Source organism: Enterobacter sp. SENG-6 (assembly GCF_001605945.1).
Classification (GTDB): domain Bacteria; phylum Pseudomonadota; class Gammaproteobacteria; order Enterobacterales; family Enterobacteriaceae; genus Enterobacter; species Enterobacter cloacae.
The window spans coordinates 1-57,671 of sequence record NZ_LOMM01000005.1 but is presented as its reverse complement, the minus strand read 5'-3'; the positions used below and the strand labels follow the sequence as shown (position 1 = coordinate 57,671).

Sequence of the window (57,671 nt, the reverse complement as noted above, 5' to 3'; positions counted from 1 at the left end):
AGGCGCGGTTTATCTCCGTCGATCCACGGCAGTGGTCGGCAGACTTCCATCGCTTTAATGCCCAGACGTGCGGTTAACAACCCTGCCCCAATTCCCTGCGCGGCACGCGCTGAGAGACGGGCCGCCAGATCCTGCGACATCCAGTCCATGCCGACTTCGCGCACCAGCTCACTGGCACCTGCAAAGGCGATGTTCAGCAACACCAATTTAAAGAGCCGCAGCCGGCTGTAGTAGCCAAGCTCAATACCGTAAAGACTGGCGATACGGTTTATCAGGCGCAGGTTACGCCAGGCGATGAACGCCATATCCACCAGCGCCAGCGGGCTGACCGCGATCATCAGCGTTGATTCCGCCGCAGAGCGGCTAATCTCGCGCCGCGCCTGAGCATCCAGCACTGGCTGCACCATATGCGAATAGAGCGTCACCACCTCCCGGTCATTTTGCGTTTCGTGAATGGCGGCATACCAGCGCTGCAGTGCCGGGTGCGACTGGTCAATCCCCGCCTGCGCCGCCAGCTTTTCGCAGAATGCCCGGCCCTTTCCGGTACCGTGGCTGTGCAGCAGATCGCGTGCCTCATCCCGTTCATGCGCACGCTGCCTCAGGCGCCACAGTCGACGCCACTCGGTGACAACCGACCCTACGCCAGCCCCCACGATCAACGCCCCCGCGGCACAACCGCCCAGCGCCACCCAGTCCTGGGTTTGCCAGGCGTTGAACCCCCATTGCACGCCTTGTCCCACCACGCTTACGCCGAAGAGCGCCAGCCCGGCCGTGACCATCTTACGCCACAGGCTACGTTTCGGACGTAAAGCAGCCTCAACGACCGCTTCCGCCTGGCCCTCCTCAACGGACGGCTCGTCAGTCAGGGCCGGCGCAAAATGTTCTGCCTGCTCGCCGCTGAACGTCTGCGCCGTTTTAAAGGCCTCCTGCTGCGCCTGCTCAAGCGTCCCGGTAAAGTCAATGCGGGGTTTTAACGGTTCCGTCATCGCAATTTATCTCCAATCAAAAACTCCAGCGCCGCATCCAGACGAATGTGCGGTAATGGCTGATCGACGGTCATGACCTGTGGGCGGAAGGCTTCAAACTGGAAGCCCTGACTCTGCCAGAATGCCTGCCCCGGAAGGCGTGCAGGCACTTCGCCCGGATACACGGTCAGCGGTTCGCCGTCGCTGAGGCGATTCCCGCGCAGGGCCGGGATTTTCTCGCCGTTAAGATCAATCAGCCCACTTTGCGTCGCCTGTACGGAAGCCAGCCCAAGACAATCCATGCTGATCCCTTCGAACGCCGCATTTTGCCAGGCGTCCTGCACCAGTTGCTGTAACAGCGACACCATGTTGGCATGCTGATCAACCGTTACGTGATCGGCTTTGGTGGCCGCAAACAGCAGTTTGTCGATCACCGGGGAAAAGAGGCGGCGAAACAGCGTACGCTGTCCGTAGTGAAAACTTTGCATCAGTTGCGTCAGCGCCAGGCGCATATCGTTGAAAGCCTGCGGCCCGCTGTTGAGTGGTTGCAGGCAGTCCACCAGTACAATCTGGCGATCGAAACGTAAAAAGTGGTTTTTATAAAAACCTTTCACCACTTTTTCACAGTAGTAGTTGTAGCGCTCGCGCAGCATCCCGGCGTTGGTGTGCTTGTCTGCCTGCGCCAGCTTTGCCTCTCCCACGCCATCCACGTCGGGCCACGGGAAGAACTGCAGCGCAGGCGCACCCGCCAGGTCGCCCGGCAAAACAAACCGTCCTGGCTGGATGAAGTGCAGCCCTTCCTGTTTACACTGATGCAGATAATCCGTCCAGGCTTCGGCAATCGCCGCCAGGCGGTTCTCATCTGCGGGTGCCAGCGGATCTAATCCTGCGCATAACTGCCGCCATTTTGCCGACCACTCCGCGCGGTGACCCTGTAACAAACCGGTCATTTGTCGCGACCAGCTGAGATAATCCTGCGCCAGCATGGGTAAATCGAGCAGCCATTCGCCCGGGTAATCCACAATCTCCAGATAGAGCGTGGAGGTATCCTTGAAGTGGCGCATCAATGATTCATTGGAACGAAAACGCAGCGCGAGACGGATTTCACTCACCCCTCTGGTGGGTGTCGGCCACGCAGGGGGGTCACCGTAAAGCTGTGCCAGCCCTTCATCATAGGTAAAGCGAGGGATACCGAAATCGCGCTGGGGAACGCGCTTAACGCCCAGCAGACGCTCTTCCCGCACCGCACTGAGCAGCGGCAGGCGTGCCCCGGCGTGCAGGTTCAGCAGCTGGTTAACCATCGCCGTGATAAACGCCGTTTTGCCACTGCGGCTAAGCCCGGTGACCGCCAGACGCAAATGGCGATCGACGCCGCGGTTCACCAGAGAATTGAGTTCGTTTTTAAGTCGCTTCATCGCCGTCCTTCGTCGCTGGAAGCCTGGAATGACTTGCTTCAGAATACAGTAAATGGGGGCAGATCGTTGATTATCAATTCATAATTATTGCTATTGCCGTTTTTTCTCCAGTAAGATGAACGACATTGCCGTCCCGGAGTGAGTAAGGTGTATGTCACCCACCATCTATGATATTGCGCGCGTTGCTGGTGTTTCTAAATCAACCGTGTCCAGAGTGTTGAATAAACAAACCAATATTTCTCCTGAAGCGCGGGAGAAAGTGCTGAAGGCGATTGAAGAGCTAAATTATCAACCAAATAAACTTGCCCGCGCTCTGACCTCATCTGGCTTTGACGCCATTATGGTGATTTCCACCCGCTCAACAAAAACCACTGCCGGTAATCCTTTTTTCTCCGACGTATTGCACGCCATAACCGCCAAGGCGGAACAGGAAGGATTTGATGTTATTTTGCAAACGTCAAAGAGCAGTGAAGATGACCTGCTAAAATGCGAAAGCAAAATAAAGCAGAAAATGATTAAAGGGGTCATTATGCTGAGTTCCCCCGCCAATGAATCCTTTTTCTCTCGGCTCGATATGTACGGTGTGCCAGTAGTCGTAATCGGTAAAGTTGAAGGCGACTTTCAGAATATTTACTCCGTCGATACCGACAATTTTCGTGACAGCGAGATGCTGACCGACACGTTTATTAAAAACGGGCGGAAAAAAATTGCCTGTCTGCATGCGCCACTCGATTATCACGTGTCTATTGATCGTCTTGCGGGTTATAAAGCCAGCCTGGAAAAGGCGAATATTGCTGTTAACCCGGACTGGATCATTGATGGCGGTTATACCCATGAGAGCGCACTTTCAGCGGCCATTACGATGTTGTCTTCTTCCACCCCACCGGATGCGGTTTTCGCCACCGACAGCATGAAATTGCTGAGTCTTTATCGCGCTGCGGATGAGTTAAATTTGATGCTACCTGAGCAGGTTGCCGTGGCGGGTTACAGCGACCCGATGCTCTCCCTGATTCTGACGCCTGCACCAGCTGGATTTGATATTCCCACCCGCAAGCTGGGCGAAGAGAGCTGCGACCTGCTTTTCAGGCGTATCTCCGGTAAACCCGCCCCGCATAAGGTGCTGATTGAAACCCACTTTTCGTTCGCTGATTCTCTTCGCTAAAACCAGGGGCTGATAGCCCCTGGTGAATAGCCGATCAGAAGGCGTAATTCACGCCCACGCCCGCATAGTGGAATCGATCGCTTTCGCCTTCATCGTGGTTTTCCCATTCATAGGCATACTCCAGCGTCATTGAAAGACCGTTATTGAAATCGTAGGCATAAAGCAGGCCCAGACGGTTGAAATCATGCCCTTCACGCTCAGGATCGTCTTGCCAGTCCCAGTTTGACCAGCGGTCGAGCCCCAGGCGGGTATACGGCGTCAGCGTGGTATTGCCTAATGAAATGGGTAAATAGGCGCGGATCTCCTGCGTTGAAAACTCACCGTTATTACGTGAACTGTCCATATTGAAACCGCGCTCTAAATAGTAATTCACTTTTGCCGCGAAGGTTTCATTAATGGTCCAGGTAAAGCCCGTTTCTGTTTCAACGCGACTGTCGGCATAACCCGTTTTTTCCAGGTCGTTGGCAAACTGATACATGGCAAACCAGCCGCCGAAACGCCAGTCATCGCTTAACTTAATATCCCAGTCTGGTTGTATTTTGTAGCGCTGCATATTCGCGCTACCGTCTTTCGCGCCGTGTTCATCTTTGAAATGATAACCGTAATTACGGAAGCCGCCGGTCAGGCCGAGGGTAAAATCATCGGTTCCAATAAAACGATAGCGCAGCTCGAATTCGGGACGATCAAAATAGGTCCCGCGGGTCATACTGCTGTAATCAACGGGGCCTTCCTGATACATGGCAAGGGAAATCGTCCACGCATCCCATGTGGCGTTAAACCACACGGAGGGTTCATATAATCCGTCTTTATCATCCCCCTGACCTTCGACGTTTTCAATTTCATACATGGCACCTATATTAAAATTCCAGTGTGGTGTCGGTTCTGAGGCGTGTGCGTAGCTAACCCCTGCGCATAGAATAAGCGCAGCACTTCTTAGTAGAGTACTCATTAAAATATTCCTTTATAATGGACAAACAAAAAAACCGGAAATTAATATTTCCGGCGAACATTTTTATTATCTGATTGCCGCTTCTGTTTCCGCGTCAAAAAAATGACACTTATTCATATCGAACTGAATGCCGATATTATCCCCTGCAGCATAATCAGTGGCAGCCCCTGCCCGGACGACCAGTTCGTGGCCCCCGACGGTGGCATACAGCATAAATTCAGCACCGGTCAGTTCGGCAACGCTGATTTTGGCGGCAATCGCCTCACCGCTGGCTTGCGAGGTGAAAATATCCTCCGGTCTGATGCCAAAGACCACGGCTTTACGTTGATACCCCTGAGCGTTAAGTACCGAGAGCATATCTTCGGGGATCTCCAGGCGCAGCGTTTCCGTCACGAAGTAGCGTTCATTGATCGCCCCCCGAATAAAGTTCATTGCTGGCGAACCAATGAAACCTGCCACAAACATATTTGCCGGTTCGTTATAGACCTGCTTCGGCGCGCCCACCTGCTGAATGTATCCATCTTTCAGGATCACAATGCGGGTTGCCATCGTCATGGCTTCGGTCTGATCGTGCGTCACATAAATCATGGTGGTATTCAGCTTTTGATGCAGCTTGCTGATTTCGGCACGCATTTGAACACGCAGTTTAGCGTCAAGGTTTGAGAGCGGTTCATCCATCAGGAAGACGCCCGCTTCACGCACAATCGCCCTGCCTAATGCCACGCGCTGGCGTTGGCCACCCGACAACGCACCGGGCTTACGCTTGAGGTAATCGCGCAGCCCAAGAATCTGAGCGGCCCAGTTAACGCGCTCTTCAATGACGGCAGGCGCGATCTTCTGCATCTTCAGCCCAAATGCCATGTTGTCGTACACCGTCATATGGGGATACAGCGCATAGTTCTGAAAGACCATCGCAATATCCCGGGACTTGGCCGGGACATCATTCATACGAACGCCGTCAATCACCAGTTCACCGGCGCTGATCTCCTCCAGCCCGGCAATCATGCGCAGCGTCGTCGATTTACCGCAGCCCGATGGCCCGACGAAAACGATAAATTCTTTATCCTCAATGTCGAGGTTGAAATCTTTGACCACATGGACCTGGTTGTCATAGATTTTCTGGATATGTTTTAGCGATAGTTGCGCCATTCTTAATTCCTTATCAGTACCGTCCGGGAAGCCCAGAAATCTGTCAGGCATTTCCAGGTCAGCTCCCGCGTTGAATGAAGTTGAAGTCCCGCATGGTTGAGGCCTGCCCCTATTCCCACCGACACCATCCCTGCGGCGTTGATCGCCTCAACGCCGGAGGCGGCATCCTCAATCCCGATGGCCTCCTCCGGGAGGACGTTAAGACCCGCGCAGGCGGCAAGGAAGATTTCCGGGTCCGGTTTGGAGCGGGCAATACGGGACGCATCGGCACAGAAATCAAACGCCCTGTGGATCCCCAGCGCCTGCAAAATGCCGGGAGCGTTGAGTGAAACAGACGCCAGCCCAATTTTGACGTTTGCCGCGCGTATGTCGGCCAGCACCTCACGAATGCCCGGGAGCATTGACGCTTGCGTAAGCGAAGCCAGCGACTGGACATAGAGCGCATTTTTTTTACGCGCAAGCGCCAGGCGCTGCTGTTCATCGAACGCATCTTCTTTGCCACCGTGACGCAGGATCCGCTGCAGGGAGTCCATGCGACTAATCCCTTTCAGCGTTTCATTGAAGGCCTCATCAATGGTGATCCCGACCTCCTTCGCGACAGCGCGCCAGGCCAGGAAGTGCAGATGAGCGGTGTCGGTGATCACCCCATCCAGATCGAATACAACGGCATTAAGGTTCATCTCGCCTCTCCGTGGTAGCGGTCCCAGTAACAGACGTTAGAAAATCCTTGCAGGACAAGACCTGCCGTCCCGAAAGCTGGAGGGTTTTACCCCAGAGCGTTAGCGTGACGGGAGCAGAACTGGTCACCGTAAGTGCCTCTTTCGTCACGATGAAGTGCAGCTGCGCATTCTGCCAACGCAGCGGAAACGCCAGCCTTTGCCAGTGCGCAGGTATCCTGGGTGCCAGATGTAGCTCCCCGTCCACGATCTGCAGCCCGGCAAATCCCTGAATAACGCCTGACCAGATCGCACCCGTTGCGGCAGCATGAATACCGTCATCACTGCTGTGCGGATCGTCGCCCAAATCGATAGCAATGCCATCACGCCAGAAGGCGTAAGCCCCTTCTGTATCACCACAGCGCGCGTTCACAATCCCGTGGATGGCTTTGCTCAGAGACGAATCATGAATAGTGCGCGGCTCATAGAATGCCAGGTTGGCCGCGCACTGCTGCGGCGTAAAGCGTTCCGGCAACAGGTAATTAAGCATTACCACGTCGGCCTGTTTGAGGATCTGCATCTCGTTAACTTCAGCGCGCGAGTAATCCAGCAGAATGGTCTGCTTGCCCGCTTTGGCTTTATAGCGGCTCAGATCGATCGCTGGTTTGGACATGAAGGTGTCATCCTGCGGTATGACCCCGTCGGCGTTGGCCTCGGGCAGCCATAGGCGCGCCAGGAACCGTTGCGCATTTTCCGTAAAACGCGCATCCTCACGCTCAAACATTGACATAAACCGGCAGGCACTGGCGACGTTGTGCCACGCCAGATAGTTGGTGTAGGCGTTGTTATTCACGTGCTCCGTGTATTCATCCGGCCCAATCACGTCATGGATCTCCAGACGGTCGCCAACTTCCGTCGCGCGTCCCATCCAGAACAGCGCGGTTTCCATGAGCAGCGTCAGGCCTTCATTGCGCATAAAGGCGTCATCGTGCGTTGCCTGCCAGTAGGCGACAACGGCCCACGCGATATCCGCCACGATATGATGTTCAGCCAGCGCGGAGGCCACTTTCTGACGAACGCCCGTGCGGATGTTGATCGCTGCGAATTCCGGCGTCTCTTCCTGACCGCTCGCGGCACTCTCCCAGGGGAACAAGGCGCCAGGCCAGCCGTTCCGGCGTGCTTTTGCCCGGGCCCCCGACAGGTTAAGCCAGCGGTAGCGCAGCAGACGACGGGCAACATCTGGTCGGGTAAAGAGATGGAAAGGCAGCAGGAAAATTTCGGTGTCCCAGAACACGTGGCCTTTATAGCCCTCCCCGGTCAGGCCCTTGGCCGCAATACTGCTCCGTTCATCATGGGCAGGCGTCATGGCCGTGAGGTGCCAGACCGCGTAATCCAGCGCCAGCTGATCCTGATGTTCGGTCGACGTGACGTCCACCCGGCAGTCATGCCAGATCTTTTTCCATGCGCACGCCGCGCTTTCGAGTAACGCGGCATACCCTCTTGTCGCGCAGGTTTTGAGCTCAGCCAGAGCATTGCGGGCAAACGTGTCCTGTGAAAGCGCTTTATCGCTGCGATGCGTCACCCAGACCAGCTTCTCAAGCGTGACAGTGTCACCCTGAGCGACCTTTACGGCGTGATGAACCGTGATACGCCGGTTTTTCGCGGTAAAGCAGCTGTCGCTGGTGGTTGAGAGACGACAGCATGCCGAGATCACCACATCCGCAGCACGATCCTGCGTTTCATACACGCCCTGCATGTAGTGCTGGTCAAAGACTCTGACCGAGATTTCATCCAGATGCTGACGGCCGCTGTTGGTTTGCGTCGCATCAATCCCCGTGCTCAGCATAACGTCTGATGAGGCATCCAGCGGAGTGACGGAGAGCTGCATTGCCACCAACGGCAGTTGATCCAGTGACACAAAACGGCGGCTTTCCACACGGTAGCGCTTTCCGTCTGCCGAGCGCCACACTACGCGACGACGCAGTTCACCATTGGCAAAATCCAGCTCCCGCTGCCAGTCAATAATCTCCCCTGACAGCAAGGTGAAATTGATGCCGTCCAGTTCGATATCCATGCCGATGATGTCAGGCACGTTGATCAGTTCGTTGGTCTCATTACGACCAGCACGATGATAAAGCCCGGCAAGATACATTCCCCGGGTCTGCTGCGTGTAGTTTTCCTCATGCGCCGCACGTATGCCCATATAGCCGTTGCCGCAGGCCATGATTGACGCGTATTTATTGAGGCTATGAGGGCAAAAACCCGGATCGTTTAATACAGACAGGTTCAGCATAACGTTACGCTTTCCCCTTTTTCTGCCGCCTCGTACAGTGCGGCGACCAGTTGCTGGATCACCAGACCTTGTTCGGCATCGGCAATCATTACCGGCTCTCCCATGACATGACGGACAAACGCATCCATGCTGCGTAAATGCCGCTGATCGTCTGCCTCTTCGCGCAGGGTTAGGGTCTGCAAAACTCCGCCTTCATCGGTGTAAATATGGGCCGGGAACAGCGTTGCCCCCGCTTTTTCACCGCAAAAGGCGACATTCATGATGGACTGCTCGCGGATATTGAGGGCAAAGGAGGTATCCAGACGCAGAATGCCGCCATTGCAAAATTCAATCGTCCCGAACAGGGCATCTTCAACGGTAAACTGTGCAGGATCCCATTCACCAAACTGGCCACTGTTTTTGCGCTTTCCCAGTTTTTGAAAGCTGTGGGCCGTCACGCGTTTTACCGCCGGGAAACCCAGTACATACATCGCGGCATCGAGCATATGGATCCCAATATCAATCAGCGGCCCGCCCCCCTGCAGTGCTTTATTGGTGAAAACGCCCCAGCCGGGAACGCCGCAGCGGCGCAATGCCTGCGCCGTAGTGAAGTAGATTTCGCCCAATGTCCCGTTCATTACCGCCTCACGCAGCAGTTGCGTATCACGTGCAAAGCGGTGGTGAAAATCATAGGCCAGCACTTTTCCCGCCGTTCGGGCCGCCACACGCATCAGGTCGGCTTCATGTGGCGTCATGGCCGGGGGTTTTTCGCACATTACATGGCAACCGGCTTCCAGGGCTGCCATCGCATGTTCAAAATGAAAACGGTTGGGCGAACAGACGCTCACCACATCCGGTTTGACCGCCTGCAGCATTTCATTCACGTCCTGCCATGCCGACGGAATGGCATGGCGTTCAGCAAACGCCTGAGCCTGTTCAGGATGGCTGTCCATGACAGCCACCATCTGAACATCACTGCGCGTGGAGTAATACGAGGCATGCACTTTGTCCGCGACCTGCCCGGCACCAATAATGGCGACACGCAGAGGCGAAGGTGTTAAGGCACTCATCACGCTGGTCATCCTTAGCATTCACGCAGATAAGTGAGAGAATCCTGATAGGCCTTCGCAGGATCGTCAGCGCGAACGCGGCACTCGTAAACAACGTAACCCTGATAACAATCGGCACGCAGCTGGTCGAACAGAGCGGCAAAATCAAGAGAGCCGCTTCCCGGCTGATAGCGATGGTTATCGGCAATATGCACATGGCCCAGCAGGTCGCGGTTCTGGTGCAGCGCTTCCGTCAGCGAGTCTTCTTCAATATTCATATGATAGAAATCGCCGATAATCTGCACATGTTTCAGCCCATTCTCTTCGATGTAGCGACGAGCATCCGCGAGGGTGTTGATCATGTGATCCTGATAGCGGTTCAGCGGCTCCAGGTAAACGGTGGTGCCGGTACGGGCCGCCACCTCATCCAGCTGGCGCAGCGAGGCGCTCACCGCCTTGCGGTCTCCTTCAAGGCTACGCGGCGACGTCATCGGCGGCAGACGGAAGGTAAACATCCCCCAGGCGGCAGGAACCACGATTCCTTTACCGCCCACCTCTGCTAACGCTTCAAGAATGCGTTCGATCTGCGTTAATCCGTTCAGGCGACGCTCTTCGATGAAGTCACCAATCCAGCCATCGTACCCGCCGCAGGCCGTGGTAACCGGCAGCCCTGTAGCCTTAATGGCCGCTTTAACCTCTTCAAGGTTCTCCACCAGCAGCTTGCCGTCTATCTCATACCCATCAAAGCCCATGGCCTTGATGTATTGAAATTTTTCCAGGATATTTGTCGGGAAAAAGGCCTGGTTTTGCGTTGCGATTTTCATTTTCATGCTCTCCTTAGCTCAGAACGTGACGCCCATTTTGATACTCAGTTCAGGATGCTGATCGACATAGGTCATGTAGCTCTCAGCGCTGGTGGTAAACGTTACGACCGGGTCGATTAAATCTTCGCAATTGAGATAGCCGTTCATCAGCAATTCCCAGCAGGTCTCTTCAATACGCTTACGGTTCCAGCGTGGATAATCAGGATTTGGCTCACTGCATGCGCGGGAGAAGACAATTTTCGCGTTATTGAAATGCGCTTCGCGCCCCAGGTTAAAGCCTTCCGCGAACGGTTTCGCAAAGGCCACGTATGAGATGGTGCCGCCGTAAGCGAGTCCGCGCAGCGCAGACTGCAGCGCATCAGCAAAGCCGCTGGTTTCGATAATCACATCCGCGCCCTGTTTGCCGGTCAGTTTTTTGATTTCCAGACCCACATCCGTGCCAATCGGATCCAGACAGTGGTCTGCCCCATGGCGACGGGCAATGTCGCAGCGGTGCGCGATAGGGTCGACACCGATAACGATTGACGCACCGGCTTTCTTTGCCAGCTGGATGGCAATCTGACCAATCGCGCCAAGCCCAACGACGACGACAAAATCCCCTACCCGCACATTGGCATCACGTACGCCGCTCATTGCGAATTGTGCCGGGTCGTAGCAGACCGCATTTTTCCAGGAGGCGCCCTGAGGCATTTTGCGCAGTTTGTAGTTGTTGACGGCATTCACAATGACCGTTTCCTGTAGCGGTCCATAACAGCAAACGCGGTCTCCGACACGGTATTCCGTTACGTCAGCGCCACACTCAATGATGTCCCCGACGATCATGTTCCCGAGCTGGAATTTGCCAAACTCGATCCCGCGAGCCGCCCCCTCTTCACGCGGCGTAAAGAGCTGCCAGTCAGGGTTAAACTCTTCATCGATAAACGGACTCGCCGCCCTGAAATCCACCACTTCGGTGCCATGTTTCGGTGCGCCAAAGCGGGCGCGAATTTTCACTTCATGAACGGCAACGGGACGGTCTTCATATTCGACCAGCGCTGCCACACGCGGCGCTGTCGCAACTAACTTCTTCATTACTCACTCCTTGTTAAAATTGGCCGCCTCAGCCCTTAACGCCACCGGCGGTCAAACCACTTTTAATAAAACGTTCAGACAGCGCATACATGATGACCACCGGCAATGCCGTCACCAGCGATGCCGCCATCATGCGGCCCCAGATGTAATCTGGCGTACTGAAAAGGGTGTTCAGCCCTACCGGCAAGGTGAAGTTGCTGGCGCTGGACAGGAAAATGGAGGCAAACAGATAGTCGTTCCACGCCACCATGAAGCAGTAGACAAAGACCGATACCAGGCCCGAAATCGCTAACGGAACGGTAATGCGAAAGATGATTTGCAGGCGGTTAAGGCCATCCATCATCGCGGCTTCTTCTATTTCGTCCGGGATAGTGTCGAAATAGCTGCGCAGCATAAATACCGCCGTGGGTAATGTCTGAGTCACCATGGTGATTATCAGCGCCAGTTCGGTGTCATAGATACCGAGCGCGGTGATGATTTTGAACAGCGGCACCACCAGCAGAATCCCTGAGAACATGTAGACGGTGTAGAAGCTGGCGTTGATCGTCGTGCGCCCTTTAAAACGCAGTTTGGATAAGGCGTAAGCCCCCAGCGTGCCGAGAAACACGGCAACGATCGACGAGGTCAGTGACACCACCATGCTGTTACGGAAGTAATCCACAAACGGGAAAATCAGCGGGTTAAAGATGTCGATGTAATGCTGTAACGTCCACTCCTGCGGCAGAATAGTCGGATGCAGCGATATCGCCTCTCTGGCGCTTTTAAAGGAGGTCATCAGCATCACGAAAAATGGGAACAGCGTGATGATCAGGAACGCCGCGAGCCCCAGGTAAAAGCCAATACGACCCAGTACGCGTTTATTTGTTGCCATTGAGATTTACCCTTTTTCTGGTCAGCAGAATGACGGCGAAGATGATCACAAACAGCACCACTGAGATAGCCGCAGCTTTACCCAAATCGTTAAAGGCAAACGCCGTTTTGTAGAGATAGACTCCCAAAATATCGACTTTGGTAGTCAGCAGGTACACGTCCGCAAACATGTAAAACATCCAGATGGTTCGCAGCGTGATGACCGTGGCCAGCACCGGCATAATCGCGGGCAGCGTGACGATGCGAAAACGTTGCCAGCCATTCGCGCCATCCATTTCTGCGGCTTCGTATAACGATTTATCAATCGTTTGTAAGATCGCGAGAAACGAGATAAACGCATACGGGAAGTAGCGCCAGATGGCGAATAGCACCACCAGCACAAAGCTGCTGCCGGGGTTGTCGAACCACAGCGGTGCCTGGTCATACAGATGCAGCAGGTCTACCCCCAGATAGTTCACGATGCCGTAGCCGTTGTTGAACATGTATTTCCAGGCAAACACCAGTGAAATAGACGGCGTGACGTAAGATAAAATCACCAGCGAACGCGCCGTTTTGCGCAGCCGAAACTCCCGGTTAAAGAAGATGGCGACAGCCAGCCCTAGCCCCGTGCTACCTATCACCACCAGGGCCGTATACCAGAAGGTCATCCACAGGGAGTGCCAGAACGCTGCATCACTCAAAATACGGATGTAGTTATCCAGCCCAACAAACACCGCGCTAATGCGCGGGTTGAGCGGCAAGCGTAAGAAACTGATTTCAATGTTGGAAATCATTGGCCAGGCCACAAGGCCCCCCAGCAAAATCAGGCTGGGGGCCAACAGCAGCATGGCGAAAGGCATATCTGAACGACCAGAAAACAACGTCTTCATAATTTCCTTCCGCAGAAGCGCTCCTATCGTTGTGAAACCAGGTCAGCCAGGCGTTTCTGGCTGTTGCTTAACGTGGTGTTGAGGTCTTGCTGACCTACCGTCACGTTATGCACCATCGAACTGATGATGCCGGAACCTGTCACGTCGCCCATGCGGGTAAAGTTTTTGTCGCCCACGGCCCCAAATACCTGCACATTCGGGAACTGCGCGATCAATTCATACGGCAGTTGACCAAAGGCTTTGATGACCTCGTTGTTTTTCCAGCTCTCGGTATCCACCACCAGTTTGTTCACCGGTAACGCCGCCCCCGGAGACATCATGACCCAGTCCGACGCGTTTTGAGCCTGCTCCATCCAGGTCACAAATTTCTCAGCGGCTTTGGTTTCTTCTTCAGTCTGACCGGTCGTGATCGTCAGCGACGTCACCATGCCGTAAACCGCAGACGATTTTTCCGTTGGAACCACAAAGCCCAGGTTGGCAGGATCCCCTTCTTTAAACACGGCAGGTAGAATGTAGGTGGAGTAAACCGCCATTGGCGCGGAACCGTTCATGAACGCGTCTTTGATCTCCATGACGTCGTTCGAGCCTGGCATCGTGTTCTTCGCCAGTTCTTTATAAAACGCCAGCGCGTTTAACATTTCAGGCGTATCGATCTGGATGTTGCCCTGCGCGTCGAAGACGTTTGCCCCACCTGAAAGGGCAAACTGGGAGAAGGCCTGCTCGGTCATGACGCTTTCAGCGGTTGGAAGCGCGATACCGTAGTGTTTCTTAGCCGGGTCGTTGAGCATCTGACTGGCTTTCAGCAGTTGTTGCCAGTTATGCGGCTCTTTAATACCCGCCGCGGCGAGAACATCTTTGTGGTACCAGACGCCTGACAGCCAGGCGCTAATTGGCACACCCGTCCACGCGGTGCCGTCTTCCGTGCGAACAACACGGAGAATGCCGTCATAAAATGTCTTTTCACCGACGGCTTTAATGGCTTCGCCAATTGCGTCACGGTCCAGCAACTGCTCTTTATCCATCACTTTTGCATAGTCATGGTTGACCTCAATCACCTCCGGCAGTGCGCCGGTCCGCGCGAGGGTAATGACCTTGGTGTTGTATGCATCCTCTTCCACCGGCACCTGTTTCACCGTAATGGAGGGATTCTCTTTCTCGAATTTCTCAATCAGTTTCGTGATGACGGCCTGACGCTCCTGTTCCACCGACGAATGCATAAACTCGATGGTCACAGAAGATTGTGTGTCGTCCTTGCAGCCTGATAACAGGGCGCACGAAACCAGTGCTGAAATCAGCACAATTCTCGGCATTTTCATTGTTAAGGTCCTTTTTTAGTTTTCTTTAATCCACATAACCTGCCATGGATTTAGGGTCAACGTCGTATCGTTAATATTGTTCCCGGTTATTAAATCTTTTCCTGCCTGACTATTTGAAGGGACGTGCTGAATATCATTACTGAAATTAAAGAGCGCTGTAATTCGCTCGCCGTTATTGGCAATGCGAACTATTTTCAAAACATGCTCCCCGGATGTTTCAAAGCGCGCCTGACTGTCCGGGTGGAACGCTTTTTCCTGACGGCGTAACGAAATTAACGCACTCAATCCAGAATAAACTTTATGACGAAGGCTATTAATATCGTCGAGTTTATGATCAATTTCACCGGCCTGATATTTCTTTCGGTTTATTGCTCTATTATACCCTAACCGCTCCACACCCTCATAATCATTACGGGAGCCAATAATACTCTGAATATAGATTGCAGGCACACCCGGGAAACTCAACAGAACGGCATGAGCCAGAATAAAACGGGCTATGCGCAGAGTATCCTCATCCTTCTTAGCACTTAATGCATCCAGATAGGTTACATTGATTTCATACGGGCTGCGCGTACCGTCAGGGTTATTTTTCCAGTTAACCAGCGCGCCTTCCTGCTGGAGTGTTTCCACCAGCGACAGAATTTCCGATTCCGGTAAAATTCCGCGTAACGGATTAAGTCCAATCCCGTCGTGCGAGGCCAAAAAGTTAAACCAGGTGGTTTGCTTTGACGGCAGCTCCAGCGATGTGGCCCACTGACAAAGTGCCCGTACATCCTGACGATGAACGGCATGCAGAACCAGTGGTGGCAAGGAGAACTGATACACCATCTGGGCTTCATTCTTGCCGTCACCAAAGTAAGAAACGTTGTCTTTATGCGGGACATTAGTCTCAGTGATGATCACCGTACCCGGTGCCACAGCGTCCGTAATGGCGCGGAAGAGCTGAATCAAACGGTGCGTTTGTTCAAGATGGATGCAGCTTGTTCCGGGGATCTTCCACATAAAGCCGACCGCATCAAGGCGGATATAGCGCGCTCCTTCCATCAGGTAATGGAGAAGCACATCCACCATTGCAATCAACACCTCAGGAGAGGCGAAATTGAGGTCAATCTGATCATCGCTGAAGGTCGTCCACAGATGCCGAACGCTTCCGTCATCAAGTGTAAAAGGTGTCAGGAGAGGCAATGCGCGAGGCCGTGTCACAGCAGATAAATCAGTTTGCGGATCCACGGAAATAAAGAAATCTTCATAGCCCGGTTTTTGCGCAAGATAATGAGCGAACCATTGGCTTTTCGCTGACATATGGTTGCAAACAAAATCAAACATTAAACTTGCATACTGCTTTAATTCAGCAACGTCTTGCCATGTTCCCGTTTCAGGCGCAACGTCATGGTAATCGATAACGGAAAAACCATCATCAGAGGACCACGGGTAAAAAGGTAAAAGATGCACATGAGAAAATGAACGAGAAAGCCATCTGTTATAAAAACGGGTAAAAACAGGCAGCGCTTTCTCCCCTTTATTGTAGAACTGATCGGCATAGGTTATCAGGACGATATCTTTTTCATCCCAACCAGCTTTACGCTTTTCGGTAATAACGGCAGCAGCTCTGGAGATTTTCCCTGACAGTGTTTCACGGTGCGACTCAGAAAACGATTCGCCGTAAACAAGATTGATTAAATTTTTAATTTTATCGTTCACTTTATTTTTCCATGGTAGCGGTCCCACGAAACGCAATCTACTCCCATGAAAAATATCTGTCAACGGACCTGAGGGGGTAAAAACGTCTTCTCAAGGCAACTCAGCGCAGTAATGTGAGCTGCCGCAAAGAAAGACAGAAAAGGGAGAAAACGAAGAGAAATGCCAGCAGCCCTCCTCTCATAAGAGAAAGACTGCGGTATACATGGGGATCAGGATAAGTATCGACGGGAAAAACGTTTGGCCAGTTTTTGCAGCAGCGGCTCCAGCGCCACGGCCAGCAACAGTCTTACCGGCTTACGGGCAACAGATTTTATTGCCCAGCCAGCCAAGCCTGCCGGACCATAACGTAACGCCGTCAGCAGGACCAGTTTACCTGCGATTTTCAGGCCGGGTTTTACCTTCTGACCGGCCTGTTGCCAGTTTTTGTTCATCTATGTTCTCTCTTAAAGCTGACGAAAACGACTTCTCAGCGTAAAGGTATCAGACGTGACGTAACGTTCCATTTCGCGCAACCGCTTTTCACCTGCAGCCAGTTCAGCATCCACCTGGTACAGAATGTCACTACTGCTCGGTGCGCCTTCTGCAGCCAGTTCACCTTCCGGCATGGGGTCGAGCACAAACGACAATACGATGTACGCCACCAGAGTGATAAACGCCAGACCGAAGAAAATCGATAACACCGTTACCACGCGCACCAGCTTAACCGGTACATCCAGATAGTGGGCAAGCCCCGCACAGACGCCGCGAACCATGCCCTGCTGTGGGATCCGCCACAGCTTTTTATTCAGATTCAGTCCTGACATTAACGCTCCCTCCAGTTCGGGTGTTCCGCATCCAGGATAGCTTCCAGCGCCTGAATACGTTCACGCATCTTGTTCGCCTGATCGGACAGCTGTACCAGACGTTGTTGCTCGCTCTGGGAAAGGGCGTCCCGTGAAGAACGGTTGCTGTAGTGCAGCCATAACCAAATCGGCAGCACGAACAGCACGAAAATGGTCAGGGGAATAGCGAGAAAAAGCGCGCTCATGTGTACTCCTTGTCGTACGATGCGTGGCGGCACGCTCAGGTGCCGCATGAATTATTATTGATTGTCTTGCTTCATTTTGGCTTTCAGGGCCGCCAGCTGCTCGCTGATTTCATCGTCGGCTTTCAGATCGGCGAACTGCTGATCGAGCGATTTTTGCTTACCGATGCTGTGGCTTTCCGCTTCCGCTTCCATCTGATCGATACGACGTTCGAAGGACTCAAAACGCGCCATTGCTTCATCAAGCTTACCGCTGTCCAGCTGACGGCGTACATCGCGGGAAGAGTTTGCCGCCTGGTGACGCAGCGTAAGTGCCTGCTGACGCGCACGGGTTTCGCTCAGCTTGTTCTCAAGCTCGCCAATCTCTTTCTTCATACGGGTGAGCGTGTCGTCCACCAGCGTAACTTCATGTTCCAGCGCGGTAACCATATCCGCCAGTTTCTGTTTTTCAATCAATGCGGCACGGGCCAGATCTTCTTTATCTTTACGCAGCGCCAGTTCGGCTTTTTCCTGCCATTCATTAAGCTGGGCGGTAGCCTGCTCAATACGGCGGGTTAACTGCTTTTTCTCAGCCAGCGCACGGGCGGAGGTAGAACGCACTTCAACCAGTGTATCTTCCATTTCCTGAATCATCAGACGCACCAGCTTTTGCGGATCTTCCGCTTTCTCAAGCAGCGAGTTGATGTTGGCGTTCACGATGTCGGCAAAACGAGAAAAAATACCCATAATTCAATCCTCACATTTCTGTTATCGGGCGATGCCCTGCTGTACAGATAATACAATTCCCGCGCCAACTTTTTATCTTATTGATTTCACTGAATGTGATTGATTTTCGCTCACTATGGAACTAAGCTCACCTGGTGAATCTCGCTAAGGAGTGGTTAATTTCATCATGGCTGAATATAAAGACAATTTACTCGGTGAGGCTAACAGCTTTCTCGAAGTACTGGAGCAGGTTTCACGCCTCGCCCCTCTCAACAAACCGGTGCTGATTATCGGCGAACGCGGCACGGGCAAGGAGCTGATCGCCAACCGACTCCACTATCTGTCCGGGCGCTGGGATGGTCCTTTTATTTCGCTTAACTGCGCCGCGCTGAATGAGAACCTGCTGGATACCGAGCTGTTCGGCCATGAAGCGGGAGCCTTTACCGGGGCGCAAAAGCGCCATCCTGGCCGTTTCGAGCGTGCTGACGGCGGCACCCTGTTCCTTGACGAGCTGGCCACCGCGCCAATGCTGGTACAGGAAAAATTGTTGCGCGTCATTGAATATGGCGAGCTGGAACGCGTCGGCGGCAGCCAGCCGCTACAGGTTAACGTGCGTCTGGTCTGTGCGACAAATGCCAACCTGCCGGAAATGGTGGCTGAGGATAAATTTCGCGCCGACCTGCTCGACCGCCTCGCTTTTGACGTCGTCCAGCTTCCGCCGCTGCGTGAACGGCGCAGCGATATTATGCTGCTGGCGGAACAGTTTGCCATTCAGATGTGCCGTGAGCTGGGTCTGCCGCTCTTTCCGGGCTTTAGCGATAATGCCCGGGAGACGCTGCTTAACTACCCCTGGCCGGGGAATATTCGCGAGCTGAAGAACGTCGTCGAACGCTCTGTCTACCGTCACGGCAGCAGCGAAACGGAACTGGACAACATTATTCTCGATCCTTTTCAGCCTAACGCGCCATCTGTTACCCCGCCGGCGCGTTCGAACGATGGGCCCTCACTCCCGCTCGATCTGCGCCAGTTTCAGCATAAGCAGGAACAACAGCTACTGGAGCAGAGCCTGAGGATGGCGAAATATAACCAGAAAGGGGCGGCTGAACTGTTGGGGCTGACCTACCACCAGTTAAGGGCATTGCTCAAAAAGCACCAGATGCGCTGACGGACAGAGCCATTCTGACGGGATTTATCCCCGCGAGGATCCCGCGGGGATAAGAGTCATGCTACCGCAATATGCATCTGCGAAAGCATATCGGTATTCACACCGACCAGCGTGACGCTGCTGTCGCCGTAGGTGAGTAAGGCATTATCACCTTCAAACGACAGATGGTTGAGATAGCTATCATTATCGGCAATGTTCTGGTTAGCCATAAAGATCAGGCTGTCGCTGGCGGAGAGGTTATAGACGGTGTCATGACCAAAATCACCGTAGAAGAGAAGCGTGTTTTCGCTGCCGTTAAGGTGGATGGCGTCGTCGGCATACCCGGAAACCACATTGTTATTGTTCCCGTTTACGCTGATCTCACTGTCATTGGCTCCTGAATAGAACCAGCTGTCATTACTGGCGGTCGAGATAGTGAAGCTGTTCTCTGTATCGGCATAATAGCTTTTCGCATACGCGATTGAGCCACTGTCACCTTCTAAGCCATAATCCGTGACCTGCCATGTCGCGTTCTGGTTGATGTTAATACCAAACAGGCTGAACAAGGTGTGGTCTGCGTTAACGTAATGGATATCTTCCGCCCGTGTAATATCGCCGGTGGAATATTTAAAGTACAGCGTCCCTTCTGCATCGTGGCTAAACGTAAAATCGGCAATATGACATTCCGTTACGTAGGTGTTAGTCCCTGCGCCACCATAAATAACGTTGTAGCCGCTGTGATCTTTAAAACTGTCATCTCCCCCACCACCGCAGAGATAATCGTTACCCTTCCCGCCTTGTAATAAATCATTTGTTTCGGTACCAATAATAAATGTCGACCCCACATGCGTTACGGATTTATTGAGATCCGAAACCCAGGTCGTGGAACGGTATGCTTCAGAAAGATTAGAAACAATGATATTGGAATTTTGATGGGTGAAATCATAGATTTCAGAATCCATAATTCGTAATGCACCGTCCGTATAGCCCTGACCGGAGTGCCCGGCCCAGGACGCCATATTCGCGATCGAAAAGATCTTACAATCGTTGGTCAGGCCGGCATAGTAATCATTAAAGGAGACGATGTTGTTGGTGCAGGTTTCAAGCGGCGTGTCGTGGTTAAATAAACTGTCCAGCGTCAAGCTGTGACCCGTTAACACACGAAATACCGGATCGTTCTCATAACCAATATTAAGCACTTTGTCATCGGCCAGGTTTTGAGTCGGAGAAGCGAATGCGACGTAGCTTGCGTCCTCAAAGAAACCACCCCACTGGCCCTGTGCGGACAGGGTTGCCATACTGTTAACAGCCAGTCCGCCAAGACTATGACCGGTAATGACGATGTCATTACCGGTCAGGCCATTTGCCGTGGCAAACGCGGCCACCGAACTCATGAGGTTTTTATACGCGTTGAGAACATAGTTATCCGCATAGCCGTCGACCAGTGCAGATAAAACGTCGCTGACGGTATCCATCGCGGTATTGATGGTATGCTGAAGTGAAGGCGCGCTGGCGTAAGTGCCCGTCCCCCAGAAGCTAATGCCTATATTGACCAGCTTGCCATTGGCGTCATATTTTCCCATAACATTGCATTCGGCGCTGGTTTCAAGAAGACTTTCGCCATAAAAAGCACCATAGGGATTAGTACAGCCGCTGTAGTTAAGCGTGGTCCCGTCTAATACTTTCCAGCCATTTTCTTCTGTATAGGTATAATCAGCATACGTGGCTGCACCAAAATTGATACTTTCAATGGTCAGTGCATCCTTAACAAGCTGCGTGTTTTTCTCGCCCTGATAATCGAATACAGGCATAGTCGTCCCTCTGTTTATTATCAACAATCATTGAGCAAAATACGAATCAAGTAACATAACGTTATCATTGTTTATTTCGCCCGTCTGCGCGAGCAAACTGACCCATGCCTTAATGACAGCATGTTTTTCTGCAGTAAGCTCAACTTTGGTTTTATAGAAAGATTGTTCTGCATTTAATAAATCGATATTCATACGCTGACCAGCCTGAATGCTTTTTTTCGTCGCTTCAATCTGACGCCTGGCGGCGTCCACCGCGGAAGCATAGGCAGCAAGGCGCTCTGACGCATGGAGGCATTTATTTAAGGATTTTTTAATTTCGCTGTAGGTCGCCAGCCGCTGTGCATCGTGAAGATATTTTGCCTGCTCATAGCGGGCCGCCGCCTGACGCAGGGACGCTGAAACGCCGCCCCCGGAAAAGAGATCCATGCTTACGCGCAGGCCTATGCTGTCGGTACGATATTTCTGATGAATCGTATTGTCGTTGCTTGAATCGTTCTCCGAATGCATCGCGTAAAGCTGTACCCGGGGAAGCGCGCCAGCGCGGCTGCGTTCAATTTCATAGCGTTTTTCTTCCACGCTATGTCCGGCAGAAAGGATATCGGGATTATGCGCGGCCGCCTTTTGTTCCCAGTATCGATAGTCTCCTGATGCCAGCGGCAGCTTAAGCGGCTTTTCACCGAGTATCGGCAGCGCTGCCGTCTGCGAGAGATCCACGCCCACGATCGCTGATAACGCAACGTTAGCCGTATCCAGCGTATCACGCGCCTCCACCTCATCCGCAATCGCCAGGCTGAGCGCAGAGGCGGTCTCGGTGACATCCGTTACTGCGCCCTCACCGGCCTCGAACTGTCGCTGAGCCTGCTTTTTCTGCTCTTCCAGCCCCTGACGATGCAGAGCCGCAAGCTGAAGCCGTTGATGCGCCTCGGTAAGATCCAGCCAGGCGGTAATGAAACGGTTTTGCAGATCAATCAGACTGCTTCGGTAGCGTTCATCAGACTGCATTTTTTTGATAATGCCGATGCGATACCCCGCATAGGCATCGTAATCAAACAGCGGCTGAACAACGGTAACCGATCCCGAATAACTGTCATATTGTTGATGCTGCACCATCTCAGAACGCTCCCCCAACAAATTTGTCTGCTGGTACTGCTGCCGCTGCCAGTTACGCGGTGCGCGTTGATAGCTAACGCTGACTTTTGGCAGTAACCCGGCGCGACCGATGGGGATGTACTCTTCTCCTGCAAGCTGATCCTTCACGGCAGCGCGGTACTGCGGATCGTTGTCCAGCGCCATGAACCAGCCCTGGGTCAGTGTCAGCGCACCTGCTGAAAAGGACGCCATCAGCGCGAGCAGATAAACAACAGGTATGAATTTTGCGGTAAGCATCTTTACTCCTCGATGAACGACCGCGATGCACGATCCACAATGGGTTTCAGCAGATAGCTCAACAGCGAGCGCTCTCCGGCTTTAATAAAGACCTCTACTGGCATACCCGGTTTAACCTCCTCGCTCTTCAGCTTTTTCATCCCCTCCGGCGTAACGGCGATCTGAATCTTGTAGTACGGCTGCTGGGTGGTGGGATCGGTCTGGCGATCCGCTGACACCAGCGATACCCGGGCCGGGATTTTCGGCGTGCTTTGCTGGTTGAAGGCGGTAAACATCAGGGTAACGGGCATGCCCTTATGGACTTTATCGATCAGGGCGACGTCAATTTGTGAGTCGATAATCAGGGGGGAGGCCTGCGGGACAATTTCCAGTAGCTGCTCGCCCGCGCTCACCACCGCGCTGTCGCTGGCAAGCGCGAGGTTCATTACCACGCCATCCTGCGGTGCGACAACGCGGGTCAGGGAGAGATCGACACCGGAGAGCGTCAGCTGTTTTTTGCTCTCGCTGACCTGCAGGCGAAGCTGGTCAATTTGCGTTTCAATATCTTTCCGGTTATCAATCAACCGCTGCTGCATGCCGCGTTTGAGCTGGGCGATCTGATTCCCTAACTCTACGATTTTGCTGCGGGTTTCACCCACCTCGCCCGCCAGAGACGCCGATTGCACCTGGATATCGAGATAGCGGTTACGGGGGAAATAGCCCTCTTCCATTAGTGGTTTCAGGTCTTTGAGTTGACGATTTAACAGTGCGAGCCCTTGCGCTTTCGTCTCGCAGGTTCTGGCAAGCGAATCGCGCTGGCGAGCCAGCCCTGCAATGGCCTGAGCGTCGTTTTCCTGAGCATTTTTCAGCGCCTCCTGCCGGGCATGCATAAGCTGGCGTTGCTGAGCCACTATGGGCTTGATCGCATCCCGCAGGGCTTCGTCTTCTGTCTCAGGGGGCAACGTCAGCGTTTGCATGCCCGCCAGCTCAGACTGAAGGCGGCTTTCAGCAATGAGCGACGTCAGATAATGCTGGCGCGCAGCGGAGAGTTGGGCGAGCGTCGATTGCTGGCTGAGCAGCACCAGCAGGTCGCCTTTATGTACCGTCTGCCCCTCTCTGACGGCGATGCTTGTCACCACACCGCCTGTGGGTGCCTGAACGGCCTTACGGTAGCCGTCCACCACCACGGTTCCGGTGGAAACAACACCTTTATCCAGCGGCGCAAATGCCGCCCAGAGCAAGAAAGATCCCAGACCTGCCAGCAACACTACCCAGCCAAGGCGGACAAACGGAACGACGTCAACAAGGGGCGCCTTCTGCGCATCGCTATTATGCATGGGCTTTTCCTTGTTCAGCAGGGACGCTGTGTGTCTTATTTACCGGGCGAGCTGACTGCTGTAAGAGTTGTGCCGTTGGGCCATAAACCTTCGTTTTTCCGCCTTCGAGGACGAGCAGATGGCTGGTCAGCGGCAATATTCCCGGACGATGAGAAATGATGACGACGCTTTTTTTCTGCTGCCGGAGTTGCCGGATAACCTGTTGCAAAGCCTGCTCACCCGATTCATCGAGGTGAGCGTTGGGCTCATCAAGGATCACCAGTGCCGGATTGCCGTACAGCGCCCGGGCCAGGCCAATGCGCTGTTTTTGTCCACCCGACAGGGCCATCCCCTGCTCGCCGGTCAGGGTGTTATACCCGTCAGGCATACGCAAAATCATGTCGTGGATCCCGGCCAGCTTTGCCGTGGCGATCAGTTGCGTTGAATCAATCTCACCAAACTGGGCAATATTCTCAGCGAGGGTTCCCGTGAAAAGCGTAACGTCCTGCGGCAAGTAGCCGATTCCGGGACCCGGCTTCTGCTTCTGCCACTGGTAAATATCTGCCCCATCCAGCCTGACATCCCCCTCTCCGGCAGGCCAGACACCGCACAACACTCTGGCGAGACAGGATTTCCCCGATGCACTGGCTCCCACAATTCCCAGCACCTCACCCGGGTTTACCCGCAGAGTGATGTTTTGCAGTATGGGTTGCCGGGGGTTTCCCGGAGGAAAAACGGTGACATTCTCCACCGTGAGCACTCCCTGCGCAGCCGGCAGGCGTATGCTCTCCTGCGCCGGGGGAAAGTCTCCCGTCAGACGAACCACGCGTTCCCATGCCAGACGAGCTGACCGGTAGCCTTTCGCCACGCTGATAAGTTGTTCCACCGGTGACAGCGCTCTTCCGAGCAAAATTGAGCCCGCGATCATCATACCCGGCGAGATGTCTCCCAGAATCGCCAGCCAGCAGCCCAGCCCCAACATCAGGGACTGAAGCGCCATGCGTACGGTTTTGGTGACGGCAGACATCAATACAGCGCGTTCACTGGCCGCACTCTGGCAATAAAGGAACTGTTGATGTCCGCGCCACCAGCGCGCCTTAACGTTGTCAGTCATCCCCAGGGCATGCAGCGTCTCAGCAGATTGTAAGGAGCTGTTAGCCTGGTGATTTGAGATCAAGGCATACCCCCCCGCTTCATTCAAAAGCTGACGCGTCGTTTTTTCGTTAATAAACGCCAGGGCCAGCAGCAGACATGCGCCTGAAAGCGAGAACACCCCGAGCCAGGTGTTAAAAAGAAAAATAACGCCGAGGTAAACGGGAAACCAAATGGAATCAAAAACCGCAAATAACGCCGGGCCGGTAACAAACTGGCGTATAACGGTGAGGTCGCTGATAGCCTGCCCGGCATTCGGGCTGTGCTTAACAAGATTACTTTCACATGCAGCGGTATAGAGTGCAGGCGAAAGCGCATTATCAAATTGATTACCCAATCGGATGATGACGATGCCACGCGCGTAATCAAGGAGTGCCATGACGGCAAACATAAATAACACCAGCAGCGTCAACATAAAAAGCGTTGTGGTATTCCCGGATGACAGCGCGCGATCGTAAACCTGCAACATATAAATAGATGGTGCCAGCATCAGTATATTTATGACCGATGAGAAAAACGCAATCGTCACGAATATACGCGTGCGAACGCGTGCAAAATCCTTAATTAGACCTAAAGGCTCAATCATCCCTAACCCTCTGATGTTTTGGTCAATTTTCATGCCATGAGAAAGACGCGAGACGTCCATGATGAAAAAGATTTAACAATAAATATAAAAAAGCAGACAACCAGGTGCAGTGCCATTCGGTATGCCCCAACAGAAAACTGTAATTTTCTTAAATGTTATGACGATTCATTTTATTCTGGTTTTCTTTCGCCCTGCAAAATTGCAGAATCGAACGATCAGTATATAAATCAACATTACTCGTAACGCAACCATTTATTAAACAAACATGCGTTTAGTGAATATTTCTTATTTTAATACATCGCCTCAATAATAATTCACACCATCGCATCGTACTTGCACAGGATAAACCGCGCGCACTTTATTATGGGGCTTTTATTACCCACTCAATATCGCATCGCGAGGTAACGGGAAGATGTCTGTCGTGAGTTCCATCAGCCAATCACGCAGGCAGTTGCTAACCGCATACGGTCTGTCGGGGCGAATCCTTCGTTTATAGCGAGTCAGACAGGGCATGAAAATGCTAAGATGGTTTATGAGGTATATTCAAAGTGGAGAGTCGGTATGAACGCCGATCAGGTTGGTATGCTGAATGAGCGACTGCAAACGCTACTGCCCCCAGGATGCCCTCAGGGATAAACGACACTGGATAATTTCGTTTAATATTAGTAAGATAGCCACTTAACATATCATACCTTAAAAATTATGCGTCTGGTTTTATCGTCCTTTTTTGCACTCAGTCTGTTCAGTAGCCAGGCCTTTGCTGCCCCCGAGCCAACTGAGCAGCCTGATATTCGTGACAGTGGCTTCGTCTACTGCGTCAGCGGACAGGTTGATACCTTCAACCCACAAAAAGCGGGCAGCGGCCTGATTGTGGATACTCTCGCCGCTCAGCTTTACGACCGTCTGCTTGATGTTGATCCGTACACCTACCGTCTGGTGCCGGAGCTGGCGGAAAGCTGGGAGGTGCTGGACAACGGCGCAACTTACCGTTTCCGTCTGCGTGATGACGTTGCGTTTCAGCATACGCCGTGGTTTACCCCCACGCGCAAGCTGAATGCAGACGATGTGGTCTTTACGTTCCAGCGTATCTTCAACCGCCATCACCCCTGGCATAACGTCAACGGGGGGAACTTCCCCTATTTCGACAGCCTGCAGTTTGCCGACACCGTTAAAAGCGTGCGCAAACTGGATAACCGGACGGTTGAATTTTCCCTGACGCGCCCGGATGCCTCTTTCCTCTGGCATCTGGCGACCCACTATGCGTCCGTCATGTCCGCTGAGTACGCGGCAAAGCTGAACAAGCAGGATCGTCAGGAGCTGCTTGACCGCCAGCCGGTCGGCACCGGTCCGTTCCAGCTGGCCGAATACCGCGCCGGGCAATATATTCGCCTGCAGCGCCACGAACACTTCTGGCGCGGCACGCCGCTGATGCCGCAGGTAGTGGTCGACCTCGGGTCTGGCGGTACGGGGCGGCTCTCAAAGCTGCTGACCGGCGAATGTGACGTGCTGGCCTGGCCTGCCGCCAGCCAGCTCACTATTTTACGCGACGATCCGCGCCTGCGCCTGACGCTGCGCCCGGGTATGAACATTGCTTATCTCGCTTTTAACACCGATAAGCCGCCGCTGAATAACCCGGCAGTTCGTCATGCACTGGCGCTGGCCATTAACAACCAGCGTTTGATGCAGTCCATTTATTACGGCACCGCGGAAACCGCCGCCTCTATTTTACCGCGCGCCTCGTGGGCGTATGACGGTGAAGCCAAAATCACGGAATACAATCCGGCAAAAGCACGCGAACAGCTTAAAGCGTTGGGCGCTGAAAACCTGACGCTGCAGCTCTGGGTACCGACCAGCTCTCAGGCATGGAACCCTAGCCCACTGAAAACCGCCGAGCTGCTGCAGGCTGATATGGCGCAGGTGGGTATAAAAGTGATCATCGTTCCGGTTGAAGGGCGTTTCCAGGAAGCGCGCCTGATGGATATGAACCATGACCTCACGCTGACGGGCTGGGCGACTGACAGTAACGACCCGGACAGTTTCTTCCGTCCGTTGCTGAGCTGCGCGGCAATAAACTCACAGACCAACTACGCTCACTGGTGCAACCGCGAGTTTGACGCCGTTCTGCAAAAAGCGCTGGCGTCACAACAGCTCTCGTCACGCATTGATGCCTATGATGAAGCGCAAAAGATCCTCGCTAAGGAACTGCCCGTGCTGCCGCTGGCCTCTTCCCTGCGTCTGCAGGCCTATCGTTACGATATTAAAGGCCTGGTACTGAGCCCGTTTGGCAACGCCTCCTTCGCCGGGGTCGACCGTGAAAAAGAACAAGAGGTGAAAAAACCATGATCATTTTTACCTTGCGTCGACTCCTGTTACTGCTGGTGACGCTCTTTTTACTGACCTTCGTGGGCTTCAGCCTGAGCTACTTTACGCCGCACGCCCCGCTTCAGGGATCGTCGCTGTGGGATGCCTGGCTGTTCTGGTTCAACGGCCTGCTGCACTGGGATTTTGGCGTCTCCAGTATCAACGGACAGCTTATCTCTGAGCAGTTGAAAGACGTGTTCCCGGCCACGATGGAGCTCTGTATTCTGGCCTTCGGCTTTGCCCTGATGGTGGGAATTCCGGTGGGCATGCTCGCGGGGATTTATCGCAATAAATGGCAGGATAAATTTATCAGCGCCCTCGCCCTGCTCGGCTTTTCTATCCCGGTTTTCTGGCTGGCGCTGTTGCTGACGCTGTTCTTCTCTCTGACGATGGGCTGGCTGCCGGTTTCAGGCCGCTTTGACCTCCTCTACACGGTTAAATCGGTTACCGGTTTCGCCATTATTGATGCATGGCTCTCTGACTCCGTCTGGCGTCACGAAATGATCGTCAGCGCCCTGCGTCATATGGTGTTGCCGGTGCTAACGCTTGCGGTGGCGCCAACAACCGAAGTGATCCGCCTGATGCGCCTGAGCACCATGGAAGTGTTTGATCAGAACTACGTTAAAGCTGCGGCCACGCGCGGGCTGTCACGCCTGACTATCTTGCGTCGTCACGTACTGCATAACGCGCTCCCGCCGGTTATTCCGCGCCTTGGGCTGCAGTTTTCGACCATGCTGACCCTGGCGATGATCACCGAGATGGTCTTTAGCTGGCCAGGTCTGGGCCGGTGGCTCATTAACGCCATTCGTCAGCAGGATTACGCCGCCATTTCAGCAGGCGTCATGGTGATTGGTTCGCTGGTGATTATTGTTAACGTGATTTCCGATATTTTGGGTGCAATGGCCAACCCGTTGAAGCATAAGGAATGGTATGCCTTACGATAGCGTATACAGTGAAAAGCGCACGCCCGGTGCGCTACGTACCGTGTGGCGTAAATTCTATGGTGACACCACAGCAATGATCGGTCTGTACGGCTGTGCCGGTCTGGTCTTGCTGTGCGTATTTGGATCGTGGTTTGCGCCATACGGTATCGACCAGCAGTTCCTCGGCTATCAACTGTTGCCTCCGTCGTGGTCGCGCTATGGAGAGGTTTCCTTCTTCCTGGGCACCGACGATCTGGGTCGTGATGTGCTGAGCCGCCTGCTGAGCGGTGCCGCCCCAACGGTGGGTGGCGCGTTTGTGGTGACGCTCGCCGCCACAGTTTGCGGTCTGGCGCTGGGCATTTTTGCTGGCTCCACCCACGGTCTGCGCTCGGCGGTGCTGAACCATATTCTGGACACCCTGCTCTCTATCCCGTCGCTGCTGCTGGCGATCATTGTGGTGGCCTTTGCCGGGCCGCACCTGATGCATGCCATGTTTGCCGTGTGGCTGGCTATCCTGCCCCGTATCGTTCGCTCTGTGTACAGCATGGTGCATGACGAACTGGAGAAAGAGTATGTTGTTGCTGCCCGTCTGGACGGTGCCACCACGCTGAATATTCTCTGGTTTGCCGTTCTGCCGAATATCGCAGCCGGGCTGGTCACCGAGATCACCCGCGCCCTGTCGATGGCGATACTGGATATCGCTGCGCTGGGTTTCCTCGATTTGGGTGCCCAACTGCCGTCACCGGAATGGGGTGCGATGCTGGGCGATGCGCTGGAGCTTATCTACGTCGCCCCGTGGACAGTTATGTTACCGGGTGCGGCCATTATGGTCAGCGTGTTGCTGATTAACCTGCTGGGCGACGGTATTCGCCGCGCAATTAATGCGGGGGTGCAATAATGCCGCTTCTTGATATCCGCAACCTCACCATCGAGTTTAAAACCGGTGAGGGCTGGGTTAAGGCCGTCGACCGAATCAGCATTACCCTTGCTGAAGGTGAAATTCGCGGTCTGGTGGGCGAATCCGGCTCTGGGAAAAGCCTCATCGCCAAAGCCATTTGTGGTGTAGCGAAGGACAACTGGCGCGTCACCGCCGACCGCATGCGGTTTGATGATATTGACCTGCTGCGCCTCTCTCCGCGCGAGCGTCGCAAGCTGGTCGGCCATAACGTCTCGATGATTTTCCAGGAGCCACAATCCTGCCTTGACCCGTCCGAGCGCGTAGGTAAGCAGCTGATGCAGAATATCCCCGGCTGGACCTATAAAGGCCGCTGGTGGCAGCGTTTCGGCTGGCGCAAACGCCGCGCCATTGAGCTGCTGCACCGCGTCGGGATCAAAGATCATAAAGACGCAATGCGCAGTTTCCCCTACGAACTCACCGACGGTGAATGCCAGAAAGTGATGATCGCCATCGCGCTGGCCAATCAGCCGCGCCTGTTGATTGCGGATGAACCAACAAACGCCATGGAGCCGACCACGCAGGCGCAGATATTCCGTCTGCTGACGCGGCTGAATCAGAATAACAACACCACCATTTTGCTGATCAGTCACGACCTGCAAATGCTCAGCAAATGGGCGGATAAAATTGATGTGATGTACTGTGGGCAAACGGTGGAAACCGCCCCCAGTGAAGATCTGATTACCACGCCGCACCACCCCTACACCCAGGCGCTGATTCGTGCGATCCCGGATTTTGGCAGCGCCATGCCGCACAAGAGCCGTCTGAACACGCTGCCGGGTGCGATCCCGCTTCTGGAATCATTGCCGATAGGCTGTCGTCTTGGGCCACGTTGCCCGTATGCTCAGCGTAAGTGTATTGAAACGCCGCGTCTGACGGGGGCGAAAAACCATCTTTACGCCTGTCATTTCCCGCTGAACATGGAGAGAGAGTGAAATGGTCGAAACCTTACTGGAAGTACGCAACCTGAGTAAGACCTTTCGCTACCGCACCGGGCTGTTCCATCGCCAGACCGTGGAAGCGGTGAAACCGCTGAGCTTTACGCTGCGCGAAAAGCAGACGCTGGCGATTATTGGCGAGAATGGTTCCGGCAAATCCACGCTGGCTAAGATGCTGGCGGGCATGGTTGAGCCAAGCGGCGGTGAAGTGCTGATTGACGATCATCCGCTGGCATTCGGCGATTACTCCTTCCGCAGCCAGCGCATCCGTATGATCTTCCAGGATCCCTCCACCTCGCTCAATCCGCGCCAGCGTATTTCGCAGATCCTGGATTTCCCGCTGCGGCTGAATACCGATCTGGAGCCTGACGCTCGCCGTAAACGTATCTTTGAAACCCTGCGTATGGTCGGACTGCTGCCCGATCACGAAAGTTACTATCCGCATATGCTGGCTCCGGGACAAAAGCAGCGTCTGGGGCTGGCGCGCGCCCTGATTTTGCGCCCGAAGGTGATTATTGCTGACGAAGCCCTCGCCTCACTGGATATGTCGATGCGTTCGCAGTTAATTAACCTGATGCTGGAACTGCAGGAAAAACAGGGGATCTCTTATATCTACGTGACCCAACATCTTGGCATGATGAAACACATCAGCGACCAGGTGATGGTCATGCATCAGGGAGAAGTTGTCGAGCGCGGCAGCACGGCGGATGTGCTGGCCTCCCCACTCCACGATTTAACAAAACGCCTGATTGCCGGACATTTTGGTGAAGCGCTAACTGCTGATGCATGGAGAAAGGATCGGTAACCGCCCGTCAGGCGTCCCCCCCGACAGCGAATATTTCGACTCAGAACTTCAAAGGATTAAACAGAACGTTTAATCCTTTTATTTTGCGTTGCACATCGCCATCCGCTTTATAAGCGGCCCTCCATTTTTCCTCCATACTCCAGGCAATAAGAATCAATCCTTCTCCTTCAGAATATGCAGATATTTCGGAGGAAAGAATGAACAAAACCACATATTATTTAAAACACCTTGAGTATCTACTCAGGAAGTGTCGGTCTTATTTAATATCAGACATTAACTTTCATCTGTCCCGTCTCAAAGCAACCCACGGCGACACATTTGATATAAAATCACCTGCTACCCTGAACGAAAAAATTTGTCATCGTCTGGTCTATGACCATAATGCGCACTATACGATGCTGGCGGATAAACTCGCTGTGCGGGAATATGTCCTGTCGAGAACGCAACGTCTAAAAATCGTTCCATTGATTGGCGTATACCGTCGCGTTGAGCACATCGACATGACGAAACTGCCGCATAAATTTGTCTTAAAGTGCAACCATGACAGTGGAAGCGCGATCATATGCACAAACAAAGCTGAATTTGACCTTAAAAAATCGCAAAACAAGCTTCGGCTGGCATTAAAGAGAAATCTATATTACACCACACGGGAATGGCAATATAAAAACATCCCTCCTGTTATTCTGTGCGAGAAGTATATCGATCTCTTTAATGACACGGACAAAAACACAACATCCGAAATGTTGAGGATTCATTGTTTCCACGGTGTCGCGCAGTTTGTGGAAGCTGATTTCACCGATGAAAGCGGCAATGGTTTTATCAACGTTTACGATCGCCACTGGCAGTTGCAGCCTTTCCAGATGGAATATCCCAACACTCCGCAGGACATACCCAAGCCTGCCTCTTATCAGGAAGCGCTGCTGGCGGCGCAAGAGCTGGCCCTGGGGATTGACTATTGCCGTGTCGATCTCATGCTCACCCGGGACGAGATCTACTTCAGTGAGATAACATTAAGCCCGAAACGGGGCAAACTGGCTATCACGCCGCCGGAATGGGATGCCAGGTTAGGTGAAATGTGGCAAATGACGCCCGTCGCAAACAGGCTCATTTGAGCCTGTACGCAGTTACGACGCGTTCGGCCAGGTTAATTTGAAGAGGGAGTGGTTTTGCTTCGTCAATACATAGGTGACATCGCCACCGTGCGCAGACATGATGGCTTTGACCACCGACAGCCCTAAACCACACCCTTCAGGATTCAATTGTCTGGCCCCTTTATCCCGCTGAAAGGGCTGGAAGAGAAAATCATGAAATTCGCGCGGAATGCCCGGCCCTTCGTCCTGAATCAGAATGTAATTTTCTCTGCCAAACACGCCATTTTTTACGATGAGTTTACGTGATGTCGAATAATGCAGCGCATTGTCGAACAGCACGGTTAAGCACTGATTAATACGTAGCGGATCGCAGAGACACCGCTGGGCTTTAAGTTCGGTACGAAGAGTAAATTGCTTACGCTCAAACTCGGGTCTGAAGGTTTCCAGCGCCGTTTCGAGGGTTTCCTTCAGATCGATTTCACTCTTGTATAACGTATAACCGGCACCGCCGTCTGAGCTGACAACCCGGAGATCTTCTATCAGCCGCGCCAACCCTTCGGTTTGTTTAAGCAGGTTATTAAACAGAACGGGTTCCGGCGTAAAAACACCGTCGACGAGCCCCTGAAGCCGCCCGCGTAAAATTGTGACGGGTGTTCTCAGTTCATGCGCAATCGCCGCATTCCAGGATTTACGTTGACTGTCCAGCGTCTGTAATTTTTCAGCCATTTCGTTGAAGTCGTTGACGAGATGATTTATCTCGCCAAGCCGGGAACTGGCGCACCAGGCCCTGGCATCCAGCTCGCCCTGCGAGATGCGTTTCAGGCTTGTGGCTACCGCGTTTAATGGCGTGAGGATACGCGATGACAGCTTTACGGTTAAAAAGAGGGAAATCATCACACTGATTGCAGAGACCGTCACGATCCACACCCAGTCCCACATCGTCATATTTTCATCGTTACCGGCCGCTACGCCGCCCGGAAGGTAATCGAGTACGAAGCTGTAAAACAGCCAGGACCCCAGGATAGCGATGGCGATAATCATCAATGCCAGCGTTAACATGTAGGTCAGAATCTGGCGGCTCAGAACAGACTCTCTGCTCATTTCTTTTCTCCCAGCCGGTAGCCCATTCCTCTAATGCTTTCTGGCACACCATGAAGACCTGCAAGCTCCAGTTTTTTACGCAGTTTGCTCATGTGGCTGTCGACCGTTCTGTCTAAGGTATCGCCTTCCGGCAGGCAGGCGTTAAGTAATTCCTCACGGGAGCAGACCTTTCTTGGGTTCCTGACCAGGTAAGTCAGCAGTTTAAATTCTGTGGTGGTCAATACCGGGCAAACCACCTCTTCCCCCACCGTAACTTCTATATAGAAATCATCCGGGTAGACCGTGATGAAGGGCGTCCTGAGCGGCATTGCAGCCACCTGTTGAACGTGAGCCTTCGTCCTGCGCAGTACGGCTTCGACTCGCGCGACAACTTCAGAGGGATTGAAAGGTTTGATCACGTAGTCATCAGCGCCCAGGCGCAATCCCATCAGTTTATCAACATCCTGATCGAGGGCGGTGACCATAATAACAGGCACCGTACTCTCCCGGCGCAGCGTGGTAAGAACGCTCCAACCATCAAATACCGGCAACTGGATATCCAGCAAAATGAGATCCGGTTTATGCAGACGCGTCAGGTTTATCGCCTGCTCACCGTCAGTTGCCCTTAACGTTTTCATCCCAGCCCGCTGCAGGTAGCTCATCAGTATATCGGCGATTTCATCTTCATCTTCGGCGACAAGGATTAAATTATTTTTGTACATTTTATCTCCACAGGAACTGAAAGCGTCTCTATTATGTTGAGAAAATACGCTATACGTCATTTTATAAAAGTCTAAGACCCACGCACGACAAAAAAGTGCCGTTGCGCGACGATTTTTTATAAACATTTCTGCCACAACCGAACCCCCTTAGGTTATTGTCTCCACACTTCCTCCACATTTCGGAAATAAATACTCCATATACAGACGTAATCTTTTTTATTCAGAAAAAAAACGACCAAAGAGAATAAACCGTTGAACTTCTCGCACGCACCCCGGTCTATCAATTGCTTTCATTAATACCCGAAGACACTCACCATGAATATTAATAGATATGTCTCACCTGCTAACATTGGCACGTCATGTTTGTTTCTTATTGTATCGTGGGGATTATTGCATCTTTGGATGATCCTGATACATGAAGTCGATGAAAAAGTAGCGGCAACCATTATCTCCTCACCTGTTATTTATGGTTGTATCGCAGCGACATCGTTTTTTCTTGCGATTCAACATAAAGGAGGCGGATTGACGGAACTCCTTGTCATGGCCCTGTGCCTGGCATTGATTTTTATCTACCTGATCATCATTTTCAGTATTTTGTTAAACATCGCACCTGATATTGCCGATCTGGTGTTTTACTGCGAATGTTTTCTCATTATATTTTTTGTTGGCTCACCCATTTATCTCATGTTAAGGATGATTTAAGTTTACTGTCTCCATATAACCTCCACAAATCGCACATCAGTACTAAACATGCGCTGTATAAAGTAACGGTTAATGGATAACTTCCTGACGGAATTCCCCTGCTCTCTGGCATTAATAACTCGAAAAATATGATCCTTAAAAATACTCATCGTCCTCCGGTCGTTTCCGGGGTTGTTGGCTCGCTCAAGGCACTTGCCGTGCGGCACAGCAAGAAGCTGTTTATTACCTTCTTTCTGGTTATTGCCGAAAATGTGACCTTTTTACTCTATCCCGTACTTGCGGGGATCGCGATAAATGCCATTCTCGCCGGGGATACCGTGAGCGCTGCACTGTATGGGCTAATGGTCCTGTTTATCTGGTGCATTGGTGCCGCCAGGCGCAGCGTGGACACGCGCACCTTCGCACGGATTTACGCCGGGCTTGCGGTCTCTGTGGTGCTGGCTCAGCGAAAATACCAGCTTAATCATTCGACAATCGCGGCGAGAGTTACCTTATCGCGTGAATTCGTGGATTTCTTTGAAATGCATCTGCCCATGCTCATTACCTCAATGAGTTCGCTTTTTGGTGCAGCCATTATGCTGCTGATCATTGAATTCTGGGCTGGCATCGTCTGCGCCATCATCGTCTTGATCCTGATGGGATTTGTTTCCGGTTTCACCCATAAGAATGAATTGCTGTTCAGACGCCTCAATAACCGCCTCGAGAAAGAGGTGGATTATGTACATAAAGCGGGTTCTGCGACCCTCAAACGTCATTATTCTACGCTTGCACACTTGCGTATTGCGCTCTCTGACCGCGAAGCGTGGGGATATTTACTGATTGGTTCGCTGATCGCCCTGCTTTTTACGCTGACCATTATCCTGATGACCCACTCGACGGGTATTACGGCGGGTCATATCTACTCCGTGATGACCTATATGTGGATGTTTGCGACAAGCCTGGATGACGCCCCGCAACTCCTTGAGAAATTTTCACAGCTCAGGGACATCGGTAAACGGGTATCGACCGATGACGAGGCACTGCACCCGTAATGCGTTTCACTGTTAGTTGACTGGAAGTAATCCTCATGCCGCATTTTTTTATTGATCGTCCTGTTTTCGCCTGGGTCGTCGCGCTTTTTATTGTTTTGACGGGCGTGTTGTCTATCCCCCGGCTGCCGGTTGCGCAATATCCGGCCGTTGCACCGCCGGGTATTATCATTACTGTCTCGTATCCCGGCGCCAGCCCTGATGTAATGAATACATCGGTCGTCTCTCTTATCGAACGTGAAATATCCGGCGTGGATAATTTGCTCTATTTTGAATCCTCGAGTGACACCACCGGTTCAGCCTCAATTACGGTGACGTTTAAGCCAGGCACAGATATTAAACTGGCTCAGATGGATCTCCAGAATCAGATAAAAATTGTCGAGCCGCGTCTACCTCAGTCGGTCCGGCAAAACGGCATTAACGTCGAGGCGGCGAACGCCGGTTTTCTGATGATGGTGGGGTTAAAATCCACCTCCGGGAAATTTCAGGAAGCGGATTTGAGCGATTATTTTGCCAGAAATATTAGCGATGAGCTTCGCCGCGTGCCGGGGGTTGGCAAAGTCCAGCTTTTTGGTGGTGAGAAAGCGCTACGTATCTGGCTCGATCCGATGAAGCTTCACAGCTATGGGCTGTCGGTGAGCGATGTACTTACGGCAGTCAGCCAGCAGAACACCATTGTTTCCCCCGGCAGAACGGGCGATGAACCGGCAACAGAAGGCCAGGGAGTGACTTATCCGATTACGGTCAAAGGACAACTTTCTTCGGTCGAGGCATTTAGCCATATTACCCTTAAATCCGATACCACAGGGGCCCGCCTGCAGTTGTCGGACGTTGCCCGCATTGAATCCGGCCTGCAAAGCTATGCGTACGGTATTCGCGAAAACGGCGTCCCGGCGACGGCAGCCGCAATCCAGCTGTCACCGGGAGCGAATGCCATCAGTACCGCCTCAGGCGTGCGGGCGCGCATTGATGAGCTCTCTCACGTGCTTCCGGAGGGAATGACCTTCACCGTCCCTTTTGATACGGCACCCTTCGTAAAGCTTTCAATTATGAAGGTGGTACAGACGTTTGTTGAAGCGATGGTGCTGGTGTTTCTGGTCATGCTGCTTTTTCTGCACAAGATACGCTGCACGCTTATTCCGGCGATTGTCGCCCCCGTGGCGCTCCTGGGCACCTTTACGATCATGCTGCTCAGCGGTTATTCCATCAACATCCTGACCATGTTCGGCATGGTGCTGGCAATCGGTATCATCGTTGATGATGCCATCGTCGTGGTTGAAAACGTCGAAAGACTGATGGAAGAAAAAGCGCTTTCACCGCGCGAAGCCACGCGGCAGGCCATGCAGGAAATTACCCCAGCCATCGCGGGTATCACGCTTGTGCTCACGGCGGTGTTTATCCCGATGGGCTTTGCTGAGGGATCGGTGGGGATCATCTATCGACAATTCTGTATTTCAATGGCCATTTCCATTTTGTTATCGGCCTTTCTGGCGCTGACGCTGACACCCGCGCTTTGTGCCACGTTACTCAAGCCCCATGAGGCGAACAAGAGAGGGGCCGGGAAATTTGCGACCTGGTTTAACGCGCATTTTCACGCCCTCACGGCGGTATATGCCTCCAGCCTGGGCGCCGTATTAAAACGAACGGGCCGCATGCTGCTGCTGTATGTTGCCCTTTGCGCTGCCCTGTTTGCTGGCCTGTCGTCTTTGCCCTCCTCGTTTCTGCCGGATGAAGATCAGGGCTACTTTATGTCATCCCTGCAACTGCCGTCTGATGCGACCATGCAGCGTACCCTTAAAGTGGTTGAAAAATTTGAAGAGGAAATTGCATCGCGACCGGCGATTGAGAGCAACATTATGATCCTGGGCTTTGGCTTTTCAGGTTCTGGCCCCAACTCGGCCATGGCCTTTACCACGCTTAAGGACTGGAAAAACCGTCAGGGGATCACCGCCCAGGATGAAGCAAACGCTATCCAGTCGCGCATGGAGAGCGTTTCTGATGCCGTGACGATGAGCCTGCTCCCTCCGGCGATTTCGGATATGGGGACCTCATCCGGATTTACTTACTATCTGCAGGACCGGGCAGGACTGGGATATCAGGCTCTAAAAAAGGCTGCGGATGACCTTGTTCAGCAGGCAAATCAACGGCCTGAACTGAATGATGTCTACATAGATGGCCTGCCGGATGGCACCAGCCTGGCGATTCAGATCGACCGGGAAAAAGCCGAGTCCATGGGCGTCTCGTTTGACGAAATTAATCAAACCTTGTCTGTGACCACGGGCTCCAGTTACGTTAATGACTATACCAATAACGGCCGCGTTCAACAGGTGATTGTTCAGGCCGATGCGCCCTACCGCATGCAGCCCGAACAATTGTTAGCCTTATCGGTAAAAAATCGGACGGGACAGATGGTGCCGGTCTCTACGTTTGCCACCCTTTCATGGAACGTTGCGCCCCAGCAATTGAACCGCTATCAGGGTTATCCTGCGATACGCATTACAGGAAGTGCCGCCTCGGGTGAATCCAGCGGTACGGCAATGAAAGCCATGGAAGCGCTGGCAAGAGAGATGCCTGCGGGTATCGCAGGGGAATGGGCCGGGAGTTCATTGCAGGAGAAAGCGTCTGAGTCACAGCTTCCCGGCCTTATTGTGCTGTCGATCCTCGTTGTGTTTATGGTTCTTGCCGCGCTCTATGAGAGCTGGTCTATACCCTTCGCGGTTATGCTGGTCGTGCCATTGGGTCTTATTGGCGCGGTAGCGGCCGTACACATTGCCGGCATGACAAATGATGTTTTCTTCAAGGTGGGGATGATCACCCTGATCGGGCTGTCTGCAAAAAACGCCATTCTGATTGTCGAGTTTGCCAGGCAGCTGCAGCGGGAAGGGGAAACAATCGTGGCAGCAACGCTACAGGCTGCCCGGCAACGCTTGCGCCCTGTTCTGATGACCTCACTGGCCTTTACGCTAGGGGTTGTCCCGTTAATGTTGGCCCGTGGCGCAAGTGACAGCACGCAGCATGCCATTGGTACCGGGGTTTTCGGCGGTATGATTAGCGGTACATTTCTCGCCATTTTCTTCGTCCCGGTTTTCTTTATTGTCGTCGCGCGTTTCATCGAGCACGCCAGGAAAAGGTGAAACGCTTTACGGGATCACGCTTCGACGCTGGTTGGATGAGGTGAACCTGACGCCGGATGATATACTGGACGAATGCCGAAATTTTCACAGCCGCGTTTCCCATATCAGCCCCTTACGCGCGTTCATTCCCGGGAGATTCGCGAGAAATAGCGTGACACAAGGGGCAGTGAGTGGGCTATAATTTCGAGCTGATTTCGAATAATTTTGAAATACTGCCTGTAACGCTATGAATTACAAGGCAAAATAAGCAATGAATATAAGGATTAAAGCTATGGGTTTTCTTTCCGGTAAGCGCATTCTGGTAACCGGCGTTGCCAGCAAACTGTCCATCGCATACGGCATCGCACAGGCAATGCATCGCGAAGGCGCTGAGCTGGCGTTCACCTACCAGAACGACAAGCTGAAAGGCCGTGTTGAAGAATTTGCCGCGCAGCTGGGTTCCAGCATTGTTCTGGAATGTGACGTTGCACAAGATGAAAGCATCGATGGCATGTTTGCTGAACTGGCAAAATCGTGGGACAAATTCGACGGTTTCGTTCACTCCATCGGCTTCGCACCTGGCGACCAGCTTGACGGTGACTACGTGAACGCGGTAACCCGCGATGGCTTTAAAATCGCTCACGACATCAGCTCTTACAGCTTTGTTGCGATGGCGAAATCTTGCCGTGCCATGCTGAACCCGGGCTCCGCCCTGCTGACCCTGTCCTACCTGGGCGCAGAGCGCGCAATCCCTAACTACAACGTGATGGGTCTGGCTAAAGCGTCTCTGGAAGCAAACGTCCGCTACATGGCGAACGCAATGGGCCCTGAAGGCGTGCGCGTTAACGCCATCTCTGCAGGTCCAATCCGCACCCTGGCGGCTTCCGGTATCAAAGATTTCCGTAAAATGCTGGCACACTGCGAAGCGGTTACCCCGATTCGTCGTACCGTTACCATTGAAGATGTGGGTAACTCTGCAGCATTCCTGTGCTCTGACCTTTCCGCGGGTATCTCCGGCGAAGTGGTTCACGTTGACGGCGGCTTCAACATCGCTGCAATGAACGAGCTGGAAATTAAATAAGTTTGTGACTCTCTTCCCGCCCGGGAAGAGAGTTTTTCCCGCCCCGCCCTCTCTCGTTATTCCGTTCTGCTATTTGTTATCACCTAACAATATTTTTCCCCTCATCCGCCTTACGCCAGGATATTGATCGCCATTTTGAGATCAAGGAACGCCCATGGAACAACGCCGTTTTTCCGGCAAAGGCCACTGGTACCACGAAACCCAGTCAAACCACGCGCAGACGGATGTCCTGCCTCTGGTGCCCGAAGCCGCTAACGTCGACGATCGTTTTTTGCTCGATTTAGCCTTACCGGATGAGATTGTTACTGCCTGTGCTGGCTGGCTTACTCCTGCCCGGGCGTTATGTCACCGGCTGTTTCCACTCGATATCGCCGTCAACCGTCTGCATACGCTGAGTGCCTACGACAGGCTGAGCACCGCGCTGACGGTGGCGCAGGCCTGCGGGGTTCAGAGGCTCTGTAACCACTACGCCGCCCTTCTCGCCCCCCTTCCCGGCCCGGACTCCTCTCGCGAAAGTAACCGCCGTCTGGCTCAGATCACGCAGTATGCCCGCCAGCTTGCCAGTTCACCGGATGTCATTGATGATAAAGCGCAGAACCAGCTTGATGAGGTGGGCCTGACAACGTATGACATTGTGCTCATCAGCCAGATTATTGGCTTCATCGGTTTTCAGGCCCGCGTGGTAGCAGTATTTCAGGCGCTGCTGGGCCATCCCGTACGCTGGTTGCCGGGACACCATATTCAACCGCACACGCTGCCCGCCAGGCCCGGCGCCTGGATCGCTCTACTGCCTGTCGTGGAACTGCGCTATGCCAGTGCGCATCAACTCGAGTCGCTTTCACGCTGGCAAGCCGAGCCCGCCCTTCAGGCGCTGGCGCCTGTGCTCTGCCACGAACCCACGCTGCTCGATCTGACGGGAGAAATCCTGAACCATTGCCGCAATGAAGACCGGGCCGCGTCGCCAGCGCTCTTAGCGGCCGTGGAGTTGTTGACACGTTCACCGGACCGTTTCAGTGCAGCACAGTTTAACCCGCTCACGGAGGAAGGACTTCCCGCTGGCCGGGCGATTGCACTGCTTACGCGAAGCGCGTTAGACGGCTGGCTGGAGCGCCTGAAAGTGGCGCTTGGCAAAGCGGAATAACCATACTATTTACCCAAAGAGCGCTTGCTGTGGCAGTGAGAATCGCGTAAAACTGTCAGCCGCTCAATGGCTACGAAAATAGAACATTATGTTTCAGGACAACCCGCTGCTAGCGCAGCTTAAACAGCAACTGCATTCCCAGACGCCGCGTGCAGAAGGGGTCGTAAAAGCCACGGAAAAAGGCTTTGGTTTCCTTGAAGTCGACGCGCAGAAAAGCTACTTCATTCCGCCACCGCAGATGAAGAAAGTGATGCACGGCGACCGCGTCATGGCGGTTATTCATACCGAAAAAGAGCGTGAATCTGCCGAGCCGGAAGAACTGATCGAGCCGTTCCTGACCCGTTTTGTGGGCAAGGTGCAGAGAAAAGACGATCGTCTCTCCATCGTGCCGGATCATCCTCTGCTGAAAGACGCCATCCCCTGCCGTGCCGCTCGCGGCGTTGAGCATGATTTTAAAGAAGGTGACTGGGCCGTTGCCGAAATGCGCCGTCATCCACTGAAAGGCGATCGCGGCTTCTATGCGGAACTGACCCAGTTCATCACGTTCGGTGATGACCATTTTGTACCGTGGTGGGTTACGCTTGCGCGCCATAATCTTGAGAAAGAAGCCCCGAACGGCGTCGCCACCGAGATGCAGGACGAAGGTCTGGAGCGTCGCGATCTGACCGCCCTGGAATTTGTCACTATCGACAGCGCCAGTACGCAAGATATGGATGACGCCCTGTATGCTGAAGAACTTGTTGACGGCAAACTGCTGTTAACCGTTGCCATTGCCGATCCTACCGCCTGGATTGCTGAAGGCAGCAAGCTGGACGATATCGCGAAAATCCGTGCGTTCACCAACTATCTGCCGGGCTTTAACATCCCGATGCTGCCTCGTGAACTCTCCGACGATCTCTGTTCGCTGCGGCCGAACGAAGTGCGTCCGGTGCTCGCCTGCCGCATGACCATTGCTGCAGACGGCACAATTGAAGACGATATCGAATTCTTCGCCGCCACCATTGAATCTAAAGCCAAGCTGGCTTACGACGACGTCTCTGACTGGCTGGAGAACACGGGCAGCTGGGAACCGGCCTCTGAGGCCGTTGCCGCACAGATTCGTCTGCTGCACCGCATCTGTCTGAGCCGCAGCGAGTGGCGTCAAACCCATGCGCTGGTGTTCAAGGATCGTCCGGACTATCGCTTCGTTCTGGGCGAAAAAGGTGAAGTGCTGGATATCGTGGCCGAACCACGACGCATTGCGAACCGCATCGTCGAAGAAGCGATGATTTCCGCCAATATTTGTGCCGCACGTGTGCTGCGCGACAAGCTCGGCTTCGGCATCTATAACGTTCATACCGGGTTTGATCCGGCGAACACCGAAGCGCTGGCCGCCTTACTGAAGAACCATGATGTGCATGTTGACCCGGAAGAGGTGCTGACCTTGCAGGGCTTCTGCAAGCTGCGCCGCGAGCTGGACGCACAGCCTTCTGGTTTCCTCGACAGCCGTATTCGTCGCTTCCAGTCCTTTGCCGAGATCAGCACTGAGCCTGGCCCACACTTCGGCCTCGGTCTTGAAGCCTACGCCACCTGGACATCTCCAATTCGTAAGTATGGCGATATGGTTAACCATCGCCTGCTGAAAGCGATCATTAAGGGCGAATCAATTGCGCGTCCTCAGGATGACACGACCCTGCAGATGGCAGATCGTCGGCGCCTGAACCGCATGGCGGAACGTGACGTAGGTGACTGGCTGTACGCCCGCTTCCTGCAGGACAAAGCCGGCACAGACACTCGCTTCGCTGCAGAAATCATTGATATCAGCCGTGGGGGGATGCGCGTACGTCTGGTGGATAATGGAGCGGTGGCCTTTATCCCTGCGCCGTTCCTGCATGCCGTTCGCGATGAACTGGTCTGTAGCCAGGAAAACGGGACTGTGCAAATCAAAGGTGAAACGGTTTACAAGGTCACCGACGTGATTGACGTAACTATCGCCGAAGTCCGCATGGAAACCCGCAGCATCATCGCGCGCCCTGCCGCCTGATAAGCTGTTCAATTGTCGGCCCTTTCCTTGCCGGACGGGCCGACAATTTTTTCTTTTACGCCACGCTGCAAATTCTTCATTTTTTCTTACTATTTTCAGACTTCCCTCGCCCAAATTCGCCAGAATTATCTACAGTAAAAGAGTGCCGTTATATTCGGTTACGTGAATTTTTATTTGCTAAGTATCCTTTTTTACCTGACTCGTTTTATTATAAGAAACCCGGGAAAAAACAATAAGTTCACATCGGTCTGGCCGTGGTCTCACCTCGAAAAAGCCGATTACAACGGAATAAATTGTGCGCTAACAGGCAGCTGCAGGAGAAAACATGATGGACGATCTGGAGCAGAATTTGCTGTTTCGTTACATGGGAACTCACAGCCCCTGGTGGCGACTGACAGCAGACAGCAATGCTCTGCACCTTTCCACCAGCGAAAATGCCGATGTCACTCAGGTGGTGGCGCTGGATGATGAACAGGCCGAACTTATTCGCCAGTTAACCGTCATTACGTCCAGTATCTCTATGACGCTCTCGTTGTACGGCGAAGATGTTCCTGTTCACCTTGTCGGACGCAAAATAACCCGTAATGAGTGGGCCGGAACAGCTTCTGCGTGGAACGATACGCCTTCCGTAGCCCGGGACCTTGCTCAGGGGCTGTCCTTTGCGGAACAAGTGGTTTCGGAAGCCAACTCCGTTATCGTAATCCTCGATCAGAACGGCAATATTCAGCGATTTAACCGCCTGAGCGAGGAGTACACCGGCCTGAAAGAACAAGAAGTTATCGGCCAGAACGTGTTTAAGCTGTTTATGAGCCGCAGTGAAGCGGCAGCCTCTAAGCGCAACATCACCGGCTTCTTTCGCAACGGCAGCTCTTACGAAGTCGAGCGCTGGATCAAAACGCGAAAAGGACAACGGTTGTTTCTGTTCAGAAACAAATTTGTCCACAGCGGCAGCGGTAAAAATGAAATTTTTCTTATCTGTTCCGGCACCGATATTACGGAGGAGCGCCGCGCCCAGGAGCGCCTGCGGGTGCTGGCCAATACCGACACCATCACCGGGTTGCCGAACCGCAACGCGATCCACGAACTGATTTCAGATGCCATAGACAGCCGCGGTGAGACGCAGGTTGGCGTGGTGTATCTCGATCTCGATAACTTCAAAAAGGTGAACGACGCCTACGGACACATGTTTGGCGATCAGTTATTACAGGCGGTCGCGCTGGCCATTCTGAGCTGTCTGGAAGAAGGCCAGGTGCTGGCGCGACTCGGCGGCGATGAATTTATTGTCATGGCCACCAATACCTCTCAGGGTTCTCTGGAAGCGATGGCATCACGCATTCTGACCCGCCTGCGCCAGCCGTTCAGAATTGGTTTGATTGAAATTTATACCGGTTGCTCGTTAGGTATCGCCCTCGCCCCGCAGCACGGTAACGATCGGGAAAGCGTCATCCGCAATGCCGATACCGCCATGTACACCGCAAAAGAGAACGGCCGGGGTAAGTTCTGCGTCTTCTCGCCGGAAATGAACCAGCGCGTGTTTGAGTATCTCTGGCTGGATACCAACCTGCGCAAAGCGCTGGATAACGATCAACTGCTGATCCACTACCAGCCTAAAGTCACCTGGCGCGGTGAAGTCAGAAGCCTTGAAGCGCTGGTGCGCTGGCAATCACCAGAACGCGGGTTAATTCCTCCGCTGGAGTTTATCTCGTATGCTGAGGAGTCAGGGCTGATTGTGCCGCTTGGCCGCTGGGTCATGCTTGATGTGGTTCGCCAGGTGGCGAAATGGCGCGACAAAGGCATTAACCTGCGCGTGGCGGTGAACGTCTCGGCCCGTCAGCTGGCAGATCAAACCATTTTCAGCGACTTAAAACAGGCCCTGAAGGATCTGGATTTTGAATACTGCCCTATCGACGTAGAGTTAACAGAAAGCTGCCTCATTGAAAACGAAGAGCTGGCGCTGTCGGTGATCCAGCAGTTCAGCCAGCTTGGTGCGCAAATCCATCTGGACGATTTTGGTACCGGCTACTCGTCTTTGTCGCAGCTGGCACGCTTCCCCATCGATGCGATAAAACTCGATCAGTCATTTGTCCGGGCTATTCATAAACAGTCTATTTCCCAGTCGCTGGTGCGGGCCATCGTCGCGGTGGCGCAGGCACTGAATTTGCAGGTCATTGCCGAAGGTGTGGAGAACGCAAAAGAAGACGCCTTTCTGACTAAGAACGGCGTCAACGAACGGCAGGGTTTTCTCTTTGCTAAGCCCATGCCCGCTGCCGCATTCGAGCGATGGCTAAAGCGATATCAGGCGCGTAAACAGCACTAACTGGCTTTGCGTAAACCCGCCGCCTGGTGGCGGTTTTGCAGCATGACCAGACGCTCCATATAAGCGATATCTTTTGGTTCAAGGCAGAACGCAGCGTCAACCCAATCTTCCGTGATATCCATCAGCTCACTGCGAGGCAGCTGCAGCACGCGGGTACGGGCGCGTAACATCGCCTTTACGCCGTTCATCTTCGGCCGCAGCGTGTCAATGAACGTTCTGACGGAGACGTAACTTTGTCCGGGTTCGAACAGGACATCCACTAACCCATGCTGTTCATACCATTCTGCCGTATGAGACTCCCCTTTGTAGATGAGCTCCTCCGCCAGCTTCATGCCTGAGCGGCGAGCAACCAGCGAGTACCCCCCCATGCCGGGGAAAAGGTTGAAGGCGATCTCAGGGAAGCCTAAGCGGGCATCGCGCTGAGACAGCACAAAGTGGTGCGCCAGCGCGGCTTCGAATCCGCCCCCTAACGCACTGCCTTCGACCATCGCCAGGGTAATAGCCCCCGTATCAAACCCCCGTGACGCCGCATGAACGCAGTCCACGCAGGCACGGGCATAGGCTCTTAACGCTTCGCGGCGTCCGTTTTGGATACATTCGACAAAGAACTGTAAATCACCTCCCGCATTGTACATCTCGGGTACCAGCGAACCGGTAACCCAAAAATCGACCGCAAACCCGGACTGGCGAACAAGCCAGGAGAGGTTCATGATCTCTTCGATTAACGCATGGTTGAAGCAAGGTCGTGGCTGCGCCCGCAACATCATCCAGACTGTGCGGCGCTCCTCCTCATAATACCCGGACAACTGAGTGAAACGTTCAGTATCGGTAAACAGTGTGCAGGTAGTCTGATTGATAACTGTCATAGTCTAATTCCTCATATAAAAAAGCGCCTTGCGCGCAGTTTTAGACTAATCCACTCATTCATCACGCTGCATGCGGGGGAATAAATTTATTACTTTCATTTATGTAATTTAGTTATTGCATTTTTTCCCTTCTCTTTTGAATCCATTTTCTGCATCATTGAAAATATTAACTTTTCGTACCCGGGATGAGATTATGTCTAACATTGATGCGCAGGCCGTAGCCCAACGAATTGATACCGTGCTGGATATACTGGTGGCGGGCGATTATCACTCTGCGATCCGTAACCTTGAGATCCTGAAGTCTGAACTTCTGGCTCAGAATGGCGCCGAAACCGCGTCAGAAAACAGACAGCCAAAAGCCCCGTGGGAAGTTTAACCACGCCCTATCCGCCCTCGTTTCGCTTTATTAAATGGATGCTATGAATTCCCGACAACAAATCATTTTGCAGATGGTCATCGATCAGGGGCGCGTGAGCGTCGTCGATCTCGCTAAAACGACAGGCGTTTCTGAAGTCACCATCCGTCAGGATCTGAATCTACTCGAAAAACAGAGCTACCTGCGTCGTGCGCATGGGTATGCGGTCCCGCTGGACAGCGAGGACGTAGAAACCCGCATGATGAATAACTATGCCCTCAAACGTGAGCTGGCTGAGTTTGCCGCGTCCTTAGTGAACAATGGCGAAACGGTCTTTATTGAGAACGGCAGTAGCAACGCCCTGCTGGCCCGCACCCTGGCCGAGCAAAAAGACATCACCATCATTACCGTCAGTAGCTATATCGCTCACTTGCTGAAGGAGACACGCTGCGAGGTCATCCTGCTGGGCGGTATCTATCAGAAAAAAAGTGAGAGCATGGTCGGCCCGCTGACGCGTCAGTACGTGCAGCAGGTGCATTTCAGCAAGGCCTTCATCGGTATTGACGGCTGGCAGCCAGAAACCGGCTTTACCGGCCGGGATATGATGCGTTCAGACGTTGTGAACGCGGTACTGGAAAAAGAGTGTGACGCAATCGTGCTGACCGATAGCTCAAAATTTGGCGCGGTCCATCCTTATACGATGGGGCCAATATCCCGGTTCAGCCGTGTAATTACCGATGACCGTCTGAGCGAAGCGCATCGGAATAAACTCCAGGAAGACGGACTTATCGTCGACATTATTAAAAAACCCGCCTGAGTCCGCGAGCGCCTGAATTTCAGGCGCCTCTTAACCTCTCTCTGAGAGGAATCCTAACCCCCCTTTAAGAGTTTTTACCTGTTTAACTGACCCTGAAGACGTAAAATTAATGTTAGCGATATAACAGGAAGTGACTATCACCTGCGTGATGACGTAACACCTGCGCGACCAGCTTTCACGGAGAACAGAATTTAAGTATTCGTTTAGTCTATACTTAAAGCGTGCATCTTTCCGTGAATCGATAATTCAGGAGAAAGTATTATGACCTTAACCAGCAAAAAATTAGCCGCCGCTGTTCTGGCAATCACTGTAGCAATGTCCCTGAGCGCATGCTCTAACTGGTCTAAACGTGACCGTAACACCGCTATTGGTGCCGGTGCTGGTGCACTGGGTGGTGCAGTATTAACAGACGGTAGTACGCTGGGTACATTAGGTGGTGCTGCTGTTGGTGGTATTATCGGTCACCAGGTCGGCAAATAATTATTATACGCCCTGATGGGCATCGCGATATTTATCGCATTTCAGGTCTGACTTACGCACGTATAAAACAAGAGCCACGGTAAATACCGTGGCTCATTTATTTTAGCCGCCCGCCAGTTTTACTTTCATCCCTTTGGCTTCGAGATGCGATTTAATGACATCGCGTTTATCACCCTGGATTTCGATTATCCCGTCTTTGACGGCACCGCCGCAGCCACATTTCTTTTTCAGTTCAGCCGCCAGTTTCGCCAGTTCTGCATCATCCAGATCGATACCCGTGATAAGGCAAACACCCTTACCTTTACGCCCGCTGGTCTGGCGCTGGATACGGACAATACCGTCGCCCTTTGGGTGCTCTGCTTTCGCTTTCGGTTCATCAATGCGCCCGGTTTCGGTTGAATAGACCAGACGGCTGTTTGAGTCGGTCATTACGCCCCCTTTTTCAGTGATGCGTTGATAGCCTTAAGCGTCTCTGCCGGATTGGCAGATTGTGTCACCGGACGGCCGATGACCATGTAGTCCACGCCTGCCGCCAGCGCCTGCTCAGGGGTCATAATACGGCGCTGATCGCCAGCCTCGCTACCCGCTGGGCGGATACCCGGCGTGACCAGTTTGAAATTCTGGCCCAGCTCCGTTTTGAAACGCACCGCTTCCTGCGCGGAACAGACTACACCGTCCAGGCCGCAATTCTGCGTCAGCCGCGCAAGACGTTCTGCATGTTCAGCCGGTGACAACGTCACACCGAGGTCATGCAGGTCATTTTCGTCCATGCTGGTCAGCACCGTTACCGCAATCAACAAGGGGGCGTCGCTGCCAAACGGCAGAAGCGCTTCACGCGCGGCTGTCATCATTCTCGCCCCACCCGATGCATGCACGTTAACCATCCATACACCCAATTCTGCAGCCGCGGCAACGGCATGCGCCGTGGTGTTTGGAATATCATGGAATTTGAGGTCGAGGAAAACGTCAAAACCGCGCTGTTGCAGATCGCGTACGATTTGCGGTCCAAATAACGTAAACATCTCTTTGCCCACTTTAAGGCGACAGTCGCGAGGATCAATACCGTCGACAAAAGCCAGAGCAGCGTCACGTTTATTGTAATCAAGAGCAACAACAACAGGAGAATCAGTAACTACGCGGGAAGTGGAGGAAGTAACAGACGTCATGACCAGCCCTTTTCGTCTATGGGCGCGCAGCGGCGCGGAACAGATAAACGGCGTGCATTCTACCTGCCAGCGCCACAAATTGACAGGATCGTTTTATTCCCTGCCAGGCTGGCAAACCGCACGATGCTGAATGGGATTATAAAAGTAATAAGTATGTTGTAACTAAAGTGAGGAGTTTTAAAAATTACTGCCCATCGAGACCGCGAATAGGCTTGATGGTTGACCAGGCCCGGCATGAAGGACAGTGCCAGTACAGCGTATACGCGGTAAAACCACACTTCTGACAGCGGTAGCGCGGCTTGCTACGCACCTGTTCGCCCACCATGTCACGCAGCACCATCAGGCTCTCTTTAGCACGCCCTTCTTCTGCGTCGTTCAGGTGGTAATCCATCAGCTTATGGAAAACCCGCATGGTAGGATGACGCTGCAGCTGACGCGTAATATAAACCTGCGCCGTGTCGCTGCCCTCATGCTGCTCCACTACGTCGGAAAGCATCAGCTCCGCGGTGGCTCCGGTGTTCTCTTCCACGCAGCGGCGCAGGAACGCTACCCATTCATCCTGTTTACCCAGCTGTTGATAACAGGTCTGCAGCATTTCAAGGGTTTCACTGACCAGCTCTTTGTCCTGATCAATGACGCGCAGCAGGCTTTCAACGGCTTTGGCATAGTCGCCACTCGCCATAAACACGCGCCCCATCATGATGGAAATACGCGCGCTGTTGCGGTCTGCGGCGGCCCCTTTCTTCAGCAACGCCATGGCTTTGTCCATGTCGTCGTTCCCCATCTGCTGCAGGGCCAGTTCGCAGTAAAAATGGGCTATCTCGACGCGCTGTTTGTCTTTACCCAACTTAACCAGACGTTCAGCGGTATCAATGGCTTTCTGCCAGTCGCTGGTGGCCTGGTAAATCTGCAGCAGCTGCTGCAGCGCACCTATGCGGAAATCTGTTTCATCCACCAGTTGCGAGAACATGTCTTCCGCACGGTCATACAACCCTGCCGCCATGTAGTCGCGGCCCAGCTGTTGTACTGCCAGCAGGCGCTGATCGTAAGTTAACGAGGCGCTTTCCATGAGGGTCTGGTGAATACGAATGGCACGGTCAACCTCGCCGCGCGAGCGGAACAGGTTGCCCAGGGTCAGGTGTGCTTCAACGGTCCCTGTGTCCTCTTTTAACATGTCGAGGAACAGGTCGACCGCTTTATCCTGTTGATTGCTCAGGAGGAAGTTCACCCCTGCAACGTAGTCGCGGGAGAGTCGGTTTGCCTCATCCTGTTTTGTTTGTTGCGCACTTCTGCGGCCCATATACCAGCCATAGGCAGCGGCTACAGGCAAAAGCAGAAACAACAACTCCAGCATATTCGATTATTCCTTGACGACCGGCACACCAGAGCTTTCCGGGATGTCGGACGCAGGCGCAATTTGATGTTCGAGGCGTTTAATTTTACGTTCAGCGCGCGCAAGCGAAACACGTACTTTTAACCAGAACAGACCGCAAACCAGCCAGCCGATGGCGAAACCCGCTGCGAACAAGACCGCCAGCAGGCTCGAAACCCGATACTCGCCCTGCGCCAGCAGATAGTTAAACGTCACCTGTTGATCGTTTTGTGCACCCAATGTGACTGAAATGACAAAAATCGCCAATACCAGTAAGAAAATGAGTAAATATTTCACATTACTTCCCGTTATGTGGTTCAAGCGAATAAAGTGTGTTCAACTTACCGCAATCAGCCTTATAAACTACCATTTTAGCGACGGGCGCGAAACGGAAAAAGTGACGCGCCCGTCATGGATTTATGGGCTGAATGCGCAAAATCAACCTTCAGACGCCACTGTGCTCCCTTTCGGCGATCTCTTCTTTCTCTTCCGGCGGCGGCGTTAACGGACCGCAGAGCCGTTCAGCCAGCCAGGTGGCAAGGGTAACAAGCAGCCATGAAATGAGCGTCGCCACCACTAAATCGCGTGGCCAGTGCATGCCCAGCAGTAGACGGCTCCCCATCACCCCCGTCGCCCAGACCAGTAAAATGGCGATAGTGACAGTACGACGCCGCGGCCATAAAAGGCCGACGGCAAGAAGTGCCCAACTGGCGGCGAACATGGTGTGCCCGGATGGAAACGCAAAGCCGGTCTCTTTTTGCCAGTGTTTACGTAAAAACGTCGGGATATCCTGCTGTTCCGCAAGCTGTTCTTTTACCAGCGCACCGCGATCTTTACGTTTTAAATTGTAGAACTCATTCACCGGAACATGATGCGTTTTTTCCAGCCAGACCACAAAAGGCCGCGGCTCCTGCACATGGCCTTTCACCCAGGATTTTACCCCCTGGCCAACAAGAATCGCCCCACCGAGGATAGCAAAGAGCACCAGCGCTGCGCGGAGACGAAAGCGCAGGCACCACAAAAACCAGGCGCAAAGCACTACATGAGTAATGATGCCCCATGGCTGGGTGACCGTCTCTGTTATCCAGTATAACGTTTTCAGCCACAGGGTATTGTGCCCGGGCTGCCACATCCAGCCTGATACCCAAACGGCTAATGGCATTATCAATAATATGGCCGCACCTGCTGCCGTTCGTCTGGCGATTGAAAGCATGTCTTCTCCTTTTTCGCTAAGCGTCACAATCATAACTGAAATTCATCCGACGGGTGGATATGTCGGATCGTGCGTTTAACGTTCGTATAGCATGGCAGCCATTAGGCGAACCTGCTGAGCTTGTGGCAAAATGAACGGATACAGAAAGCAAAAACAGGCGGAAGACACGAAACGTGTCAGCCTACTCTGGAGAATCACATGCAGCTTAAACGTGTGGCAGAAGCCAAACTGCCAACCCCATGGGGCGATTTCCTGATGGTGGGATTTGAAGAACTGGCGACCGGACAGGATCACGTCGCGCTGGTGTACGGCGACATTTCAGGACAAACCCCGGTACTTTCTCGCGTTCATTCGGAGTGTCTTACCGGTGATGCGTTGTTCAGCCTGCGCTGTGATTGCGGTTTCCAGCTGGAGGCAGCGCTCTCTCATATTGCCGAAGAGGGTCGCGGTGTGCTGCTTTATCACCGCCAGGAAGGGCGCAATATTGGCCTGCTGAATAAAATCCGCGCCTACGCGCTGCAGGACCAGGGGTACGACACGGTAGAAGCAAACCACCAGCTCGGCTTCGCTGCCGATGAGCGCGATTTCACGCTGTGTGCGGATATGTTTAAGCTGCTGGGCGTGGATGAAGTACGCCTGCTGACTAACAACCCGAAAAAAGTCGAAATTCTGACCGAAGCGGGGATCAATATCGTTGAGCGTGTACCGCTCATTGTGGGACGTAACCCAAAAAACGCGCACTACCTCGATACCAAAGCCGCCAAAATGGGGCATCTGCTGAGCGAGTGATCGCGAAGTGCCCGGCAACGCCATCGCGTGCCGGGCTGGCTCCATCAGTCCAGCATCTTACGAATCACGTAATGTAGAATGCCGTCGTTCTGGTAATAGGTGAGTTCTGTTGCCGTATCGATACGACACCGGCAGTCGAGCACCTCTGTTTTACCGTCTGCGCGCGTTAATTTCACCGGCACCGTTTTACCCGGCTGCAGATTTTGCAGGCCGCTGATGTCAATCAGCTCTTCCCCGGTGAGTCCCAGCGTTTTACGGGTGACGCCCTGCGGGAATTCGAGTGGCAGGATCCCCATCCCTATCAGGTTTGAACGGTGGATACGTTCAAACGATTCGGCAATCACCACCCGAACCCCAAGCAGACGCGGGCCTTTCGCCGCCCAGTCACGGCTGGAGCCAGAGCCGTACTCTTTCCCGGCGATAACCGCCAGCGGCGTGCCTTCCTGCTGGTATTTGACGGCGGCGTCATAAATTGAGATCACGTCGCTCCCCGGCAAATGTCGCGTCATGCCCCCTTCCACGCCCGGCACCATTTCATTGCGGATACGGATATTGGCAAACGTGCCGCGCATCATCACTTCATGGTTACCACGACGTGAGCCATAGGAGTTGAAATCCCGGCGCTCCACACCCCGGCTCTGCAGGTAACGGCCTGCTGGACTGTCGGCTTTGATGCTTCCCGCCGGCGATATGTGGTCCGTGGTGACGGAGTCTCCCAGCATCGCCAGAATGCGCGCGCCGTGGATATCCTGCAGCGGTGCAGGTTCAGCCAGCATCTCATCGAAGAACGGCGACAGGCGGATATAGGTCGAATCATCCTGCCAGTCATAGGTATCTGAGCCCACGACATCGATGGCCTTCCATTCCGGCGTACCTTCAAACACCTCCGCATACTCTTTGCGGAACATTTCGGTAGAAACTTTCTCTACCGCCAATGCAATTTCCCGGGCAGATGGCCAGATATCCTTCAGATAGACCGGATCATTCTTGCGATCGTGGCCAATCGGATCGGTGACCAGGTTGATATTCATATTCCCGGCCAGAGCGTATGCCACAACCAGCGGTGGAGACGCCAGCCAGTTGGTCTTGACCAGCGGATGAATACGGCCTTCAAAGTTTCGGTTACCGGAGAGAACGGCCCCGACGGTGAGATCGCCCTGCTTGATCGCCATCTCAATCGGTTCAGGTAACGGACCCGAGTTCCCGATACAGGTGGTGCAACCGTACCCCACCAGGTTAAAGCCCAGTTCATCCAGATACGGCGTTAATCTGGCCTGTGCAAGGTAATCTGAAACCACTTTGGAGCCCGGTGCCAGAGAGGCTTTTACCCACGGCTGTGGCTTAAGCCCCAGCTCTACCGCTTTCTTCGCCAGCAGACCGGCGGCCATCAGCACGCTGGGGTTCGACGTATTTGTACAGGAGGTTATGGCTGCAATGACAACCGCACCATCCGGAAGCTGATACTGATGTCCGTTCAGGACATAGTCGATTGGGCGGTGGTCTTTTTTCGCCGTGTTAACTTCCAGTTCATTACTGGCGGCAAAGGCTTTCGGTACGTCACTCAACGCCACCCGATCCTGCGGACGTTTTGGCCCCGCCAGGCTCGCCTCGACGGTTCCCATATCCAGTTCAAGTGTGCTGGTAAATACCGGTTCATCGCCCGGGTTACGCCACATCCCCTGCGCTTTGGTATACGCTTCAACCAGCGCCACCTGCTCTTCGCTACGGCCACTCAGGCGCATATATTCCAGCGTGACAGTATCGATGGGGAAAAAGCCGCAGGTTGCGCCATACTCCGGCGCCATGTTGGCGATGGTGGCACGGTCGGCAAGCGGTAATGAATCCAGCCCGTCACCGTAGAATTCGACAAATTTACCCACCACACCATGCTTACGCAGCATCTGCGTTACGGTAAGTACCAGGTCTGTGGCGGTAATGCCTTCCGACAGTTTGCCGGTAAGCTTAAAGCCCACCACATCAGGGATCAGCATCGATACCGGCTGGCCAAGCATGGCCGCTTCGGCTTCAATTCCGCCAACGCCCCAGCCCAGAACGCCCAGGCCGTTAATCATGGTGGTGTGCGAATCGGTGCCCACCAGAGTATCCGGATAGGCCACCCACTCTTTATCCTGCAATTCACTCCAGACCGCTTTGCCCAGGTATTCAAGATTCACCTGGTGGCAGATACCCGTACCGGGCGGAACGACGCTAAAGCGGCTAAAGGCCTGCTGCCCCCACTTCAGAAAGACGTAACGTTCGTGGTTACGCTCCATTTCCAGACGTACGTTTTCGCCAAAGGCATCGTCGTCACCAAAGTGGTCCACGGTGACAGAGTGGTCGATAACGAGATCAACGGGAGAGAGCGGATTTACTTTAGCGGTATCGCCGCCAAGGCGCTTCACCGCTTCGCGCATTGCCGCAAGGTCAACCACAGCAGGGACCCCGGTAAAGTCCTGCATCAGGACCCTTGCCGGTCGATAGGCAATTTCTCTGTCAGCATGGGCATGCTTAAGCCACCCTGCCAGTGCCTGGATATCTTCAAGGGTGACGGAATCACCATCCTGCCAGCGTAAGAGGTTTTCCAGTAAAACTTTCAAGGACTTGGGTAAACGCGAAATGTCCCCAAGCGTCCTGGCTGCCAGCGGCAGGCTGTAGTAGTGCCAGGTTTTATTTTCTGCCTGTAATGTGTCCTTACTGGCTTCGCGTAGGGTTACCGACATAAGCTCCTCCTTAATTACAGAGATGTCCTGACAATCATCAGGGCTGTAATTAAAGATAACACAAAGATGTCGTAACGTTTTGATAACAACCCAAAATGATAAATCCAGGAATGTTCCAGTGCGGGGGAGAAAACAAAAAACCCCGCCGTAGCGAGGTTTTACGATTTAGTGGAGGGCCAGCCAGATAAGCTGTGACCAGAACAGAATCGACGCGGAAAAAACGCCGAGCCATGACCAGTATTTCATAGACATCATGTTATTCATCATAGGGACACCAGGCATTATTTATTAAAGGTTCCGAGGTCTGCCCTCAGTTCAATATTGCTGATGTGTATTTATTAAAGAGTAAAAATGCATTGAGCCTTTATTCAGACTATTTGCATCATTACGCAATTAAGTAAATTATTGTTTTTTGGGTTCGTCTTCTGCGAACACATCAATAAACGCTTGCTGTTGCGGCGTCAGTTTCCAGGACGCGGGTACGGCAGTGGCAGGTGCTTTGCGCACTTTGTGGCCCCTGTCACGAAGCTGACACATCTGTTTAACTGTTTCTGTACGTACCGTCACTGCCATATTCAACCCCAATAGTTCCAGGCCAGGAAAGCAACCACCACCCAAAACAAGGCGGAGACGAGAAAGACCGCCAGCCAGGCTTTACGCTTGAGCGCAGGATCCCTTTGCGGTTCTTCACTTCCTGAAGGCATTGCTAACCTCATACAATCGATATCGCTTATCATTTAGAGACCAAACAATTGGTACAATTAATCATCTGTTGAGATAAATCCTAAAGAAACTTTAGCCGAAAAGCCAGTGAATTTACGTATCTATTGATGGGAAATATTCATTCTTTTGACCAGAAATAAATATTTGAAAGGAAATATTTGCGAAGCCAAAAATTAGTTCTACTTTTGTCGCCAATTCACGACATTATAACCACACTAAATAAATGGTTAATGACATTATACGGCAGTTAAGTGCAGATGATGATAATTCTAATTTAGCTTTGAGAGGTTATTTCGGTATCTTTCCTGGGCGGAAAGATACCGGGAGTGATTATTTTGCCGGAAGTTTGATGTCTTTAAACATCTCTTCGATATCTTCATTTGAACGTAATGCCACGGCCGTATCGACCACGTCGCGCGTTAAATGTGGGGCAAAGCGCTGAATAAAATCATACATATAGCTACGCAGGAAGGTACTGCGACGGAAACCAATCTTAGTGGTGCTATGGCTGAAAATATCATGCGCATCAAGACGCACGAGGTCAGGGTCAGATACGGGATCAACCGCCATGCTGGCAATCACCCCTACCCCCAGTCCAAGCCGCACGTAGGTCTTAATTACGTCAGCATCGGTTGCGGTGAAGACGATACGCGGCGTTAATCCTGCACGATTGAATGCAGTATCAAGCTCGGAGCGCCCGGTAAAGCCGAAGGTATACGTCACTAAGGGGTATTGCGCCAGCTCTTCAATAGTGACCGACCCTTTACCGGCTAACGGGTGATCGGGCGTGACGACAATAGAACGGTTCCAGTGATAGCACGGCAGCATAACCAGATCGTCATACAGATGCAGCGCTTCGGTTGCGATAGCAAAGTCCGCATTACCCTTCGAAACCGCCTCAGCGATTTGCGTCGGCGAGCCCTGATGCATATGGAGAGAGACGCGTGGATAGCGCTCAATAAAGCCCTTAATAACGCCCGGCAGCGCATAGCGTGCCTGGGTATGGGTGGTGGCAATATACAGCGACCCTTTATCCGGCCAGGTATGCTCACCCGCCACCGATTTAATGGCGTCGACTTTAGAGAGAACCTCCCGCGCGATGCGGATAATCTCCTGCCCTGCTGGCGTCACCTGGGTGAGGTGTTTACCGCTACGAGCAAAAATCTGAATACCTAACTCATCTTCCAGCATGCGGACCTGCTTGCTGATACCCGGCTGAGAGGTATATAGCCCCTCAGCGGTAGAAGAGACGTTAAGGTTGTGGTTTACCACCTCAACAATATAACGAAGCTGCTGTAATTTCATGCCAGACCATCCGATTTAGCGCATGCGGTCAATCGCTTAAGACGATTTGATAATAAGAAAAGGGTTAACTATAACCACTATATCATTTATAGCCTGACTGTATAGTACGGAACAAAAAATAATAACAAGGTAATAAGTATCCTCCGGCATAGCCGGAGGTTTTTCAAATGCGCCTGTAAGGCTCTGTTACCAGCCGCGCCCTAACAGGCGCATC

Annotated in this window: 52 protein-coding genes and 1 pseudogene (1 of these 53 running past the window's edge); 20 read left to right on the top strand and 33 right to left on the bottom strand. The window is 53.1% G+C overall.

Annotated elements, in window-relative coordinates; translation table 11 throughout:
* Both AX755_RS03295 and AX755_RS03290 read right to left on the bottom strand, forming a co-directional pair.
* Window positions 1–986 carry the 5' portion of a YcjF family protein gene (locus AX755_RS03295; RefSeq protein ID WP_062856269.1) on the bottom strand. The gene continues 67 nt to the left of window position 1, outside the view, so the window shows 986 of its 1,053 coding nt (coding positions 1–986); it begins with the start codon at window positions 984–986; the stop codon falls past the left edge of the window.
* Window positions 983–2,380, bottom strand: a complete 1,398-nt coding sequence (locus AX755_RS03290) for a YcjX family protein (RefSeq protein ID WP_013096419.1) — start codon at window positions 2,378–2,380, stop codon at window positions 983–985. Before AX755_RS03290 ends, AX755_RS03295 begins: the two co-directional genes overlap by 4 nt.
* A 151-nt stretch (window positions 2,381–2,531) precedes the next feature.
* Between AX755_RS03290 and AX755_RS03285 the strand changes: the two genes are divergently transcribed.
* On the top strand, window positions 2,532–3,542 hold the full coding sequence (locus AX755_RS03285; protein WP_062856268.1) for a LacI family DNA-binding transcriptional regulator: 1,011 nt from the start codon (window positions 2,532–2,534) through the stop codon (window positions 3,540–3,542).
* 34 nt (window positions 3,543–3,576) lie between these two features.
* Here the strand turns inward: AX755_RS03285 and AX755_RS03280 are convergent, their stop codons facing one another.
* From AX755_RS03280 to pspA, 15 genes are all read right to left on the bottom strand, one after another.
* Window positions 3,577–4,491 carry an OmpG family monomeric porin gene (locus AX755_RS03280; protein WP_038986168.1) on the bottom strand — a complete coding sequence of 305 codons (915 nt, stop codon included), beginning with the start codon at window positions 4,489–4,491 and terminating at the stop codon, window positions 3,577–3,579.
* 66 nt (window positions 4,492–4,557) lie between these two features.
* Window positions 4,558–5,640, bottom strand: a complete 1,083-nt coding sequence (locus AX755_RS03275; protein ID WP_029883673.1) for an ABC transporter ATP-binding protein — start codon at window positions 5,638–5,640, stop codon at window positions 4,558–4,560.
* Window positions 5,641–5,642: 2 nt separating this feature from the next.
* The gene (pgmB, locus tag AX755_RS03270) at window positions 5,643–6,320 is read right to left on the bottom strand and encodes a beta-phosphoglucomutase (protein ID WP_062856267.1); all 678 of its coding nucleotides are present in this window, start codon (window positions 6,318–6,320) and stop codon (window positions 5,643–5,645) included.
* Complete coding sequence (locus AX755_RS03265) at window positions 6,310–8,589, bottom strand: glycoside hydrolase family 65 protein (protein ID WP_062856266.1); 2,280 nt, start codon at window positions 8,587–8,589, stop codon at window positions 6,310–6,312. The genes pgmB and AX755_RS03265 overlap by 11 nt, the downstream gene beginning before the upstream one ends.
* On the bottom strand, window positions 8,583–9,641 hold the full coding sequence (locus tag AX755_RS03260) for a Gfo/Idh/MocA family protein (protein WP_104668929.1): 1,059 nt from the start codon (window positions 9,639–9,641) through the stop codon (window positions 8,583–8,585). The genes AX755_RS03265 and AX755_RS03260 overlap by 7 nt, the downstream gene beginning before the upstream one ends.
* A gap of 11 nt (window positions 9,642–9,652) precedes the next feature.
* Window positions 9,653–10,441, bottom strand: a complete 789-nt coding sequence (locus tag AX755_RS03255) for a sugar phosphate isomerase/epimerase family protein (RefSeq protein ID WP_029883669.1) — start codon at window positions 10,439–10,441, stop codon at window positions 9,653–9,655.
* An 18-nt stretch (window positions 10,442–10,459) separates the two neighbouring features.
* Window positions 10,460–11,512 carry a zinc-dependent alcohol dehydrogenase gene (locus AX755_RS03250; RefSeq protein WP_013096411.1) on the bottom strand — a complete coding sequence of 351 codons (1,053 nt, stop codon included), beginning with the start codon at window positions 11,510–11,512 and terminating at the stop codon, window positions 10,460–10,462.
* Between the two features lie 28 nt (window positions 11,513–11,540).
* Window positions 11,541–12,383 carry a carbohydrate ABC transporter permease gene (locus AX755_RS03245; RefSeq protein ID WP_013096410.1) on the bottom strand — a complete coding sequence of 281 codons (843 nt, stop codon included), beginning with the start codon at window positions 12,381–12,383 and terminating at the stop codon, window positions 11,541–11,543.
* Window positions 12,370–13,251, bottom strand: coding sequence for a carbohydrate ABC transporter permease (locus AX755_RS03240; protein WP_013096409.1), 882 nt, complete (start codon window positions 13,249–13,251; stop codon window positions 12,370–12,372). The genes AX755_RS03245 and AX755_RS03240 overlap by 14 nt, the downstream gene beginning before the upstream one ends.
* A gap of 23 nt (window positions 13,252–13,274) precedes the next feature.
* Window positions 13,275–14,567 (bottom strand): ABC transporter substrate-binding protein, encoded by a 1,293-nt coding sequence (locus AX755_RS03235; RefSeq protein ID WP_062856265.1) that lies wholly within the window; start codon window positions 14,565–14,567, stop codon window positions 13,275–13,277.
* Window positions 14,568–14,582: 15 nt separating this feature from the next.
* Complete coding sequence (locus AX755_RS03230) at window positions 14,583–16,268, bottom strand: sugar phosphorylase (protein WP_062856264.1); 1,686 nt, start codon at window positions 16,266–16,268, stop codon at window positions 14,583–14,585.
* A 209-nt stretch (window positions 16,269–16,477) separates the two neighbouring features.
* Window positions 16,478–16,699 (bottom strand): phage shock protein PspD, encoded by a 222-nt coding sequence (gene pspD / locus AX755_RS03225; RefSeq protein ID WP_062856263.1) that lies wholly within the window; start codon window positions 16,697–16,699, stop codon window positions 16,478–16,480.
* 12 nt (window positions 16,700–16,711) lie between these two features.
* On the bottom strand, window positions 16,712–17,071 hold the full coding sequence (gene pspC / locus AX755_RS03220) for an envelope stress response membrane protein PspC (protein ID WP_062856262.1): 360 nt from the start codon (window positions 17,069–17,071) through the stop codon (window positions 16,712–16,714).
* Window positions 17,071–17,295, bottom strand: coding sequence for an envelope stress response membrane protein PspB (gene pspB / locus AX755_RS03215; RefSeq protein WP_013096404.1), 225 nt, complete (start codon window positions 17,293–17,295; stop codon window positions 17,071–17,073). The genes pspC and pspB overlap by 1 nt, the downstream gene beginning before the upstream one ends.
* Window positions 17,296–17,349: 54 nt before the next feature.
* Entirely contained in the window at window positions 17,350–18,018 is a 669-nt protein-coding gene (pspA, locus tag AX755_RS03210; RefSeq protein ID WP_013096403.1) for a phage shock protein PspA, read from the bottom strand.
* A gap of 166 nt (window positions 18,019–18,184) precedes the next feature.
* On the opposite strand from pspA, the gene pspF reads away from it, so the two are divergent.
* Complete coding sequence (gene pspF, locus AX755_RS03205) at window positions 18,185–19,162, top strand: phage shock protein operon transcriptional activator (protein WP_062856261.1); 978 nt, start codon at window positions 18,185–18,187, stop codon at window positions 19,160–19,162.
* A 56-nt stretch (window positions 19,163–19,218) separates the two neighbouring features.
* Here the strand turns inward: pspF and AX755_RS03200 are convergent, their stop codons facing one another.
* From AX755_RS03200 to AX755_RS03185, 4 genes are read right to left on the bottom strand one after another with little or no spacing between them, the layout of a single operon-like run.
* The gene (locus tag AX755_RS03200) at window positions 19,219–20,952 is read right to left on the bottom strand and encodes a polyurethane esterase (protein WP_062856260.1); all 1,734 of its coding nucleotides are present in this window, start codon (window positions 20,950–20,952) and stop codon (window positions 19,219–19,221) included.
* A gap of 27 nt (window positions 20,953–20,979) precedes the next feature.
* On the bottom strand, window positions 20,980–22,338 hold the full coding sequence (locus AX755_RS03195) for a TolC family outer membrane protein (RefSeq protein WP_062856259.1): 1,359 nt from the start codon (window positions 22,336–22,338) through the stop codon (window positions 20,980–20,982).
* 2 nt (window positions 22,339–22,340) lie between these two features.
* Window positions 22,341–23,654, bottom strand: a complete 1,314-nt coding sequence (locus AX755_RS03190) for an HlyD family type I secretion periplasmic adaptor subunit (protein ID WP_062856258.1) — start codon at window positions 23,652–23,654, stop codon at window positions 22,341–22,343.
* Window positions 23,647–25,371: a type I secretion system permease/ATPase gene (locus AX755_RS03185; protein WP_082824514.1), complete on the bottom strand. Its 1,725-nt coding sequence runs from the start codon at window positions 25,369–25,371 to the stop codon at window positions 23,647–23,649. The genes AX755_RS03190 and AX755_RS03185 overlap by 8 nt, the downstream gene beginning before the upstream one ends.
* A 468-nt stretch (window positions 25,372–25,839) precedes the next feature.
* Here AX755_RS03185 and AX755_RS25680 point away from each other — a divergent pair.
* The 7 genes and pseudogenes from AX755_RS25680 to AX755_RS03155 all read left to right on the top strand — a co-directional run.
* Window positions 25,840–26,007 (top strand): annotated as a pseudogene (locus tag AX755_RS25680) (site-specific integrase); the annotation flags it as partial.
* Between the two features lie 66 nt (window positions 26,008–26,073).
* Window positions 26,074–27,714: an ABC transporter substrate-binding protein SapA gene (gene sapA / locus AX755_RS03180; protein WP_058681307.1), complete on the top strand. Its 1,641-nt coding sequence runs from the start codon at window positions 26,074–26,076 to the stop codon at window positions 27,712–27,714.
* A complete protein-coding gene (gene sapB, locus AX755_RS03175) occupies window positions 27,711–28,676 on the top strand; it encodes a putrescine export ABC transporter permease SapB (RefSeq protein WP_013096396.1) in 966 nt (321 codons plus the stop codon). Before sapA ends, sapB begins: the two co-directional genes overlap by 4 nt.
* A complete protein-coding gene (gene sapC, locus AX755_RS03170; RefSeq protein ID WP_013096395.1) occupies window positions 28,663–29,553 on the top strand; it encodes a putrescine export ABC transporter permease SapC in 891 nt (296 codons plus the stop codon). Before sapB ends, sapC begins: the two co-directional genes overlap by 14 nt.
* On the top strand, window positions 29,553–30,545 hold the full coding sequence (gene sapD / locus AX755_RS03165) for a peptide ABC transporter ATP-binding protein SapD (RefSeq protein ID WP_013096394.1): 993 nt from the start codon (window positions 29,553–29,555) through the stop codon (window positions 30,543–30,545). Before sapC ends, sapD begins: the two co-directional genes overlap by 1 nt.
* A gap of 1 nt (window position 30,546) precedes the next feature.
* The gene (gene sapF, locus AX755_RS03160) at window positions 30,547–31,353 is read left to right on the top strand and encodes a putrescine export ABC transporter ATP-binding protein SapF (protein ID WP_013096393.1); all 807 of its coding nucleotides are present in this window, start codon (window positions 30,547–30,549) and stop codon (window positions 31,351–31,353) included.
* A gap of 197 nt (window positions 31,354–31,550) precedes the next feature.
* Window positions 31,551–32,465, top strand: coding sequence for an ATP-grasp fold amidoligase family protein (locus AX755_RS03155; RefSeq protein WP_062856257.1), 915 nt, complete (start codon window positions 31,551–31,553; stop codon window positions 32,463–32,465).
* Between the two features lie 12 nt (window positions 32,466–32,477).
* Here AX755_RS03155 and AX755_RS03150 read toward each other — a convergent pair whose 3' ends face one another.
* Together AX755_RS03150 and AX755_RS03145 are read right to left on the bottom strand one after the other, a co-directional pair.
* Window positions 32,478–33,545, bottom strand: a complete 1,068-nt coding sequence (locus tag AX755_RS03150; protein ID WP_029883563.1) for an ATP-binding protein — start codon at window positions 33,543–33,545, stop codon at window positions 32,478–32,480.
* Window positions 33,542–34,246 carry a response regulator gene (locus tag AX755_RS03145; protein WP_020690953.1) on the bottom strand — a complete coding sequence of 235 codons (705 nt, stop codon included), beginning with the start codon at window positions 34,244–34,246 and terminating at the stop codon, window positions 33,542–33,544. Before AX755_RS03145 ends, AX755_RS03150 begins: the two co-directional genes overlap by 4 nt.
* A 315-nt stretch (window positions 34,247–34,561) precedes the next feature.
* Here AX755_RS03145 and crrC point away from each other — a divergent pair, with 315 nt between their 5' ends.
* From crrC to pdeR, 7 genes are all read left to right on the top strand, one after another.
* Window positions 34,562–34,948 carry a colistin resistant protein CrrC gene (crrC, locus tag AX755_RS03140; protein WP_044158342.1) on the top strand — a complete coding sequence of 129 codons (387 nt, stop codon included), beginning with the start codon at window positions 34,562–34,564 and terminating at the stop codon, window positions 34,946–34,948.
* Window positions 34,949–35,076: 128 nt separating this feature from the next.
* Complete coding sequence (locus AX755_RS03135; protein ID WP_062856256.1) at window positions 35,077–35,979, top strand: ABC transporter six-transmembrane domain-containing protein; 903 nt, start codon at window positions 35,077–35,079, stop codon at window positions 35,977–35,979.
* Window positions 35,980–36,014: 35 nt separating this feature from the next.
* The gene (locus tag AX755_RS03130; protein WP_062856255.1) at window positions 36,015–39,110 is read left to right on the top strand and encodes a multidrug efflux RND transporter permease subunit; all 3,096 of its coding nucleotides are present in this window, start codon (window positions 36,015–36,017) and stop codon (window positions 39,108–39,110) included.
* Window positions 39,111–39,381: 271 nt separating this feature from the next.
* Window positions 39,382–40,170, top strand: coding sequence for an enoyl-ACP reductase FabI (fabI, locus tag AX755_RS03125; protein WP_013096384.1), 789 nt, complete (start codon window positions 39,382–39,384; stop codon window positions 40,168–40,170).
* A gap of 154 nt (window positions 40,171–40,324) precedes the next feature.
* Window positions 40,325–41,311 carry a CMD domain-containing protein gene (locus AX755_RS03120; protein WP_062856254.1) on the top strand — a complete coding sequence of 329 codons (987 nt, stop codon included), beginning with the start codon at window positions 40,325–40,327 and terminating at the stop codon, window positions 41,309–41,311.
* A gap of 88 nt (window positions 41,312–41,399) precedes the next feature.
* Window positions 41,400–43,334, top strand: coding sequence for an exoribonuclease II (locus tag AX755_RS03115; protein WP_062856253.1), 1,935 nt, complete (start codon window positions 41,400–41,402; stop codon window positions 43,332–43,334).
* A 325-nt stretch (window positions 43,335–43,659) separates the two neighbouring features.
* Window positions 43,660–45,651, top strand: coding sequence for a cyclic di-GMP phosphodiesterase (gene pdeR, locus AX755_RS03110; protein ID WP_062856252.1), 1,992 nt, complete (start codon window positions 43,660–43,662; stop codon window positions 45,649–45,651).
* On the opposite strand, the gene AX755_RS03105 is transcribed toward pdeR, so the two are convergent.
* Entirely contained in the window at window positions 45,648–46,517 is an 870-nt protein-coding gene (locus AX755_RS03105) for a crotonase/enoyl-CoA hydratase family protein (RefSeq protein ID WP_045903104.1), read from the bottom strand. The two genes, pdeR and AX755_RS03105, sit on opposite strands and share 4 nt — an antisense overlap.
* Before the next feature lie 193 nt (window positions 46,518–46,710).
* Here AX755_RS03105 and AX755_RS03100 point away from each other — a divergent pair, with 193 nt between their 5' ends.
* The 3 genes from AX755_RS03100 to osmB all read left to right on the top strand — a co-directional run bounded on the left by AX755_RS03100 (window position 46,711) and on the right by osmB (window position 48,169).
* Window positions 46,711–46,893 carry a YciZ family protein gene (locus AX755_RS03100; RefSeq protein WP_020690946.1) on the top strand — a complete coding sequence of 61 codons (183 nt, stop codon included), beginning with the start codon at window positions 46,711–46,713 and terminating at the stop codon, window positions 46,891–46,893.
* 43 nt (window positions 46,894–46,936) lie between these two features.
* Entirely contained in the window at window positions 46,937–47,689 is a 753-nt protein-coding gene (gene yciT, locus AX755_RS03095; RefSeq protein WP_013096378.1) for a DNA-binding transcriptional regulator YciT, read from the top strand.
* Between the two features lie 261 nt (window positions 47,690–47,950).
* On the top strand, window positions 47,951–48,169 hold the full coding sequence (gene osmB, locus AX755_RS03090; protein ID WP_008501216.1) for an osmotically-inducible lipoprotein OsmB: 219 nt from the start codon (window positions 47,951–47,953) through the stop codon (window positions 48,167–48,169).
* 102 nt (window positions 48,170–48,271) lie between these two features.
* Here the strand turns inward: osmB and yciH are convergent, their stop codons facing one another.
* From yciH to pgpB, 5 genes are all read right to left on the bottom strand, one after another.
* Window positions 48,272–48,598 (bottom strand): stress response translation initiation inhibitor YciH, encoded by a 327-nt coding sequence (yciH, locus tag AX755_RS03085; RefSeq protein WP_062856251.1) that lies wholly within the window; start codon window positions 48,596–48,598, stop codon window positions 48,272–48,274.
* Window positions 48,598–49,335, bottom strand: a complete 738-nt coding sequence (gene pyrF, locus AX755_RS03080) for an orotidine-5'-phosphate decarboxylase (RefSeq protein WP_062856250.1) — start codon at window positions 49,333–49,335, stop codon at window positions 48,598–48,600. The genes yciH and pyrF overlap by 1 nt, the downstream gene beginning before the upstream one ends.
* 184 nt (window positions 49,336–49,519) lie before the next feature.
* The gene (gene lapB, locus AX755_RS03075) at window positions 49,520–50,689 is read right to left on the bottom strand and encodes a lipopolysaccharide assembly protein LapB (RefSeq protein ID WP_013096375.1); all 1,170 of its coding nucleotides are present in this window, start codon (window positions 50,687–50,689) and stop codon (window positions 49,520–49,522) included.
* A 6-nt stretch (window positions 50,690–50,695) separates the two neighbouring features.
* Entirely contained in the window at window positions 50,696–51,004 is a 309-nt protein-coding gene (locus AX755_RS03070; protein ID WP_013096374.1) for a LapA family protein, read from the bottom strand.
* A 148-nt stretch (window positions 51,005–51,152) separates the two neighbouring features.
* On the bottom strand, window positions 51,153–51,920 hold the full coding sequence (gene pgpB, locus AX755_RS03065; RefSeq protein ID WP_028027956.1) for a phosphatidylglycerophosphatase B: 768 nt from the start codon (window positions 51,918–51,920) through the stop codon (window positions 51,153–51,155).
* 198 nt (window positions 51,921–52,118) lie between these two features.
* Here pgpB and ribA point away from each other — a divergent pair, with 198 nt between their 5' ends.
* Window positions 52,119–52,709 carry a GTP cyclohydrolase II gene (gene ribA, locus AX755_RS03060; RefSeq protein ID WP_013096372.1) on the top strand — a complete coding sequence of 197 codons (591 nt, stop codon included), beginning with the start codon at window positions 52,119–52,121 and terminating at the stop codon, window positions 52,707–52,709.
* Between the two features lie 44 nt (window positions 52,710–52,753).
* Here ribA and acnA read toward each other — a convergent pair whose 3' ends face one another.
* From acnA to cysB, 4 genes are all read right to left on the bottom strand, one after another.
* On the bottom strand, window positions 52,754–55,429 hold the full coding sequence (gene acnA / locus AX755_RS03055) for an aconitate hydratase AcnA (RefSeq protein WP_020690941.1): 2,676 nt from the start codon (window positions 55,427–55,429) through the stop codon (window positions 52,754–52,756).
* Between the two features lie 165 nt (window positions 55,430–55,594).
* Window positions 55,595–55,693, bottom strand: a complete 99-nt coding sequence (gene ymiC, locus AX755_RS25675; RefSeq protein ID WP_044159376.1) for a small membrane protein YmiC — start codon at window positions 55,691–55,693, stop codon at window positions 55,595–55,597.
* Between the two features lie 311 nt (window positions 55,694–56,004).
* On the bottom strand, window positions 56,005–56,145 hold the full coding sequence (locus AX755_RS03040; RefSeq protein WP_213382645.1) for a YmiA family putative membrane protein: 141 nt from the start codon (window positions 56,143–56,145) through the stop codon (window positions 56,005–56,007).
* 337 nt (window positions 56,146–56,482) lie between these two features.
* Window positions 56,483–57,457: an HTH-type transcriptional regulator CysB gene (cysB, locus tag AX755_RS03035; RefSeq protein ID WP_006175683.1), complete on the bottom strand. Its 975-nt coding sequence runs from the start codon at window positions 57,455–57,457 to the stop codon at window positions 56,483–56,485.
* Window positions 57,458–57,671 lie beyond the last annotated feature (214 nt).

Excerpts from the sequence above, each read along its gene's own strand:
- AX755_RS03290 (WP_013096419.1), bottom strand. The coding sequence starts at position 2,380 with ATGAAGCGACTTAAAAACGAACTCAATTCTCTGGTGAACCGCGGCGTC.
- AX755_RS03285 (WP_062856268.1), top strand. The coding sequence starts at position 2,532 with ATGTCACCCACCATCTATGATATTGCGCGCGTTGCTGGTGTTTCTAAA.
- AX755_RS03280 (WP_038986168.1), bottom strand. The coding sequence starts at position 4,491 with ATGAGTACTCTACTAAGAAGTGCTGCGCTTATTCTATGCGCAGGGGTT.
- AX755_RS03275 (WP_029883673.1), bottom strand. The coding sequence starts at position 5,640 with ATGGCGCAACTATCGCTAAAACATATCCAGAAAATCTATGACAACCAG.
- pgmB (WP_062856267.1), bottom strand. The coding sequence starts at position 6,320 with ATGAACCTTAATGCCGTTGTATTCGATCTGGATGGGGTGATCACCGAC.
- AX755_RS03265 (WP_062856266.1), bottom strand. The coding sequence starts at position 8,589 with ATGCTGAACCTGTCTGTATTAAACGATCCGGGTTTTTGCCCTCATAGC.
- AX755_RS03255 (WP_029883669.1), bottom strand. The coding sequence starts at position 10,441 with ATGAAAATCGCAACGCAAAACCAGGCCTTTTTCCCGACAAATATCCTG.
- AX755_RS03250 (WP_013096411.1), bottom strand. The coding sequence starts at position 11,512 with ATGAAGAAGTTAGTTGCGACAGCGCCGCGTGTGGCAGCGCTGGTCGAA.
- AX755_RS03245 (WP_013096410.1), bottom strand. The coding sequence starts at position 12,383 with ATGGCAACAAATAAACGCGTACTGGGTCGTATTGGCTTTTACCTGGGG.
- AX755_RS03240 (WP_013096409.1), bottom strand. The coding sequence starts at position 13,251 with ATGAAGACGTTGTTTTCTGGTCGTTCAGATATGCCTTTCGCCATGCTG.
- AX755_RS03235 (WP_062856265.1), bottom strand. The coding sequence starts at position 14,567 with ATGAAAATGCCGAGAATTGTGCTGATTTCAGCACTGGTTTCGTGCGCC.
- pspD (WP_062856263.1), bottom strand. The coding sequence starts at position 16,699 with ATGAACAAAAACTGGCAACAGGCCGGTCAGAAGGTAAAACCCGGCCTG.
- pspC (WP_062856262.1), bottom strand. The coding sequence starts at position 17,071 with ATGTCAGGACTGAATCTGAATAAAAAGCTGTGGCGGATCCCACAGCAG.
- pspB (WP_013096404.1), bottom strand. The coding sequence starts at position 17,295 with ATGAGCGCGCTTTTTCTCGCTATTCCCCTGACCATTTTCGTGCTGTTC.
- pspA (WP_013096403.1), bottom strand. The coding sequence starts at position 18,018 with ATGGGTATTTTTTCTCGTTTTGCCGACATCGTGAACGCCAACATCAAC.
- pspF (WP_062856261.1), top strand. The coding sequence starts at position 18,185 with ATGGCTGAATATAAAGACAATTTACTCGGTGAGGCTAACAGCTTTCTC.
- AX755_RS03200 (WP_062856260.1), bottom strand. The coding sequence starts at position 20,952 with ATGCCTGTATTCGATTATCAGGGCGAGAAAAACACGCAGCTTGTTAAG.
- AX755_RS03195 (WP_062856259.1), bottom strand. The coding sequence starts at position 22,338 with ATGCTTACCGCAAAATTCATACCTGTTGTTTATCTGCTCGCGCTGATG.
- AX755_RS03190 (WP_062856258.1), bottom strand. The coding sequence starts at position 23,654 with ATGCATAATAGCGATGCGCAGAAGGCGCCCCTTGTTGACGTCGTTCCG.
- AX755_RS03185 (WP_082824514.1), bottom strand. The coding sequence starts at position 25,371 with ATGATTGAGCCTTTAGGTCTAATTAAGGATTTTGCACGCGTTCGCACG.
- sapA (WP_058681307.1), top strand. The coding sequence starts at position 26,074 with ATGCGTCTGGTTTTATCGTCCTTTTTTGCACTCAGTCTGTTCAGTAGC.
- sapB (WP_013096396.1), top strand. The coding sequence starts at position 27,711 with ATGATCATTTTTACCTTGCGTCGACTCCTGTTACTGCTGGTGACGCTC.
- sapC (WP_013096395.1), top strand. The coding sequence starts at position 28,663 with ATGCCTTACGATAGCGTATACAGTGAAAAGCGCACGCCCGGTGCGCTA.
- sapD (WP_013096394.1), top strand. The coding sequence starts at position 29,553 with ATGCCGCTTCTTGATATCCGCAACCTCACCATCGAGTTTAAAACCGGT.
- sapF (WP_013096393.1), top strand. The coding sequence starts at position 30,547 with ATGGTCGAAACCTTACTGGAAGTACGCAACCTGAGTAAGACCTTTCGC.
- AX755_RS03155 (WP_062856257.1), top strand. The coding sequence starts at position 31,551 with ATGAACAAAACCACATATTATTTAAAACACCTTGAGTATCTACTCAGG.
- AX755_RS03150 (WP_029883563.1), bottom strand. The coding sequence starts at position 33,545 with ATGAGCAGAGAGTCTGTTCTGAGCCGCCAGATTCTGACCTACATGTTA.
- AX755_RS03145 (WP_020690953.1), bottom strand. The coding sequence starts at position 34,246 with ATGTACAAAAATAATTTAATCCTTGTCGCCGAAGATGAAGATGAAATC.
- crrC (WP_044158342.1), top strand. The coding sequence starts at position 34,562 with ATGAATATTAATAGATATGTCTCACCTGCTAACATTGGCACGTCATGT.
- AX755_RS03135 (WP_062856256.1), top strand. The coding sequence starts at position 35,077 with ATGATCCTTAAAAATACTCATCGTCCTCCGGTCGTTTCCGGGGTTGTT.
- AX755_RS03130 (WP_062856255.1), top strand. The coding sequence starts at position 36,015 with ATGCCGCATTTTTTTATTGATCGTCCTGTTTTCGCCTGGGTCGTCGCG.
- fabI (WP_013096384.1), top strand. The coding sequence starts at position 39,382 with ATGGGTTTTCTTTCCGGTAAGCGCATTCTGGTAACCGGCGTTGCCAGC.
- AX755_RS03120 (WP_062856254.1), top strand. The coding sequence starts at position 40,325 with ATGGAACAACGCCGTTTTTCCGGCAAAGGCCACTGGTACCACGAAACC.
- AX755_RS03115 (WP_062856253.1), top strand. The coding sequence starts at position 41,400 with ATGTTTCAGGACAACCCGCTGCTAGCGCAGCTTAAACAGCAACTGCAT.
- pdeR (WP_062856252.1), top strand. The coding sequence starts at position 43,660 with ATGATGGACGATCTGGAGCAGAATTTGCTGTTTCGTTACATGGGAACT.
- AX755_RS03105 (WP_045903104.1), bottom strand. The coding sequence starts at position 46,517 with ATGACAGTTATCAATCAGACTACCTGCACACTGTTTACCGATACTGAA.
- AX755_RS03100 (WP_020690946.1), top strand. The coding sequence starts at position 46,711 with ATGTCTAACATTGATGCGCAGGCCGTAGCCCAACGAATTGATACCGTG.
- yciT (WP_013096378.1), top strand. The coding sequence starts at position 46,937 with ATGAATTCCCGACAACAAATCATTTTGCAGATGGTCATCGATCAGGGG.
- osmB (WP_008501216.1), top strand. The coding sequence starts at position 47,951 with ATGACCTTAACCAGCAAAAAATTAGCCGCCGCTGTTCTGGCAATCACT.
- yciH (WP_062856251.1), bottom strand. The coding sequence starts at position 48,598 with ATGACCGACTCAAACAGCCGTCTGGTCTATTCAACCGAAACCGGGCGC.
- pyrF (WP_062856250.1), bottom strand. The coding sequence starts at position 49,335 with ATGACGTCTGTTACTTCCTCCACTTCCCGCGTAGTTACTGATTCTCCT.
- lapB (WP_013096375.1), bottom strand. The coding sequence starts at position 50,689 with ATGCTGGAGTTGTTGTTTCTGCTTTTGCCTGTAGCCGCTGCCTATGGC.
- pgpB (WP_028027956.1), bottom strand. The coding sequence starts at position 51,920 with ATGCTTTCAATCGCCAGACGAACGGCAGCAGGTGCGGCCATATTATTG.
- ribA (WP_013096372.1), top strand. The coding sequence starts at position 52,119 with ATGCAGCTTAAACGTGTGGCAGAAGCCAAACTGCCAACCCCATGGGGC.
- acnA (WP_020690941.1), bottom strand. The coding sequence starts at position 55,429 with ATGTCGGTAACCCTACGCGAAGCCAGTAAGGACACATTACAGGCAGAA.
- ymiC (WP_044159376.1), bottom strand. The coding sequence starts at position 55,693 with ATGAATAACATGATGTCTATGAAATACTGGTCATGGCTCGGCGTTTTT.
- AX755_RS03040 (WP_213382645.1), bottom strand. The coding sequence starts at position 56,145 with ATGAGGTTAGCAATGCCTTCAGGAAGTGAAGAACCGCAAAGGGATCCT.
- cysB (WP_006175683.1), bottom strand. The coding sequence starts at position 57,457 with ATGAAATTACAGCAGCTTCGTTATATTGTTGAGGTGGTAAACCACAAC.